Origin of the sequence: Enterobacter cloacae complex sp. SYL003, from assembly GCF_049236925.1 — a bacterium.
GTDB classification, from domain to species: domain Bacteria; phylum Pseudomonadota; class Gammaproteobacteria; order Enterobacterales; family Enterobacteriaceae; genus Enterobacter; species Enterobacter intestinihominis.
The window spans coordinates 114,029-171,699 of sequence record NZ_JBMKJK010000010.1 but is presented as its reverse complement, the minus strand read 5'-3'; the positions used below and the strand labels follow the sequence as shown (position 1 = coordinate 171,699).

Here is a 57,671-nt window from a genome sequence, read left to right as displayed (position 1 = left end):
AACGATTATCCCACCGAAGACGGCACCGGCGTGCGCGATTACATTCACGTGATGGATCTGGCCGACGGCCACGTGGCGGCGATGCAGCAGCTGGCGGATAAACCGGGCGTGCATATTTACAACCTCGGCGCCGGCGTCGGCAGCAGCGTGCTGGATGTGGTGAATGCCTTCAGTAAAGCCTGCGGCAAGCCAGTGAAGTATCACTTCGCGCCGCGTCGTGATGGCGACCTCCCGGCTTACTGGGCCGATGCCACCAAAGCGGATAAAGAGCTTAACTGGCGTGTTACCCGCACGCTTGATGAAATGGCACAGGATACCTGGCACTGGCAGTCACGCCATCCGCAGGGTTATCCGGATTAAGGATTTGTCATGACACAATTCAATCCCGTCGATCACCCGCATCGTCGTTTTAACCCGCTCAGCGGGCAATGGATTTTAGTTTCACCGCATCGCGCCAAGCGCCCCTGGCAGGGGGCGCAAGAGACGCCTGCCAAACAGTCGCTGCCGCAGCACGATCCGGACTGCTTCCTCTGTCCGGGCAACACGCGCGTGACGGGCGATACAAACCCGAACTACAAAGGCACCTTCGTTTTCACTAACGATTTTGCGGCGCTGATGACCGACACGCCGGACGCGCCGGAAAACAACGACCCGCTGATGCGCTGCGAAAGCGCCCGCGGCACCAGCCGCGTGATCTGCTTCTCTCCCGATCACAGCAAAACGCTGCCGGAGCTGAGCGTTGAGGCGCTGAAAGAGGTGGTCAGCACCTGGCAGGCGCAAACGGCGGAGCTGGGCCAGACCTATCCGTGGGTGCAGGTATTTGAAAATAAAGGCGCGGCGATGGGCTGCTCTAACCCGCATCCGCACGGCCAGATCTGGGCGAACAGCTTCCTGCCGAACGAAGCCGAACGTGAAGACCGGCTGCAAAAAGCCTATTTCGCCCAGAACGGTTCGCCGATGCTGGTGGATTACACCCAGCGTGAACTGGTGGACGGCAGCCGCACTGTGGTGGAAACCGAGCACTGGCTTGCGGTAGTCCCTTACTGGGCGGCGTGGCCGTTTGAAACGCTGCTGCTGCCAAAGGCCCATGTTCAGCGTATTACGGACCTCAGCGACGCCCAGCGAGACGACCTTGCCCTGGCGCTGAAAAAACTGACCAGCCGCTACGACAACCTGTTCCAGTGTTCCTTCCCCTACTCCATGGGCTGGCACGGTGCGCCGTTTAACGGCGAAGAGAATCAACACTGGCAGTTACATGCACACTTCTATCCGCCGCTGCTGCGTTCTGCGACGGTACGTAAATTCATGGTGGGCTATGAAATGCTGGCGGAAACCCAGCGCGACCTGACGGCGGAACAGGCGGCAGAACGCCTGCGTGCCGTTAGCGACGTCCATTACCGCGAATCAGGAGTCTAAAAATGAGTCTGAAAGATAAAACACAATCCCTGTTTGCAGAAAAATTTGGCTACCCTGCCACCCATATTATCCAGGCGCCAGGCCGCGTTAATCTGATCGGCGAGCACACCGACTATAACGACGGTTTTGTCCTGCCGTGTGCCATCGACTACCAGACGGTAATCGCCTGCGCGAAACGTTCAGATCGTAACGTGCGAGTGATCGCCGCGGATTACGGCAATGAAATTGACGAATTTTCCCTCGATGCGCCGATCGTGACCCACGACAGCCAGCAGTGGTCGAACTATGTTCGCGGCGTGGTGAAGCATCTTCTGAAGCGTAACAAGAATTTCGGCGGGGCCGATCTGGTGATCAGCGGCAACGTTCCGCAAGGGGCGGGATTAAGCTCTTCCGCATCGCTGGAAGTGGCGGTCGGCACCGTGTTCCAGCAGCTTTATCATCTGCCGCTGGACGGGGCGCAGATCGCCCTCAATGGTCAGGAAGCGGAAAACCAGTTCGTGGGCTGCAACTGCGGCATTATGGATCAGCTGATTTCCGCGCTGGGCAAGAAAGAACATGCTTTGCTGATTGACTGCCGCTCCCTCGGGACCAAAGCGGTTCCACTGCCAAAAGGTGCGGCTGTGGTGATCATCAACAGCAACTTCAAACGCACACTGGTGGGGAGCGAGTACAACACCCGCCGCGAGCAGTGTGAAACCGGCGCGCGCTTCTTCCAGCAGCCAGCCCTGCGTGATGTCTCACTTGACGAATTTAACAAGGTTGCCCACGAACTGGATCCGGTTGTCACGAAGCGCGTGCGTCACGTGCTGACGGAAAATGCCCGTACCGTAGAAGCCGCCTCCGCGCTGGCGAAAGGTGACCTGAAACGGATGGGCGAGCTGATGGCCGAATCGCATGCCTCCATGCGCGACGATTTCGAAATCACCGTGCCACAAATCGACACCCTGGTTGAAATTGTGAAAGCCACGATTGGCGACAAAGGCGGCGTGCGTATGACCGGGGGTGGATTTGGCGGCTGTGTCGTCGCCCTGGTGCCGGAAGAGCTGGTCCCTGCCATTCAGGACGCGGTGGCTAAACAGTACGAAGCCAAAACGGGCATCAAAGAAACTTTCTATGTCTGCAAAGCATCACAAGGAGCCGGACAGTGCTAAACGAAACACCTACTCTCGCACCGGATGGTCTGCCGTATCGCCTGTTGACCCTGCGCAACAGCGCCGGGATGGTGGTTACGCTGATGGACTGGGGCGCAACGTTACTTTCTGCCCGCGTACCAATGCCTGACGGCAGCGTGCGCGAAACCCTGCTCGGCTGCGCATCGCCCGAGCAGTATATCGAGCAGACCGCTTTTCTGGGCGCATCCATAGGCCGCTACGCCAACCGCATCGCCAGAAGCCGGTTTACGCTGGACGGCGTAACCTATTCCCTGCTTGCCAGCCAGGGTGAAAATCAGCTGCACGGCGGCCCCGAAGGGTTTGATAAACGTCGCTGGAAGATTGTGCAGCAAAATGACCGTGAGGTCTGGTTCTCTCTGGACTCCCTCGACGGAGACCAGGGCTTCCCGGGCAATCTCACCGCAACCGCGCGCTTTACCCTGACCGAAGATAATCGTATCGCCATTGAGTACCGCGCGATCGTCGACAAGCCGTGCCCGGTCAACCTGACTAACCACGCCTATTTCAACCTTGACGGCAATCAGACCGATGTCCGCAGCCACAAACTTCAGATCCTGGCGGACGCGTATCTGCCGGTCGATGAGATGGGGATCCCTTATCAGGGGCTGAAACCGGTAAGCGGTAATAGCTTTGATTTCCGTCAGCCGAAAACCATCGCCCAGGATTTCCTGAGTGATGACGATCAGCGCAAGGTGAAAGGCTACGACCACGCTTTCCTGTTGCAGGCGAAAGGCGATCTTTCTCAACCTGCCGCACAGGTCTGGTCTGCGGATGAGAAGTTACAGATGACGGTCTACACCACCGCCCCTGCCCTGCAGTTCTACTCCGGTAACTACCTGGAGGGGACCACGGCGCGTGAACATAACGACTACGCCGCCTGGCAAGGTCTGGCGCTGGAGAGCGAGTTCCTGCCGGACAGTCCTAACCATCCTGAATGGCCGCAGCCTGACTGTGTGCTGCGTCCGGGTGAAGAGTACGTAAGCGTCACAGAGTATCATTTCATTCCGCGCGCATAATGTCCGGCGGCGCTACGCGTGCACGGGCCTACGAATGTAGGCCGGATAAGCGAAGCGCCATCCGGCAAAAAGCCTGGCCCTCACCGCGAGGGCTTTTTTCCGCTCAGCTTGCTGAAAATAGCGGCGATCGCAGACAAAATCATAACCCTGGATTCACATGCATCTTACACTCTCGAACTATTTTCGCTATGGTTAGGGTTAAGCGTTGCTGCTGGCACAGTCACGGCAATATAATGAGAATTGTTATCATTCAAAATGCTTGAGGAGTAAGAAATGGCTAATACTAAGCTTGTCCTGGTGCGCCACGGCGAAAGCCAGTGGAACAACGAAAACCGCTTCACCGGTTGGTATGACGTTGATCTGTCCGAGAAAGGCGTGAGCGAAGCAAAAGCGGCAGGTAAACTGCTGAAAGAAGAAGGCTTCACCTTTGACTTTGCTTACACCTCTGTGCTGAAACGTGCCATCCATACCCTGTGGAACATTCTGGACGAGCTGGATCAGGCCTGGCTGCCGGTTGAGAAATCCTGGAAACTGAACGAGCGTCACTACGGTGCGCTGCAAGGTCTGAACAAAGCAGAAACCGCAGAAAAATACGGTGACGAGCAGGTTAAGCAGTGGCGTCGTGGTTTTGCGGTCACGCCTCCAGAGCTGAGCAAAGATGACGAGCGCTACCCGGGCCACGATCCGCGTTACGCGAAGCTGACTGAGGCTGAACTGCCGCAGACCGAAAGCCTGGCGCTGACCATCGACCGTGTTGTGCCTTACTGGAACGAAACCATTCTGCCACGCCTGAAAAGCGGCGAGCGCGTCATTATCGCTGCTCACGGTAACTCCCTGCGTGCGCTGGTGAAATACCTGGACAACATGGGTGAAGATGAAATCCTCGAGCTGAACATCCCTACCGGCGTGCCGCTGGTGTACGAGTTCGACGAAAACTTCAAGCCAGTTAAACATTACTACCTGGGTAACGCCGACGAAATCGCTGCAAAAGCGGCGGCCGTGGCGAACCAGGGTAAAGCGAAGTAATTTTCGCCGGACATAAAAAAAGCGTGGAGCAATCCACGCTTTTTTATTGCCCGCGATAAACTTAACCGCGACGCGCTTTTACCGCATCCGCCAGCTGACGCAGGATCGCATCGGTATCATCCCAGCCAATGCAGGCATCCGTCACGCTCTTACCGTAGACCAGCGGCTCGCTGCCCTCCAGATTCTGATTGCCTTCCACCAGATGGCTCTCAATCATCACCCCAATCACTGCGCGTTCACCGTTGGCGATTTGCTGACAAACGTCTGCACCAACTTCCATCTGCTTTTTGAACTGTTTGCTTGAGTTCGCATGGCTGAAATCGATCATGATCTGCGGCGCCAGTCCCGCTTTCTCCAGACCCGCCTTCACTTCCGCCACGTGTTTTGCGCTGTAGTTAGGCTCTTTACCGCCGCGCAGAATGATATGGCAATCGCCATTACCGCTGGTATTCACGATAGCCGAGTGGCCCCACTTAGTCACCGACAGGAAGCAGTGCGGCGCGCCAGCCGCATTGATGGCATCAATAGCGACTTTGATGGTGCCATCAGTGCCGTTTTTGAAACCCACCGGGCATGACAGGCCAGACGCCAGCTCACGGTGAACCTGCGATTCAGTCGTACGCGCACCAATAGCGCCCCAGCTCATCAGGTCAGCCAGATACTGCGGGGTGATCATATCGAGGAATTCTCCGGCAGCAGGCAGCCCGCTGTCGTTAATCTCCAGCAGCAGCTTACGCGCAATACGCAGGCCGTCGTTGATCTGGAAACTGTTGTCCATGTGCGGATCGTTGATCAACCCTTTCCAGCCCACGGTGGTACGCGGTTTTTCGAAATAAACGCGCATCACAATTTCCAGTTCGCCCTTCAGCTCTTCGCGCAGGGTGAGCAGACGTGACGCGTACTCTTTGGCCGCAGCAGGATCGTGAATGGAGCACGGTCCGATGACCACCAGAAGACGATCGTCGCTACCTTTCAGGATCTTGTGGATCGCCTTACGGGCATGAGACACCGTGTTGGCGGCATTTTCGGTGGCGGGGAATTTTTCAAGGAGCGCTACGGGAGGTAATAACTCATTGATCTCTTTAATGCGTAAATCGTCGTTCTGATAATTCATCTTCTTTCCGGCTCTGCCATATCTTTAGTAATGAAAGCAATGCTTTCAATCTAACTTGTCGGTCACGAAGTGTAAACGGGATTTTACACTTCGCGCAGATAATTCCTGGAATTCGCCTAAAATACGCAACAAAATAGCGAAAAATGAGATCTCGCCTAAGCTTTTTACTTGTAACGACTGTTTTTAAATACTTATACGCGATTCCATCCTGACATAATTCAGGAATCTGGGATCTTTCGCCACTGAACAAGATGCACTGTTGGAGAATGTTATCCAGCGTAACGATAAGAACAGGAGCACCATGATGAAAATGACGAAACTGACTACGCTTTTCCTGACGGCAACCCTTACCCTGGCAAGCGGTAGCGTACTGGCAGCCGATACAGGCTCCTCCGGCAGCAACGGCGACGCGAATGCCGCTGCCGAAGCGGGCCAGGTTGCGCCGGATGCAAAACAGAATATCGCGCCAAATAATGTTGATAACAGTAATATCAACACGGGCAATACCAACACCGGCGGTACGAATACCGGCACGATGAACCATGACGGTATGAGCACTGACGAAGTTCACAAAAACTCAATGTGTAAAGACGGGAAGTGCCCGGACCCGAATGACAAAGTGGGCAGCGATGCCAATCCCAAAACGGACGGTACTACCCAGTAACCTTCCGTAAGGTAAAAGAGGGAGAGCGAATGCTCTCCTTTTTTATTTAAGCTCTTAAAAACGCTACACTAAAAATAATAATAAATCAGGAACGATACCATGGCGCACTCCCACTCCCATTCCCACTCCACTGGCGATGAAAATGCCAAACGGCTTCTGCTGGCTTTTGGCGTCACTGCCACCTTTATGATTATTGAGGTGACAGGCGGACTGATCTCCGGATCGCTGGCGCTGCTGGCCGATGCCGGGCATATGCTGACCGACGCTGCCGCGCTCCTGTTTGCTCTGCTGGCCGTGCAGTTTGCACGTCGCCCTCCCAATGCCCGCCACACCTTTGGCTGGCTCAGACTCACCACACTTGCTGCGTTCGTGAATGCGATTGCACTGGTGGTTATTACCATTCTTATCGTCTGGGAGGCGTTTCAGCGCTTTCGTCATCCACAACCGGTAGCCGGAACGACGATGATGGTGATTGCTATTGCCGGGTTGGTCGCCAATATTCTGGCATTCTGGATATTGCACCGCGGCAGCAGCGAAAAAAATCTGAACGTACGGGCCGCGGCGCTTCACGTGCTGGGCGATCTGCTGGGTTCCGTAGGTGCCATCGTCGCCGCGCTGATCATTATGGGTACGGGCTGGACCCCCATCGACCCGATTCTTTCCGTGCTGGTATCGTGCCTTGTATTACGCAGTGCCTGGCGGCTGTTGAAAGAGAGCGTGAATGAACTGCTGGAAGGCGCTCCCACGTCGCTGGATATTGGCGAGCTAAAACGCAATCTGTGTCGTTCCATTCCTGAAGTCCGTAACGTTCACCACGTTCACGTCTGGCTGGTGGGTGAGAAACCGCTTATGACGCTGCACGTTCAGGTTATTCCGCCCCACGATCACGATGCGTTGCTTGAACGTATTCGGCACTTCCTTGAGCATCACTACGAAATTGCGCACTCCACCATCCAGATGGAGTATCAGCCCTGTAACGGGCCAGACTGTCACCTGAACGAGGCGCAGTCCGGCCACTCACACGAGCATCACCATTAGCGGGAAAGCGCACGAGAGCCACGCTCACGCGCGCTGTTGATCCACATGCGGCTACCGTTCAGGGCAATGACGGTCAGCAGCATATACTCCAGCGACATGGCATAAACGCCCTGACGGGCAAAAATCACCACGCTAATCACGTTGATGACCACCCACAGCAGCCAGTTTTCAACGTATTTACGGGTCATCAGGATCATTGCGGCAATTGACAGCACCATCATGCAGGAATCCCAGAACGGGAAGGCATCAGGCTGAAGCTCAGGCATCGTCACGTTTAATCCCAGACCCGACATGACCGAGACCGCCACGCGCGTCAGGAAGGCAAATACCGGGTCAATAAAGACGGTCATAAAGCCGATTGCCACCACGCAGGCCGCGAGCCAGGCAATGGCTTTTGGCAACGGCAGCCAGCGGATTTGCAGCTCCGCCTCCTGCTGACTGTTTTGCCGCGACCAGGCGTACCAGCCATAGATATTGGCCGCGAAGAAGAACAGCTGCAGAAGCAGGCTGGCGTAGAGCTGGATCTGGAAGAAGATGATCGCAAACAGCGTGACGTTTATCAGCCCGAACGCATAGTTACTGATCTTCTCAAGGCTGGCCAGCCAGATACAGAGTAAACCGGCCAGCGTACCTACCGCTTCAATCCACGACAGGTCATAGCCGCCCGCACCAATCGGAATATGAACCAGGATGTTCTGTGTGCTAAAAAAATCCATTTTTTCTCCGGGGCGTAATAAGTTAAGTACGTAGTGTAGCCGCAAAATCCAGCATACGGTTAAGCGGAATTAACGCGCCTTCGCGCAGGGCGGCGTCTACGTGGATCTCATGCGCTGCGCCACCGATCTCCAGCCCCTCCGCTATCGCCTTAAGTCCATTCATCGCCATCCACGGGCAGTGCGCGCAGCTTCGACAGGTCGCCCCTTCTCCGGCGGTTGGCGCTTCGAGCAGCTCTTTTTCTGGTACGGCCTGCTGCATTTTATAGAAGATACCGCGATCGGTCGCCACGATGAGCTGCTTATGCGGCAGGGTTTTTGCCGCGTTTATCAACTGGCTGGTTGAGCCGACGGCGTCCGCCATCTCAACAATCGACTGCGGCGACTCCGGATGCACCAGAATTGCGGCCTGCGGGTATAAGCGTTTCATCCTGGTCAGTGCCTGGGTCTTAAACTCGTCGTGAACAATACAGGCGCCCTGCCAGCACAGAACATCCGCACCGGTCTGTTTTTGTACGTAGTTTCCCAGGTGACGATCGGGCGCCCAGATGATTTTCTCCCCCAGGCTGTCCAGATGTTCAATCAGCTCAACGGCAATACTGGACGTTACTACCCAGTCTGCCCGGGCTTTCACCGCCGCAGACGTATTGGCATAGACCACCACGGTACGGTCAGGGTGGGCATCACAGAAGGCGGTGAACTCATCAATCGGGCAACCGAGGTCAAGAGAACATTCGGCATTCAGCGTAGGCATCAGAATCGTTTTTTCCGGGCTGAGGATTTTTGCCGTTTCACCCATAAAACGAACCCCCGCGACCAGCAGCGTGGAGGCTGAATGCTTAGCACCGAAACGCGCCATCTCCAGGGAGTCTGAGATACAGCCACCCGTCTCTTCCGCCAGCTGCTGAATTTCCGGGTCGGTGTAGTAATGCGCCACCATCACCGCATCACGCTCTTTAAGGAGGCGCTTGATTTTTTCACGATAGAACTGCTTCTCATCCCGGCTTAGCGGAGTTGGCTTCGGCGGGAAGGGATAGATTGCGGTTTCGGGATCAAACATCACACTCATTATGGCTTCTCGTTTTACTGGCTTAACAATATTGCCTTTGTTTTGCATGAGATAACAAAAATGAGGCAATGGTGTTTTATATACTAAACAAGATAGCGAATATGAGGGGGAATGTCATCGGGAAATGATGCCGGTAGCATTTGTCGGCTGGTGGCTTCGCCTTACCCGACCTACAAGGCACTGGCGAACGACAGATAGCAAAAAAGCGCCTTTAGGGCGCCTTTCTACACTGGTGGGTCGTGCAGGATGACTCGGCTTCGCCTCGCCCTTCGGGCCGTTGCTAAAGCAACGTTATCCTTCACGTGTAGTATCTGAGTAAGACATTAAAATTGGTGGGTCGTGCAGGATTCGAACCTGCGACCAATTGATTAAAAGTCAACTGCTCTACCAACTGAGCTAACGACCCCTTACGGGATGTACTTCAAATCTATTCAGGCTGGTGGGTCGTGCAGGATTCGAACCTGCGACCAATTGATTAAAAGTCAACTGCTCTACCAACTGAGCTAACGACCCATTCGGGTGTTGCCTGAATTATCACTCGGAACCAATAAAATTGGTGGGTCGTGCAGGATTCGAACCTGCGACCAATTGATTAAAAGTCAACTGCTCTACCAACTGAGCTAACGACCCGAGTGGTGGGTGATGACGGGCTCGAACCGCCGACCCCCTCCGTGTAAAGGAGATGCTCTACCAACTGAGCTAATCACCCACTCTGTACTGCCGGAACTGCTTTAAGTGGTGGGTCGTGCAGGATTCGAACCTGCGACCAATTGATTAAAAGTCAACTGCTCTACCAACTGAGCTAACGACCCACTTTTGCGCTGCTTTCACGTTGTTTGATATCCCGTGGCAACGGCGGCATATATTACTGATTTAAGAATTCTGCGCAACAAAAATTTCGATGAAGATCACTTAACTGCTTAGGAATCATGCTGCACGACCAGAAATAACGCGATTTCTGGTCATGCGATAATCAACCCATCGAACTCAAACGTTTTTGCGCTTGTTTGGCGCCGTCTGTACCCGGGAATTTCGCAACCACCTGCTGATAAACCGCTTTGGCTTTTGCAGTGTCGCCTTTGTCCTGCATGATCACGCCGACTTTATACATCGAATCAGGCGCTTTCGGTGATTTCGGGTAATTTTTCACCACAGAGGCAAAATAAAACGCCGCATCATCCTTTTTACCCTTGTTGTAATTCAACTGACCCAGCCAGTAGTTCGCATTTGGCTGATAAGTAGAATCAGGGTACTTCTTAACGAAGTTCTGAAACGCAACGATAGCATCGTCCTGGCGCGATTTGTCCTGTACCAGGGCAATGGCCGCGTTATAGTCCGTATTCGCGTCACCGCTCTGTACAGGCGCACCTGACGACGCGGAGGCATCTGCCGCAGGTGCAGGCGTCGCCGCACCGCTTTGATCGCCTGCTGCTGGCTGTGCTGCTGCTCCGCCGCTGTTCAGGCTATCCATCTGCAACAAAATTTGCTTCTGGCGCTCCACAACCTGATTAAGCTGATACTGGCTCTCCTGAATCTGACCACGAAGGGAATCAATATCATTCTGGTTATCGGAAAGCTGCTGCTGGAGTTGAGTTAAAAGTTGGCTGTGAGCGTTAGAAATACGCTCGAGTTGTGTAACCCGGTCTTCTACCGAGCCTGAGCCGACACTACTGATTGGTGCCTGAGCAAAAGCGGCCCAGGGGGCCGCTATTCCAACCAGTAACGACAGACTCATCAGATGATGTCTGAAGTTACTGCTCATGCAATTCTCTTAGTAAACGAGTACGGCACGACGGTTTTTGGAGTAAGCCGCTTCGTCGTGACCCAGTACTGCTGGTTTTTCTTTACCGTAAGAAACGATGGAGATCTGGTCAGCAGAAACGCCTTTACCCTGCAAATACATTTTAACAGCGTTTGCACGACGTTCACCCAGGGAGATGTTGTACTCCGGAGTACCACGTTCGTCCGCGTGACCTTCTACGGTGACTTTGTAAGACGGGTTGCTACGCAGGAAGTTTGCGTGCGCATCCAGCATCGCAGCGAAGTCAGAACGGATGTCGTATTTATCCAGATCGAAGTAAACGATGTTGTTCTGCTGTAACTGCTGCATCTGAAGACGCGCTTGCTCTTCAGAAGACATATTGCCATTGCCGTTAGCGTCCATACCGGTGCCGGCACCCATCATGCCTTCGCCGCTCTGGTCATTGCTTGCGTTCTTGTTAGAAGAACACGCTGCGATTGCCATAACAGGCAGAGCGATCATCAGCCCCTTCAGCACTTTGTTCAGTTGCATTTCTAAGATTCCTTTAGTAATCAATTAATTATTATTACAGATACGGCGACCAGGCAGGTGATTTTACCTGTCCATCAGTTGCCGGAAGACGCGCTTTGAAACGCCCATCTGTAGAAACCAGATTCAGCACGGATCCCATCCCCTGAGAAGAGCTGTAGATTACCATGGTGCCGTTAGGTGCCAGACTTGGCGTTTCATCCAGGAACGTTGACGACAGTATTTGTACGCCTCCCGTTACCAGATCTTGTTTGGCAATGTGCTGCTGACCACCCGCAGTGCTGACCATTACCATTGTTTTACCATCGGCACTGACGTCAGCATCCTGGTTCTGAGAACCTTCCCAGGTAATACGCTGCGCTGCTCCGCCGTTGATATTCACTTTATAAACTTGTGGACGACCCGCCTGGTCGGACGTAAAGGCCAGATTCTGGCTGTCCGGGAACCAGGTTGGTTCAGTGTTATTGCTACGACCATCCGTGACCTGACGGATCTGACCAGAACCAATATCCATTACGTACAGGTTCAGGCTACCGGTTTTAGACAGGGCAAACGCCAGTTTGGTACCGTCCGGAGAGAACGCAGGTGCACCGTTGTGACGTGGGAATGACGCAACCTGACGAACAGCACCGTTAGAGAGCGTCTGGATGACCAGCGCGGAGCGGCCGCTTTCGAAGGTCACATACGCCAGCTTTGAGCCGTCCGGAGACCATGCCGGAGACATCAGCGGCTGCGGTGAACGGTGTACGGTGAACTGGTTGTAACCATCGTAGTCAGAGACGCGCAGCTCATAAGGGAACTGGCCGCCGTTGGTCTGTACCACGTACGCGATACGGGTACGGAACGCACCTTTAATACCGGTCAGCTTCTCAAACACTTCGTCACTTGCCGTGTGGCCTGCGTAACGGAGCCACTGCTTGTTCACTTTATAAGTGTTTTGAGCCAGAACGGTACCCGGCGCACCGCCGGTATCCACCAGCTGATAAGCGACGTTATAGCCGCCGTCTGGCGCAGGGGTAACCTGCCCGACAACCACGGCATCAATACCCAGTGCAGACCATGCTGCAGGTTGAACTTCCTGCGCAGTACCCGGCTGCTGAGGCAGACGAGAACGATCTAAGGGGTTAAATTTACCGCTGTTACGCAGGTCAGCTGCAACAATGCCGCCAATATCTTCAGGCGCAGCGCCCGGGCCTGCCCACTGGAACGGAACGACACCAATCGGACGCGCCGAGTCCACCCCCTGGGTGATCTCGATACGTACTTCTGCGTGCAGTACAGCTGCCCACAGCATTAAAAAACTAACTGCTACACGTAATGCCTGCTTCATCATATCTCCCTTATCTGGGTAACCTTACCCACGATAATTTAGCAGAATGTTAACAAACCCAAATAGACAAAACTACTTATCCTGTTTACGACCATAGACTGTTTTTCATACTTCCGTTAGAAGAGTTGATTACAGCTTAAAGTCCAGTTTGGCATCTTTTATCCTTTCATAAACAGCCTCGCTAGGCGGTTTAGGAATGTTCGCCGATCTGGCTGCGGCCAGCGCAGCCTGACAGAGCGCAGGATCGCCCCCTTCAGACGTCACGCTTTTCAACCTGCCGTCTGGCGCAAGATTGATGTGCAGTACGCATTGCTTGCCCTGATACAGGCCTGCATCAAAGAGTCGGCTCTGAATCGCAACCTGGATCTGTTTGGCATAAGCACTGATATCTGCACCTGTTGCCCCACCGTTGGCTCCGGAGGTACCGCTGTCTTTTGACGGCTGTCCATTTCCTTTCGCCCCACCGCCCGTTTTCGGTGCATTCTTACCGGAACTCAGGTCGCCCAGCAGATCGTCAACTCCTGCGGCTGCGGCAGCTTTCTCAGCGGCAGCGGCCTTTTTAGCAGCGGCTTTTTCGGCTGCTGCTTTCTTATCGGCAGCGGCTTTCTCAGCTGCAGCTTTTTTATCAGCAGCGGCTTTTTCCGCAGCGGCGGCTTTTTCTGCCGCAGCTTTCTCAGCGGCAGCCGCTTTCTTCGCCGCTTCGGCGGCCGCTTTTTTCTCTGCTTCCTGGGCGGCTTTCTTCGCGGCTTCTGCTTCGGCTTTCTTCTGTGCGTCAGCAGCGGCTTTTTTCGCGGCTTCGGCTTCCGCTTTCTTCTTCGCATCAGCAGCGGCTTTCTTCGCGGCTTCTGCTTCGGCCTTCTTCTGCGCGTCAGCAGCGGCTTTTTTCGCTGCTTCTGCGGCTACTTTCGCCTGAGCATCTGCCTGCGCCTTAGCGTCTGCTGCGGCTTTGGCTGCCGCCTCCTCCGCCTGCTTCTGCTGTTCCTGCGCTTTCTTCGCTGCGGCTTCAGCCTGTTTCTGCTGCTCCGCCTGCTCTTTCGCCGCTTCCTGTGCCTGCAAACGCTCTTTCTCAAGCTGCTTCAGACGCTCCTGCTCGGCGGCCTGCTTTTCACGTAGCTCTTCCGCCTGCTGTTGCGCCTGTTTTTCACGCTGTTCTTCCGCACGTTTTGCACTCGCCTGCTGCTGTTGCTGGCGATTATAGTTCTGCACTACCGCACCGGGATCCACCATGACGGCGTCGATGGACGAGCCCCCACCGCCGCCTGATGCATCAAGGTGCTCATCGAACGAACTCCAGATCAGCGCTGCAAAAAGAATTACGTGCAGCACTGCGGAGACGATTATCGCTCGCTTAAGCTTGTCGTTCTGTTCGGTTGCCTTTGACACTATCGGTTCCCAAAAACTACGCAGATGATCAAATAGGCTGAGTCATTAAGCCAACTGACTTAACGCCCGCGCTATGTAGCAAGTTCAGCGCTTTGATAATTTCATCATATGGTACGTCTTTCGCACCACCGATTAAGAAGACCGTCTTCGGATTTGACTCCAGGCGTCGTTGCGCTTCAGCAATAACCTGCTCGGGCGGAAGCTGATCCATACGATCTTTCTCTACCACCACGCTGTACTGCCCTACGCCGGAAACCTCAATGATGACCGGAGGATCGTCATTGGTGCTTACCGCCTGTGATTCTGTCGCATCCGGCAGATCCACTTCCACGCTCTGGGTGATGATGGGCGCTGTCGCCATAAAGATCAGCAGCAGCACCAGCAGCACGTCCAGTAACGGAACGATATTGATTTCGGACTTGAGCTCGCGACGACCTCGTCCACGCGATCTGGCCATGGTTTACCCCTTGTTGCTCTCGGTGCTGGTAAACGCCTGACGATGCAGAATCGCGGTGAACTCTTCCATAAAGTTGTCGTAGTTCAGTTCCAGTTTATTCACGCGCTGGTTCAGACGGTTATACGCCATTACCGCCGGAATTGCCGCGAACAGACCGATTGCGGTCGCGATCAGTGCTTCTGCGATACCCGGTGCCACCATCTGCAAGGTTGCCTGCTTCACCGCCCCCAGGGCGATAAAGGCGTGCATGATCCCCCACACCGTACCAAACAGGCCGATATACGGGCTGATGGAGCCAACGGTTCCGAGGAAAGGAATATGCGTTTCAAGATTTTCCAGTTCGCGATTCATGGAAATGCGCATCGCACGCGACGCACCTTCTACCACGGCTTCCGGCGCATGGTTGTTAGCACGGTGTAAGCGAGCGAACTCTTTGAAACCACTATAAAAAATTTGTTCGGAGCCTGAAAGGTTATCACGGCGTCCCTGGCTTTCCTGATAGAGACGAGAAAGCTCTATACCCGACCAGAACTTATCTTCAAACGCTTCGGCTTCGCGGCCAGCGGCATTGAGGATACGCGTTCTCTGGATGATGATGGCCCAGGATGCGATTGAAAAACCAATCAAAATCAACATGATAAGTTTAACCAGAAGGCTTGCCTTCAGGAACAAATCAAGGATATTCATGTCAGTCACTGCTTAAACTCCGCGACAATAGACTTAGGAAGCGCACGAGGCTTCATTATGGTTGGATCAACACAGACAATCAGGACTTCAGCTGAGTTCAGTACCGTGTTCTCTGCATTGACTATCCGCTGCGTGAAAACCAGTGAAGTTCCGCGCATTGATGTAATTTCTGTTTGGACTTCGAGCATATCGTCGAGTCTGGCAGGCGCAAAATACTCAAGCGTCATCTTGCGTACCACGAAGGCAACTCGCTCAGCCAACAGCACCTGTTGACTAAAGTGATGATGGCGCAGCATCTCTGTGCGTGCCCGTTCATAAAAAGCAACGTAGCTGGCGTGGTAGACCACACCACCGGCATCGGTATCTTCGTAATAGACACGTACCGGCCATCGAAACAGCGTTGTATTCACTTTACATCCCGGTAATACAAGAAAAGTTGGAGCTTTCAAACTTCGCTACTATACGCGCGGGAATGATGGTTTGGAATGGGGGAAAGTAAACGGAGAGTAAATTTTTATGGGCTCGGGTAAGCCCATATCATTAACGGACATTTCTTATTCAGAAGAAGAAGAAAATCAAACCGGCGAGAAGAACCAGATCGGCAATCAGCGGGCAGAAGATGCCCTGCCAGTGAAGCGCTTTCGGACGAAAGCCGACACCGTGAATCACACCTGCACACACCGCCCACATAATCAGGAAGCCGTGCCAGATCTCAAGCTCGCTGGTTTTAGCCGCGAAGCGCGACGGGTCCCAGAAGATACAGTCCGCCAGCAGTAATGCCATAATGAGGGAAAGCGCCCGCAGGGGGCGCTTGTCCATTACCGCATATAACGTTGCGATAATATTCATTAGTGCTTATCTTCACCTGCTTTAGACGCTTCTACATGCTCAAGCGCCAGGGCAGTGATGACACCAAATGCACAGGCAAGAAGCGTCCCTAAAATCCATGCGAAATACCACATATTCAGCTCCTTACTTAATACATAGAGTGGGTGTTGCTTTCGATATGTTCTTTAGTGATGCGACCGAACATTTTCCAGTAACACCAGGCGGTGTAGAGCAGGATAATCGGCACGAACACGCAAGCAACGTACGTCATCAGGTTCAACGTCAACTGGCTGGACGTTGCATCCCACATGGTCAGGCTAGCATTCATCATGGTGCTGGATGGCATCACGAATGGGAACATAGCAATACCTGCCGTCAGGATAATGCACGCCAGCGTCAGGGAAGAGAACACGAACGCCATAGCGCCTTTCTCCAGACGAGACATTAACACTGTCAGCAGTGGCAGCAGCACACCCAGAGCAGGTATAGCCCACAGCGCAGGCATATTGTTGAAGTTCACCAGCCATGCGCCAGCCTGACGCGCCACCTCTTTGGTCAACGGGTTAGACGGTGCGGTATGGTTAATGGCGGAGGTCACCACGTAGCCATCAATACCGTACACGACCCACACGCCTGCCAGCGCGAAGCAGACCAGCGTCACCAGCGCCGCCACCTGAGCGGTCGCACGGGAACGCAGGTGCAGTTCACCCACGGTACGCATCTGGAGATAGGTTGCGCCCTGGGTGATGATCATCGCCACGCTCACCACGCCAGCCAGCAGACCAAACGGATTCAGCAGCTGGAAGAAGTTACCGGTGTAGAACAGACGCATATATTCGTCGACGTGGAACGGTACGCCCTGTAACAGGTTACCGAACGCCACACCAATGACCAGCGGTGGAACGAAGCTACCAATGAAGATGCCCCAGTCCCACATGTTACGCCAGCGGGTGTCTTCAATCTTGGAGCGGTAGTCAAAACCTACCGGACGGAAGAATAAAGAGGCCAGCACCAGAATCATCGCCACATAGAAGCCGGAGAACGCAGCCGCGTAAACCATCGGCCAGGCAGCGAACAGCGCGCCGCCTGCGGTGATCAGCCACACCTGGTTACCGTCCCAGTGCGGGGCGATGGAGTTGATCATGATTCGACGCTCGGTGTCATTACGACCGAGGAAACGGGTGAGCATGCCCACCCCCATATCGAAACCATCGGTGACCGCAAAACCAATCAGCAGAACGCCGATCAACAGCCACCAGATAAAACGCAATACTTCATAATCGATCATTTGATGACTCCTGTCTTAGCGTGCCGGCTGAGTAGTCGTAACAGACTGCTCGTAGTGGTAGCGACCGGTTTTCAGGCTGCTTGGGCCAAGGCGCGCGAACTTGAACATCAGGAACAGTTCAGCCACCAGGAACAGGGTGTACAGACCGCAAATCAGCAGCATGGAGAAGATCAGGTCGCCTGCGGTCAGGGAGGAGTTCGCTACCGCTGTTGGCAGCACCTCACCGATCGCCCATGGCTGACGGCCATATTCCGCAACAAACCAGCCGGACTCGATAGCAATCCATGGCAGTGGGATACCGTACAGCGCGGTGCGCAGCAGCCATTTTTTCTCACCGATACGGTTACGAATGACTGACCAGAACGAGGCCGCGATGATCAGCAGCATGATAATGCCGCAACCCACCATGATGCGGAACGCGAAGTACAGCGGCGCAACGCGTGGAATAGAGTCTTTGGTTGCCATCTGAATCTGCGCTTCCGTCGCGTCGGAGACGTTCGGGGTATAGCGTTTCAGCAGCAGACCGTAGCCGAGGTCTTTCTTCACGTCGTTAAATTGATCGCGAACGGCCTGGTCGGTAGAGCCGGCGCGCAGCTGTTCCAGCAGCGAGTAGGCTTTCATCCCGTTACGGATACGCTCTTCATGCTGCACCATCAGATCTTTCAGGCCAGTCACCTGTTTGTCGACGGAGCGCGTGGCGATAATACCCAGAGCGTAAGGAATTTGAATGGCGAAGCGGTTTTCCTGCGCGTCCTGGTCAGGCACGCCGAACAGGGTAAACGCTGCCGGTGCCGGCTGGGTTTCCCATTCAGCTTCAATTGCGGCGAGTTTGGTTTTCTGCACGTCACCCATTTCGTAACCGGATTCATCACCCAGAACAATAACGGACAGAATCGCGGCCATACCGAAGCTTGCTGCGATAGCGAAAGAACGCTTGGCGAACGCGAAGTCACGGCCGCGCAGCATATAGTAGGAGCTGATGCCCAGCACGAACATCGCGCCGCACACATAGCCAGACGCCACGGTGTGCACGAATTTAACCTGGGCAACCGGGTTCAGGACTAGCTCAGCGAAGCTGACCATCTCCATACGCATGGTTTCGAAGTTGAAATCAGATGCGATTGGGTTTTGCATCCAGCCGTTCGCCACCAGGATCCACAGTGCGGACAAGTTGGAGCCTAATGCCACCAGCCAGGTTACCGCCATATGCTGGACTTTACCCAGACGGTCCCAACCGAAGAAGAACAGACCTACAAAGGTGGATTCGAGGAAGAAGGCCATCAGACCTTCAATGGCCAGCGGCGCACCGAAAATATCCCCTACATAGTGGGAATAGTAAGACCAGTTTGTCCCGAACTGGAACTCCATGGTCAGACCGGTTGCCACGCCCAGCGCAAAGTTGATACCAAACAACTTGCCCCAGAACTTGGTCATATCTTTATAAATCTGTTTGCCGGAGAGGACGTAAACCGTTTCCATGATGGCCAGCAGGAACGCCATACCGAGCGTCAGCGGCACAAAAAGGAAGTGGTACATCGCGGTCAAGGCAAACTGTAAGCGCGACAGTTCGACTACGTCTAACATTATGACTCCTTGCTCATCGCATGAAGACTCCGAGAGTGAACCCCGTTAGATAAGGATCCACACGCATGCCCCAATACAAAGTTATCTGCTTCCCTTCTTCGTTGCTTATTCTCTACAGGAGGAAAAAGCAATGATGAAAGGTTACAAATACGTTAAGAAAAAACCAAATTGATCCCGTAAATATAATACGCTGCAAAACCCTTACAATAAACAGGTTTTTATTCGAACAGATTTACGTTTTTCGACGGCGATCAATTTATAGCAAAATTACCACTTTTCGGCCATTTTGATCGGGAACAATTTAACGCCTTTTGGAGCCTTTTTCCAAGGATTAAACATTGATTTAAATCAAAAACAGCCGGTACTGTTAATGATGTTTCTTTGTGGCATGGATAGTAAAAACCTTGTTAATAACATGTATATTTAAAGGCATTAATGGTTATAAAAGCCAGAAGATAATATAAACAGTTGTGATTTTTATTAACGCGCGTGAAAAAAGACCTTTTTGCAGGGAGAGAAACATATAATGTTATCCGCTTCACAGTATTTTTCTTTCGCTTTACTACCCGCCTAAAAGATTACATTTCATTCACCTTCGCTAATCTTAAAATTAACACCCTTTGGTGACTATTTGATGAAATAAAGGCCGCAGGGGATGCGGCCTTGATATTGTTCTTGAGATTACCTTTCAATTTTTATGCTGAAGGTGCGTGACTGGCCTGGCCTGAAAGACCCCGTAATGGCTGAGCCCTCCTCCCCTTGCGCTTTGCACACCTCATTCATGTCCGTTTCGCAACAGGCCTGGACCTCACGGTTCACAGACAAAGCCACGTCACAGGAGCGGGTCTCCGAAGGGTTGTACAGACGAAGAATCATCTCGTCACGATCCTCCGCTTTTTTCAGCGCACTGAGTACACATCCGTTAGGCGCCAGCGTTAGCAGGCTATAGCTACAGGGTGTGGTGAAAGAGGCACGGTTAAGCTTCATCGCATCCCACGGAATTTTGTTATAACAGTGCACTGGCGTTAACCACGACTTCGCCTGCTGCGCAACGCCAGCACTGACGGGCGAACCATTAAAACTGAACAGGCTAAAGCGACAGGTTAACTGGCCCCGCATCTGCGAATCAGGCACCGGCATTTTGATCCCGGACGGTCTGCCAGGGCGCAGAAGTAAGTCTTCCTTCCCAAGCAACCCGACGCCGCGAAGCAACGTCAGGGCAAACGTGTTTTGACGCTCACCTGTTACTTCGAATTCGCGCAACCCTTCGGTAAATAGCGCCATCCCGTTACGCCGTTCCTGGAGCACCGCGTAGTTGAGCAGATTCCACACCGGCAGCGGCGCTTCCTTCCATCCCTCCTCCTGCCAGTCTGCCATCGCTTCATCCTGTACAGGGCGCGTCAGCGAACCAAACTGGGTATCGGCTAAGACCGTCTCTGTGGTGAATGGTGTCGGGATCAGCACCCGCACACGGTGGTCATCCGCGTGATTTCCGAGACGTGCCTCGACGTCGATACGTCGGCTGTTATGGCTGAGCGTGACCGTGAGTTCTGCCTCAAGCGTTCCCGTCTGCTGACGCGCAGAACGTTCAGCGAGATCCGCTGGCACCGCCATTCGATGGCGGATCACCGCCCTGCTCTGCCAGGCCTCGTGGATCACCTCAACCTCATGTTCGCCCTGCGCGGAAGAGAGTCTCCACTCTTCCCGTGAAGGCGAGTAGTCGTACTCATCGCCATCATCCGAGCTCTCTTCAATTTCCAGCGCGCGGTCATAGATAAGCCCGGACGCTTTATCGAGCAGACGCAAAGTACCGTCCTCGTTTAACGTTACTTCCCAGAAAGCATTTTCCAGTAACGCCTCCGGCGATTTATCTGGCGTCTGCAGTTTGCCGGCCACGTGCGGCTCGATATAGAGCATGCGGTAACCCATAGATGGCAGGATCTGTTTGAGCTGGATGTCAAACTCCATGAAGGGATCGTAGTTGCCGTAATGCACTATCTGCCGGTCAATCAGCCCGGGGTCTATCTCACGCGCGCTGCGGAGATAATAAGGGATTTCATTTCCCTTTTCGTCCAACAGGCGGAACTGGCTGGCGCGCAGACGTATCGTGGTGTTGATTACTTCCTCACGCGGCCAGGGCGTGAGGTTAAACATCACCAGTTTGTCTTCCTCGCTCTGCGGCATGTTGTCGACAATCTTGCGCATATAGAAGCACGTCAGGTTATCGGCCATGTCTTCCGCCAGCTCAAAGCGTGACATCACCTCGCGATGCACTTTATCGCTGCAGCAGCAGCCGATACTGTCGTGGGCGTGATTCTTGAGGATCTCTTTCCACATTTTTTCCAGCAAGCCGTGGTGATAGTCAAAGCCCAGCGTCCAGGCAAGCGTAGCCAACGGCTCGAGGACGTTGACGATTTTATTCTCTATCCGGGCGTGGGCGATTTTGATGTCCATCCGCGTGGAGCCGATCGTCCGGTGCACCCGCATATATTTACCGTCAATAAATTCCCCTTTCAGCGTCGCCAGTTCATCGCGGTGCGCATCGATATGGTCAAACACCTCCTCGAAGCGGCTCATCACAAACTGACGCTGCGGATAGATTTTGCGCAGCTTATCCATCACCGCAAATATGTTCTGCTGGAGCGGCATCTGATCATGGCCGTTAGGCAGCAAAATTTCTTTCGTCACGGAGGCTTTTTCGAGCACCTCGAAGTAGTTGTCGAGCCGTTTGCGCAGTCCGGCTTCATCCTCCGGTAAGTACTTACCAATCGCGTAGCCCAGCGGCAGCACCTGTGCCGTCACTTCGCTGCCGTCCTGGCTTTGCCAGAGAAATTCGGTTTTATCGGTACCGTGCCGCTCGGAACAGCCGCGCCAGAACATGGTGCGCGTGATGCCAAAACCGTTGTAAATGTGTGGCAGCTGGGAAGACATGCCGAAGGAGTCCGGCAGATAGCCAATTTTCATCGGCTCGCCAAAGGCCAGACAGTCGCGCATGCCGTACATCAGATTGCGCACAATCGACTCGCCGGAGACAAGGGTGGTGTCCGTCTGGGTATACCACGGCCCGATAATCAGCTTCCCGGCCGCCACCAGCGCCTTCACGCGTGGCCTGTTTTCCGGTTTCACGGCAAAATAATCTTCCAGCACCGCCGTCTGGCCGTCGAGAACGTAGTATTTATACTCTGCGTCCTGCTCAAGACGGGTGAGGATCTCTTCCATATTATTGACCAGAAGAATACGTGACGCTTCGGTGGTGAAGTACCACTCCCGGTCCCAGTGCATATGTGGCGTGATATGAACGCGAGATACAGCTTTCATCTTCGTTTCCTGTCAGTGCGTGTTTAGGATGGTATGTCTTCAGTCACGTAGGTACCGCTCTTCACGGCCTGGCGTCGCCAGAGCAGTAAAATGAGCGTAGAGATTGCGGCGCCCACCAGCGCGGCGCCAAACCAGCCGGCAGCGGCTATCACGCCGCCCAGCCCGGCATCATGCAGTAAGAAGAGAGAGAAAATGCCCGCGCCCGGGGTGGAGAGCCCAATACCCATCGCTCCGACAATCGCTCCGGTCGCCATTGACCCCAGAACAAATGAGCCGATGACTCGCAACGGATCCTCGATAGCCATCGGAATTGCCCCTTCGGTGATGCCCGCCAGCCCCAGCAGCCAGGTGGATTTGCCGGTCTCAATTTCGAACTGTTTAAACAGATTCGGAGCCAGCATCGTTGATGCCGTCACGGTAAAGGCCGAAACCATTTTGACGGAGGCGAAGATCGCATAAGGCCCGTATACGCCGTTGGCCATCGCGCCCAGACAGAACGCGTAAGAGGCTTTGTTGACCGGACCGCCCAGATCGAACGAGCACATAAAGCCCAGGATTGCCCCCAGCAGCAGCGCGTTCGCGCCGGAGAGACCATTAAGCCAGGCGGTCAGGGCGTTATTGATCCAGGCCACCGGTTCGCCGATCACAAACAGCATCAGGCTGCCTGCACCCAGTACGCCAATCACCGGATAGAGATAAAAAGTCAGAAAGCCGTTGTAGCGGCTACTCAGCCGGATGTGGTTTTTCACCCAGCGCATCAGGTAGCCCGCAATCAGCCCGCCGACGATGGCCCCCAGAAAGCCGGAGCCGATCATATTGGCGGCAAGACCCGCCGCAAAGCCCGGCGTAAGCGCAGGTTTATCCGCCAGCGAGTAAGCGGTATAGGCCGCCAGAACAGGGACCATCAGAATGCCGAGCATCCCACCGCCCAGTTTGCGGTACATCCACAGCCACGAGTTTTCCTGATCGAACAGGTGCTGCAAGCCCAGGATTTGCGCCAGCAGTACCGACACGGCCAGCACCGTGCCGCCAGCGACAATCAGCGGCACCGCAAAGGAGATACCGCTGAGCAGCGCTTGCTTGAGTTCGGTTTTAACGGACTTTTTCGCGTCCGAGTCGACATGCGCAGGACGCGCATCGGATACAGGCTGTAGCGCCAGCGCACGCTCAATGAGCGCTTCCGCATGGCGCAAGGGTTCCGCGACGGGCACGGAAATGGCGGGGATCCCCTGAAAACGCTCACGCTCTTTGATCGCCACTTCCGCCGCGAAGATACACGCTTTTGCCTCCTGCAAATGCTGCGCGGTGATGCGCCCCTCAATACCGTTTGCCCCCTGCTTTTCGACCACTACATTGACGCCGAGCTTACGTCCCGCTTTTTCGAGATATTCCGCTGCCATGTAGGTATGGGCGATCCCGGCCGGACAGGCGGTAACGCAGACGATCGTCGGGGCATTCTCTGCGACGGCGGTTTCTTGCGCCTCAGGCGCCGTTTCCAGCGCAGCAAGCACCGCTTCCGCGCTGGTCGCCGTCATCACGTGCGCCCTGAGATCGTCATCCGCCAGGCGGGACGTCAGTTCCGTCAGCACCTGAATATGCGTTGATCCCGCTTGTGCGGGAGGAATGGCGAGCAAAAAAATCAGCTCGACCTCCTCCGGTCCGTCCACGCCTTCCCAGGCCAGCGGCTCGCGCAGTGTTGCCACGGCAAAAGCCGCTTCCTTTACTGCCGCTGATTTACCATGGGGTACGGCCAGCCCCTCGCCCAGCGCCGTCGGGCCAAGCGATTCGCGATGGAAAACCTCTGCCAGAAACGTATCGGCGTCGGCTATTTTGCCCAACGCTACCAGCCGCGTCGCAAGCTGACGGATTACCTCATCACGGCTGGTAAACTGCGCCTGCACGCAGACAGCACGGGGGTCGGTCAGAGTCGTCAGGTTCATAAGATCCTCACCTATCCAAAGTTATTGTCTGGGGAGGATTGTGGCAGACTGGATAATACATTTATGTGATCATTTTCACTAACAATGATATTTGTATTTAATTTGTATTATTTACAAATCAGTCACTGAAGGCATAATTCCCCTAAAAAGGTATTAAAAAGGCGTAACACAATGGGCAATAAACCGATGTACCGGCAGATCGCCGATGCGTTCCGCGAGAAGATTAACGCCGGGGAATTAAAACCCGGAGACGCGCTGCCGACGGAATCCAGCCTTCAGGAGGCATTTAACGTTAGCCGTGTCACCGTGCGGCAGGCTTTGAAGCTGCTCGCCGACGAGCAGATCATCGAAAGCATTCAGGGCAGCGGCTCGTATGTAAAAGAGGAGCGGGTGAATTACGATATTTATCAGCTTACCGGCTTTTACGAAAAACTGGCGGATCGCAACGTTGATACGCACAGCGACGTCAGCGTCTTCGAAGTGGTGAAAGCCGATGAGCGGCTCGCGGCAAAACTGGCGCTCAATCCGGATGATAAGGTCTGGCACGTCAAGCGCGTACGCTTCATCAGGGAAAAGCCGGTGAATCTGGAAGAGACATGGATGCCGCTGGCGATGTTCCCCGACCTCACCTGGGAAGTGATGGAACAGTCGAAATACCATTACATTGAGCAGGTCAAAAAGCTGGTTATCGATCGCAGCGAGCAGGAGCTGGTGCCAGTCATGCCATCGGACGAGGCGATTGCCGCCCTGGCGCTCGATCCGGCAAAACCAATTCTTGAAAAAGTTTCCCGCGGCTTCCTGAAAGACGGCCGGGTATTTGAATACAGTCGCAACGTGTTTAATACCGACGACTATAAATTCACTCTGGTGGCTAAACGCAGACAATAAAAAAAGGCCGCTTTACAGCGGCCAACCATGTCGAAACGGACATTTTTTTATACTTCAACGCGCCCCATTCGGGGAGCAGAGAGGACTTACTTAATGATGGATTTCAGTGCTTCACCGATATCCGCCAGGCTGCGAACGGTTTTCACGCCTGCGGCTTCCAGTGCTGCGAATTTCTCATCAGCCGTACCTTTACCGCCAGCGATAATCGCACCCGCGTGACCCATACGTTTGCCTTTCGGCGCGGTCACACCCGCGATATAACCCACCACCGGCTTGGTCACATGATCTTTGATGTAAGCAGCCGCTTCTTCTTCCGCGCTACCACCGATCTCACCGATCATCACGATCGCTTCGGTCTGTGGATCTTCCTGGAACAGCTTCAGGATGTCGATGAAGTTAGAGCCAGGGATCGGGTCACCGCCGATGCCCACGCAGGTGGACTGGCCGAAGCCGTAATCGGTGGTCTGCTTAACCGCTTCATAGGTCAGGGTACCGGAACGGGACACGATGCCCACTTTGCCCGGTTTGTGAATGTGGCCCGGCATGATGCCGATTTTGCATTCGCCCGGGGTGATAACGCCTGGGCAGTTCGGGCCGATCATGCGCACGCCTGCTTCGTCCAGCTTCACCTTCACGGTCAGCATATCCAGCGTCGGGATGCCTTCGGTGATGGTGATGATCAGCTTAATGCCTGCGTCGATCGCTTCCAGAATAGAGTCTTTGCAGAACGGCGCTGGAACGTAGATCACGGTCGCGGTTGCGCCCGTCGCTTCTACTGCTTCACGCACGGTGTTGAACACCGGCAGGCCCAGGTGCGTGGTGCCGCCTTTACCTGGCGTTACGCCGCCAACCATCTGCGTACCGTAGGCAATCGCCTGTTCGGAGTGGAAAGTCCCCTGGCTACCGGTGAAGCCCTGGCAGATAACCTTGGTATCTTTATTAATTAAAACGGACATTATTTCCCCTCCACTGCGGCAACAACCTGCTGAGCTGCATCCGTCAGACTTTTCGCTGCAATAATATTCAGGCCGCTGTCAGCCAGTTTTTTCGCGCCGAGTTCAGCGTTATTCCCTTCCAGACGTACAACAACCGGAACGTTAACGCCCACTTCTCCTACCGCGCCGATGATACCGTCGGCGATCAGGTCGCAACGTACGATACCGCCGAAGATGTTCACCAGAACCGCTTTTACGTTGCTGTCAGAGAGAATGATTTTGAACGCTTCGGTTACGCGCTCTTTGGTTGCGCCACCGCCCACGTCGAGGAAGTTCGCTGGCTCACCGCCGTGCAGCTTAACGATGTCCATGGTGCCCATTGCCAGGCCCGCACCGTTAACCATGCAGCCGATGTTGCCATCCAGCGCCACGTAGTTCAGCTCCCACTGGGCAGCCTGCGCTTCACGCGGATCTTCCTGAGACTGGTCGCGCATTTCGCGCAGATCCGCCTGGCGGAACAGCGCGTTGCCGTCAGCGCCCAGCTTGCCGTCGAGGCAGATCAGGTCGCCCTGGGTGGTGATCACCAGCGGGTTGATCTCGATCAGCGCCAGATCGCGCTCCAGGAAGATGGTCGCCAGCCCCATGAAGATCTTGGTGAACTGCTGAACCAGCTTGCCTTCCAGACCCAGTTTGAACGCCAGCTCACGTCCCTGGTAAGGCATTGGGCCCGCCAGCGGATCGATTGCCACTTTGTGGATCAGGTGCGGAGTCTCTTCCGCCACTTTTTCGATTTCCACGCCGCCTTCGGTAGATGCCATGAACACCACGCGACGGGAGCTACGGTCTACGACTGCGCCGAGGTACAATTCTTTCGCGATGTCGGTTGCCGCTTCAACCAGGATCTGGTTGACCGGCTGGCCATTCGCATCTGTCTGGTAGGTTACCAGACGCTTGCCGAGCCAATGTTCAGCAAACGCACGGATCTCTTCTTTGCTCTTAACAACCTTCACACCGCCCGCTTTACCACGGCCACCAGCGTGAACCTGACATTTAACTACCCACGGGCCGGAACCGATTTTAGATGCGGCTTCTTCTGCTTCACGCGGGGTAGTACAGGCATAACCCACCGGAGCCGGTAAGCCTGACCTGGCAAACAGCTGTTTGGCCTGATATTCATGTAAGTTCATGTGTTCTATCCATCCTTCAGGGTAATCGTTATCTTCAAACCTGTAGACCGGCGCTACGCTTATCCGGCCTACAGGGCAGGTGATGCTAAATAGTTACTAAACGTCCAGCAGCAGACGCGTTGGATCTTCCAGCAGCTCTTTAATGGCAACCAGGAAGCCTACGGACTCGCGGCCGTCGATCAGGCGGTGATCGTATGAGAGCGCCAGGTACATCATCGGCAGGATCTCAACTTTACCGTCTACCGCCATTGGACGATCTTTAATAGCGTGCATACCCAGGATCGCGCTCTGCGGCGGGTTGATGATCGGGGTAGACATCAGCGAGCCGAACACGCCACCGTTGGTAATGGTGAAGTTACCGCCAGTCAGGTCTTCAACGGTCAGCTTGCCGTCGCGGCCTTTCACGGCCAGCTCTTTGATTTTCTTCTCAATGTCAGCCATACCCAGGGTGTCCACATCACGCAGAACCGGGGTGACCAGGCCGCGTGGGGTAGAAACCGCCATGCTGACGTCGAAGTAGTTGTGGTAAACCACGTCATCGCCATCGATAGACGCGTTCACTTCCGGGTAGCGTTTCAGCGCTTCAACTACCGCTTTCACGTAGAAGGACATGAAGCCCAGACGGATACCGTGACGTTTTTCAAACGCGTCACCGTACTGCTTGCGCAGGTCCATGATTGGCTTCATGTTGACTTCGTTGAAGGTGGTCAGCATCGCGGTGGAGTTTTTCGCTTCCAGCAGACGCTCGGCCACGCGCTTGCGAAGGCGGGTCATCGGCACGCGTTTTTCGCTACGTGCGCCAAGAGCTGGCTGTGCCGCTGGTGCTGCCGCAGGGGCTTTCGCTTCCGCTTTCGCCTCTGAAGGCGCTTTTGCCAGATGCTTGTCGATATCTTCGCGAGTCAGACGGCCACCCACGCCGGTACCTTTGATGGCTGCCGGATCGAGGCTGTGCTCAGCCAGCAGGCGACGGATCGCCGGGCTGAGCGCGTCATTGGTTTGCTCTTCCAGAGACGCCTGCTGGCGCTGGGCTGGGGTAGACGCTTTCTCTTCAGATTTCGCGCTGGACTCTTTGCCCGCGCTGTTGCCTTCACGCAGGCGACCCAGGATCTGGCGAGAAGTCACGGTCGTACCTTCGTCTTCCAGGACTGCATCCAGAATGCCATCCGCTGAAGCCGGTACTTCCAGTACCACTTTGTCAGTTTCGATTTCTACCAGCACTTCGTCACGGGTTACCGCGTCGCCTGGTTTTTTGTGCCAGGTGGCGACGGTTGCATCTGCTACGGACTCAGGCAGGTCGGGAACAAGAATATCTACGCTACTCATTATGTATCCTTTAATTAATCGACGTTCAGCGCGTCATTGACCAGATCTTGTTGCTGCTTCTGGTGAACGGACATATACCCTACCGCCGGAGAGGCGGAGGCCGGGCGACCTGCATAACGCAGGGCAGACCCAAATGGAATCACTTCACGGAAATGATGCTGGCTGCAATACCATGCGCCCTGGTTGAGCGGCTCTTCCTGGCACCAGACAAAATCATGAACGTGAGCGTACTGTTTCAGCACTTCCTGCATCGCCTGATGCGGGAACGGATAAAGCTGCTCGATACGCACGATGGCGACATCTTTCTGATCGTTCTTACGGCGCTGTTCCAGCAGGTCGTAATAAACCTTACCAGAACACATTACGACACGCTTAACGGCCTGCGGATCCAGCTCGTCAATTTCACCGATGGCTGGCAGGAAGGTGCCGTTAGCCAGTTCATCCAGGCTCGAAACCGCCAGCGGATGACGCAGCAGGGATTTTGGCGACATGACCACCAGCGGACGGCGCATACCGCGCAGCGCCTGACGACGCAACATGTGGTACACCTGAGCCGGGGTGGACGGCACGCAGACCTGCATGTTCTGCTCGGCGCAGAGTTGCAGATAACGCTCCAGACGCGCGGAGGAGTGCTCCGGCCCTTGTCCTTCATAGCCGTGCGGCAGCAACATCACCAGACCACACATACGGCCCCACTTCTGCTCACCGGAGGAGATGAACTGGTCGATGACGACCTGCGCACCGTTGGCGAAGTCACCGAACTGCGCTTCCCAGATAGTCAGGGTGCGAGGTTCTGCGGTGGCGTAGCCGTATTCGAAGGCCAGAACCGCTTCTTCTGACAGCACGGAGTCCCAGACCTTGAACTGGCCCTGACCGTTATGCACGTGCTGAAGCGGAGTATAGGTTGAACCGTTAGACTGGTTGTGTACAACCGCATGACGGTGGAAGAAAGTGCCACGACCCGCATCTTCACCGGACAGACGAACCGGAATACCTTCGTCAACCAGCGTCGCATAGGCCAGCGTTTCCGCGCCGCCCCAGTCGAACAGCTTTTCACCCGCCGCCATGGCCTGGCGGTCGCCATAGATCTTGGCCACGCGGGATTGCATCTCGATCGCTTCCGGCACGGTGCTGATGCGTTTAGCCAGCTCCTGCAAACGCTTCATCTCAACCTTGTTCGGGTAGCTCTCGTCCCACTCGTGGTTGAGGTACGGCGACCAGGTAAAGGAGTGCATGTTCATTGGGCGCAGCTCTTTGACCACGCATTCACCCGCGTCCAGCGCGTCGCGATAAAGATTGACCATTTCGGTCGCATCTTCCAGCGTCGCCACTTTTTCGCTTTCCAGCTTGTCAGCATAGATTTTACGCGGCGTCGGGTGTTTTTTGATTTTCTGGTACATCAGCGGCTGGGTTGCACTTGGCTCATCCGCTTCGTTGTGGCCGTGACGGCGGTAGCAGAAGAGGTCAATGAACACGTCGCGCTTAAAGGTGTTACGGAAGTCCAGCGCCAGACGGGTAACGAAAGCAACGGCTTCCGGGTCATCCGCGTTTACGTGGAAGATTGGCGCCTGAACCATTTTACCGATGTCGGTGCAGTACGGGGTAGAACGCGCATCCAGCGGGTTAGAGGTGGTGAAGCCCACCTGGTTGTTGATTACGATGCGAACGGTACCGCCCACTTCATAACCACGCGCTTTCGACATGTTCAGGGTTTCCTGAACCACGCCCTGCCCTGTGACTGCCGCATCACCGTGAATGGTGATTGGCAGCACTTTATTGCTGCTCGGCTCGTCCAGACGATCCAGACGCGCACGCACGGAACCGATAACCACCGGGCTGACGATTTCCAGGTGCGACGGGTTAAACGCCAGCGCCAGGTGAACCTGACCGCCCTCGGTTTCGATATCCGACGAGAAGCCCATGTGGTACTTCACGTCACCGGTGCCGAGGTGCTCTTTATGTTTACCCGCAAATTCGTCGAACAGATCCTGCGGTTTTTTACCCAGCACGTTAACCAGCACGTTCAGACGGCCACGGTGCGCCATGCCCAGCACCACTTCGCGCGTGCCGCTCTTACCGGCATGACGAATCAGCTCTTTCAGCATCGGGACTAACGCATCGCCGCCCTCCAGTGAGAAGCGTTTTGCGCCCGGGAATTTCGCGCCCAGATAGCGCTCAAGGCCTTCTGCTGCCGTCAGTTCGCTCAGGAAACGTTTTTTCTCGTCTGCTGAGAAATTCGCGTGACCCGCCACGGATTCGATACGCTGCTGGATCCAGCGTTTCTCTTCGGTGGAGGTAATGTGCATATATTCCGCGCCGATGGAGCCGCAGTAGGTTTGCTTGAGCGCATCAATCAGATCGCCCAGCTTCATCGTGTCTTTGCCGATGGCAAAGGAACCTACGTTAAAGCTTTCCTGGAAATCGGCCTCGGTCAGATCGTGATAAGCCGGATCGAGATCCGCTACACGTTCCTGCTGCCACAGTCCCAGCGGATCGAGATTCGCATGCTGGTGACCACGGAAGCGATAAGCGTTGATAAGCTGCAGGACTTTTACCTGCTTCGCATTGGTGTCAGGGTCGGAAATCGCAGAAGAGTAACGTGAGGCATCCTTCGCCAGACGACGGAAATAATCACGTGTTTTTGAATGGAATTGATCCGGTTTGACCCCTGTACCAGGCAACTGCTGGAACATGGAACGCCAGTTTGCGTCCACTGAGTCAGGATCGGTTAAGAAGTCTTCATAGAGCTGTTCTATCCAGCTCTGGTTTGAACCAGAGAGGTAAGAAGAGTCCAGCCAGGCTTTCATTGCGCCGTTCTGCATCGTGATCCCTTAAGCATTTTTATGCTTACTTTCGCCGTAGAAACTACCACGCACACCACGTGTACGTGCCGGGGTTCACCTGCGAGCTCTTTTCATTTGGCCCGCGAAGGAACCTTTAGAAACTGTCTAAACTTCAGGGCAGTTTTTAAAGGTTTCTGCAATTTGCCCGGTGGCGCTACGCTTACCGGGCCTACTGTTACGTAGGCCGGATAAGCGCAGCGCCATCCGGCGTTGTTACTTACGCACTGCGCTGCAACAACATCGACTTAATATGGCCGATGGCGCGCGTCGGGTTCAGCCCCTTAGGACACACACTGACGCAGTTCATGATGCTATGGCAGCGGAATACGCTGAAAGCGTCACTTAACCCTTCCAGACGATTCTCGGTTTCGGTATCGCGGCTGTCGATCAGGAAGCGATAGGCAGCCAGCAGACCCGCAGGGCCGATAAATTTATCCGGGTTCCACCAGAATGACGGGCATGACGTTGAACAGCATGCACAGAGAATACACTCGTACAACCCATCGAGTTTTTCACGCTGCTCAGGCGACTGTAAGTGCTCGCGAGCGGGTGGATTTTGCCCATTATTCAATAAGTAAGGCTTAATCTTCTCATATTGTGCATAGAATTGCCCCATGTCCACCACCAAATCACGCACGACCGGCAGGCCAGGCAGAGGACGGATGACAATTTTCTGGCCTGCACGCTGTAGCGCTGAAATTGGCGTGATACAGGCCAGACCGTTTTTGCCGTTCATGTTTACACCGTCAGAGCCACATACCCCTTCACGGCAGGAGCGGCGGAACGACAGCGTAGGATCTTTTTCTTTCAGCTGGATTAAAGCATCCAGCAGCATCATGTCACGACCTTCTTCCGCTTCGAGGGTGTAATCCTGCATACGCGGAGCATCGTCTACATCCGGGTTATAACGATAAACTGAGAATTCGAGTTTCATTATCCTGTCTCCGCATTAGTAAGTACGAATCTTCGGCGGGAACGCCGGACGCAGTTTCGGTTCCATGTTAACGCTACGACGCGTCATGGTTTCCGACTCTGGCAGATACAGGGAATGGCACAGCCAGTTTTCGTCATCACGATCCGGGAAGTCGAAGCGGCTATGGGCGCCACGGCTTTCGGTACGGAAGTTTGCCGACATCGCGGTCGCGAACGCGGTTTCCATCAGGTTATCCAGCTCCAGGCACTCAACGCGCTGGGTGTTGAACTCGCTTGAGGTATCGTCCAGACGGGCATTCTTCAGACGCTCGCGGATCGTTTTCAGTTGCTCAAGCCCTTTGGCCATCGCGTCACCTTCACGGAATACCGAGAAGTTGTGCTGCATACACTCTTGCAGCGCTTTACGGATTTCTACCGGATCTTCGCCGTTACGGTTGCCGTTCCAGCGGTTGAGGCGCTCAAGAGAGGCATCAATTTCGTCGTCGGTCGCATCACGCAACGCGCCCTGCTCGGCAATAGATTCCTGGAGATGCAGCCCCACCGCACGGCCAAATACCACCAGGTCCAGCAGGGAGTTGCCGCCCAGACGGTTTGCGCCGTGCACGGATACGCAGGCAATTTCGCCTACCGCGAACAGACCAGGGATGACCACGTCTTCGCCCTGCTCGTTCACGGTCAGCGCCTGACCGGTCACTTTGGTGGGAATACCGCCCATCATGTAGTGACAGGTTGGGATAACCGGAATCGGCTCTTTTACCGGGTCGACGTGGGCGAAGGTGCGGGACAGTTCCAGAATGCCCGGCAGACGGGATTCCAGCACTTCTTTACCCAGATGGTCGAGTTTCAGCTTCGCGTGCGGGCCCCAAGGGCCGTCGCAGCCGCGGCCTTCACGGATTTCGATCATGATGGAACGCGCCACCACGTCACGACCCGCCAGGTCTTTCGCATTCGGGGCATAACGCTCCATAAAGCGCTCGCCATGTTTGTTCAGCAGATAGCCACCTTCACCACGGCAGCCTTCTGTCACCAGCACGCCCGCACCGGCGATACCGGTTGGGTGGAACTGCCACATCTCCATGTCCTGCACCGGCACGCCAGCGCGGATAGCCATCCCAACGCCGTCACCGGTGTTGATGTGGGCGTTGGTAGTGGACTGATAGATACGGCCTGCGCCGCCGGTGGCCAGCACGGTTGCGCGCGCTTTGAAATAGACCACTTCACCGGTTTCAATGCACAGTGCGGTACAACCCACCACCGCGCCATCGGCGTTTTTCACCAGATCCAACGCATACCACTCGGAGAAGATGGTGGTGTGGTTTTTCAGGTTTTGCTGATAAAGGGTATGCAGCAAAGCGTGACCGGTACGGTCAGCCGCTGCTGCGGTACGTGCCGCCTGTTCGCCGCCGAAGTTTTTCGACTGGCCGCCAAACGGACGCTGATAGATGGTGCCATTTTCCAGACGGGAGAACGGCAGACCCATGTGGTCCAGCTCCAGAATCGCTTCCGGGCCGGTTTTACACATATATTCGATGGCATCCTGGTCGCCGATGTAGTCGGAACCTTTTACCGTATCGTACATGTGCCATTCCCAGTTATCTTCATGGGAATTACCCAGCGCAACGGTGATACCGCCCTGCGCAGACACAGTGTGGGAACGGGTCGGGAATACTTTAGAGAGCAGCGCACAGGTCTGGCCGCTCTGGGAAATTTGCAGTGCGGCGCGCATACCTGCGCCACCCGCACCAATCACAACAGCATCAAATTCTCTGACTGGCAGTTTCATTACACACCCCACACCACAACAAATCCATAAATGACGTAAACCAGCAGAGCAACAACAATAATCAGTTGCAGCGGAAGGCGAATCGCCAGCGGTTTAACGTAATCGGTCAACACCTGCCACATGCCAATCCAGGCATGAATAAGGATGGAGAACAGGGCCAGCAGGGTGAACACTTTGGTGAAGGCCGATCCGAAGAAACCACTCCAGATTTCCCACGTCAGTGTGCCGCTAGTGGCGAAGAAACCGATCATATAGATGATGTAGAGCGTGAGGACGATGGCGGTAGCGCGGACCAGGATGAAGTCATGTACGCCGTTGCGTCCTAATGCGGAGGCGTTGCTTACCATACGAGAACTCCTGCGAGAAGTGAAAGCACGACAGTGATCACAAATGAAATGTTAGCGGTACGTTTACCGGCCTCGAACGTCTCTTCCAGGTAGCCAAAGTCCATCAGCATATGGCGAACGCCGCCAACCACGTGATAGGCCAGCGCGGTCAGAATGCCCCACATGATAAATTTCACGAAGAAGCTGTTCATGATGGCTGAGGCCTGGAGGAATCCTTCAGGAGATGAGAGGCTGGTTCCCAGTAACCACAGCAAGATACCAACCGCCACAAACGTAATCACACCAGAAACACGGTGCAGAATGGACGCTATTGCTGTTACAGGGAATCGGATCGTTTTGAGATCCAGATTGACAGGTCTTTGTTTTTTCACATTTCTTATCATGAATAACGCCCACATGCTGTTCTTATTGTTTCCTTCCTCCGGACTGCGATGCGGGTCAGACAGCGTTCCTTTTCTATAACTGCGCGTCATGCAAAACATTGCTTCCAAATGCTAAAACGACACGTTACAACGCTGGGTGGCTCGGGATTGCAGGGTGTTCCGGAGACCTGGCGGCAGTATAGGCCGTTCACAAAATCATTACAATTAACCTACATACAGTTTGTTGGGTTTTCTCTGGAACAGTGATCGGGGTCACGATAACAACATCTTTTTAATTTTTAATCATCTGATTTGACAAATGTTAAACAATATTGTTACAAACGTCATCAGAAAAGGCATATAATGCGCAAAAGTTATGAGGTCTCTCTTTCACCTGACAAATAGTTATGTAACAGTGTGATGGTATTGACCGAAGTTATCAGGACAGTTATTAGTGATATACAGGTTTGAATAATTCGGACTGCAAAAACGCTGATTTGCTGTTGTTTCACTGATATTTCATTCGTTTACCTGCAAGGCGCCATAGCTCTGTACCCTGGTTTCTCCTCGTGAGCTGAGCGGTAAGCCAAATAACAATCTGGTAACGATGATTAACAGCTGAAAGCAAATCCGGTAAAGCGCAGTCTTAAGCATAAGGCGCTAAGGAGACCGTAAATGGCTGATACAAAGGCAAAACTCACCCTAAATGGTGATGATGCTATTGAACTGGATGTGCTAAAAGGCACGCTCGGTCAGGATGTTATTGATATCCGTACGCTGGGTTCCAAAGGGGTATTCACCTTTGACCCTGGATTCACCTCCACCGCATCTTGCGAATCCAAAATCACCTACATTGACGGTGACGAAGGTATCCTGCTCCATCGCGGCTTCCCCATCGATCAGTTAGCCACCGAATCCAACTATCTGGAAGTGTGCTACATCCTGCTGAACGGCGAAAAACCGACGCAGGCCCAGTACGATGAATTTAAAACCACCGTGACCCGTCACACCATGATCCATGAGCAGATTACCCGTCTGTTCCATGCGTTCCGTCGTGACTCTCATCCGATGGCGGTCATGTGCGGTATTACCGGTGCGCTGGCGGCGTTCTACCACGATTCTCTGGACGTGAATAACCCACGTCACCGTGATATCGCGGCGTTCCGTCTGCTGTCCAAAATGCCTACCATGGCGGCGATGTGTTACAAATACTCTATCGGTCAGCCGTTTGTGTATCCACGCAACGACCTCTCCTACGCAGGTAACTTCCTGCGCATGATGTTCTCCACGCCGTGTGAAGAGTATGAAGTGAACCCGGTGCTGGAACGCGCGATGGACCGTATTCTGATCCTGCACGCTGACCACGAACAGAACGCCTCGACCTCTACCGTCCGTACCGCTGGCTCTTCCGGCGCGAACCCGTTCGCCTGTATCGCTGCGGGTATCGCCTCCCTGTGGGGACCGGCGCACGGCGGCGCGAACGAAGCGGCACTGAAGATGCTGGAAGAAATCAGCTCCGTTGAGCACATTCCTGAGTTCGTGCGCCGCGCGAAAGACAAGAATGACTCCTTCCGTTTGATGGGCTTCGGTCACCGTGTTTACAAAAACTACGACCCGCGCGCGACCGTCATGCGTGAGACCTGCCACGAAGTGCTGAAAGAGCTGGGCACCAAAGATGATCTGCTGGAAGTGGCGATGGAGCTGGAACACATCGCGCTGAACGACCCGTACTTCATCGAGAAGAAACTCTACCCGAACGTCGATTTCTACTCTGGCATTATTCTGAAAGCGATGGGCATTCCGTCCTCCATGTTCACCGTAATCTTCGCCATGGCGCGTACCGTGGGCTGGATTGCGCACTGGAACGAAATGCACAGCGAAGGCATGAAAATCGCGCGTCCTCGTCAGCTGTATACCGGCTACGAGCAGCGTGATTTTAAGTCTGACATTAAGCGCTAAAAAATGTTGGGTGCGGCCTGATGCCCTCACCCCGGCCCTCTCCCACAGGGAGAGGGTGAAAACATTAAAAACGGCAACTTTCGTTGCCGTTTTGCTTTTACCTCCGCCACCCGGCTTTTTTACATCTGGCACCCAGGACACCAGTAAAACGGCCTGGAAGAGATCGTCGCCTTCTCAATCACCCCGCCGCACCGCTCGCACTTTTTACCCGCCCGATGAAACACCTTGAAGCGAAACAGCGCCCCGTGATGCTTGTTCTCATCCACCACGCCGCGCGTGTTGTACGACAGCCGGGGAATGTCCAGCAACGCGTGGGACAGCGCCTCCAGCTGTTCATCGCTTAGCTGCGACGCTTTGTGCTGCGGCGCCAGCCCGACTTCCCAGAGGATCTCCACCCGCAGGTAGTTTCCCAGCCCCGCCAGAAATGCCTGATCGAGCAACAGCCCGGAAAACTGCCGGTTGCGGAATGTGGGCGATAACAGCCGGGCTTTCACATCGCTTGCCGTCAGGCGCATATCCAGCACGTCCGGCCCAACCCGCTGTAAGAACGGGTGCGTGAGCAACTGCTCCGGCGTTAACATTTCGATATCAGAAGCGCTATAGAGCAGGATCGCCTTATCCGCCGTTTGTAGCCGCACGCGCAGCACGCGGGTCGTTTGCGGCTGCTCGTCCGCCTTTACCACCCGCCAGACGCCGTAAAGCTGATTGTGGCTATATAACGTCAGGTTATGGGAAAAGTGGGTGAGTAACGCTTTGCCGCGCGTTTCAATGTGGGTCACCGTCTGTCCCACCAGCTGCGATTCAAACGGTTTGAGTTGAGGAAAGGCAAACCAGACGTGTGTCAGAGGTTTGCCCTTTATCGCCGCCTCCAGGCTATCCGCCGCGCGGCGGATCTCCGGACCTTCTGGCATGTTATTGTCCTTTCATGATTATTCTGCGCTGACAACAATGCCCTCTTCCGAGAACGCCGCCCGCAGGCGTCGTGCAAACTGGAGCGCATGCTCGCCGTCACCGTGTAAGCACACCGTATCAGCCTGAACGTTTGCCGTTGTACCCTCCGTTGAGGTTACTCGCCCGAAGCGCACCATCTCCAGCGTCTGCGCCAGCGCTTTACCTTCGTCGGTGATCAGCGCACCGGCCTGCGTACGCGGAACCAGGCTGCCGTCCGGCAGGTATCCCCGATCGGCAAACACTTCCTGCCGCGTAATCAGCCCCAGCCGTTCGCCGGCACGGATAAGCTCGCTGCCCGCCAGGCCCACCAGCACCAGACGCGGATTGCAGTCCCGTACCGCGCGGGCAATGGCGTCTGCCAGCGCCGGATCTTTCGCCGCCTGGTTATAGAGCATGCCGTGCGGCTTGACGTGACGCAACACGCCCTTCTCAGCGCGCACTATCGCCTCCAGGGCGCCGATCTGGTAGAGCATTTGCGCGTAAACCGTCTCAGGCGGCAGATCCATCGCCGTGCGACCAAAGTTTTCCCGGTCCGGAAAGCTGGGGTGAGCGCCTATCGCCACGCCGTTTTTCACGGCATTGCGCACGCTCGCCAGCATGGTCTGCGCATCGCCGGCATGAAACCCACAGGCGATGTTCACCGAGGAGACCAGCGTCATCAGCGCCGCATCGGCGCTGCTGCCCTCCCCCAGATCGGCGTTTAAATCAATCTTTACCATCGAGCCTCCACGCCAGCTGTTCGAGATAACGCTGCTGATCCTGACGGGCTTTCAGCGCCTCCTCCAGCGAACACTGCACAAAATGAATTGGCTGACCGAGAGGAATTTGCGCCAGATGGTAGCGATCCGCTTCGATAATGCAGGCAATACGCGGATATCCTCCCGTGGTTTGCGCATCGTTCATCAGTACGATAGGCTGGCCGTTGCCCGGCACCTGAATCACCCCCGGCAACAGACCATGGGAAAGCAGCTCCCGGTCAGTCGTGCGGGTCAGCGGCTGGCCCTGAAGCCGGTAACCCATGCGGTTACTCTGCGGGCTGATCTTCCATGGCGAGCGCCAGAAAGACTCTTTTGAGGCCTCATCGAACTCATGATATTCCGGCCCCGGCAGGGCGCGGATCAGGTTCCCCCACAACAGCTGCTTCACGCCCTGCGTGGTGGTGAAATGGCGCGCTGATGGCTTAATCGCCAGGCGATCGCCGTCGCGCAGCAGCCGTCCTTCATGTCCGCCCATTCCCGCTTTCTGGTCGGTGCTGGATGAGCCCAGCACCTCCGGCACGTCGATACCTCCCGCCACCGCAAGATAGCTGCGCACGCCGTGCAGAGGACGCTTGAGCGTCAGACGCTGTCCGGCTTTCGCCCGCAGGCGCCAGCCGGTCCACACCGCTTTGCCGTCCAGCGTCGCGTCACAGCCCGCGCCGGTTAAGGCAAACCAGGTTTCCTGACCAAACTCAATCACGCACTGACCCAGCGTAATTTCTAACGCCGCCGTGCTGCCGGCGTTGCCTACCAGCAGGTTGGCAATCTCCAGCGAGGGACGATCAAGCGCACCGCAGTAGCTCACGCCCGACTGACGCAGCCCAAAGCGCCCGGCATCCTGTACCGAGGTGTAAAGCCCTGCGCGAATAAGCGTTAACATATCCCCTCCTTTTGCGGGATAAAGCGCAGGGTATCCCCCGGACGCAGGAGTATGGGCGCGTCCTGGCCTGGTTCAAATAACGGCGTGGACGTGTGCCCGATAAGCTGCCAGCCTCCCGGCGAGGCGAGCGGATAAATTCCCGTTTGCTCACCACCAATCGCCACGCTGCCCGCCGGTACGCTCAGGCGTGGCTCAGCCCGGCGCGGCGTATGCAACTGGGGCGATAACCCGCCCAGATAGGGGAAACCCGGCTGAAATCCCAAAAACCAGACAACATAGTCGACTGAGCTATGCAGCTCCACAACCTGCTTCTCCGTTAATCCACAGTGTTCGGCCACCACACCAAGGTCGGGGCCTCCCTTGCCGCCATAGACAACCGGGATCTCAATCGTCCGCGATTCCGGCTCCAGCGCCTCGCTCTCCTCCCACCAGCGTTGCAGACGCTCAATGGCATCCAGCGCCCCCGTGTGCGGATCACGCAGCACCACGGTGATATTATTCATACCCGGAATAGCTTCAACCACGCCAGGTAGCTCGGGCAGTCGTTGAGCCAGACGCCAGATACGCTTTTGCGTGGCAAGCGTCACCGGAGGCTCAAGTTCCAGAACCACTGCGGTTTCACCCAGAAGATAACAACGCGCTCGCTGCACTTAACTACCTCTCATCAGGCCGGATTAGGGATATCAATAAACGTCACATCCAGATCGGTATTTTCCGTCAGCCACTCGCTGAGGGCGCGGATGCCGCCACGCTCGGTGGCGTGATGGCCTGCCGCGTAAAAATGCAGGCCTTGTTCACGGGCAGAGTGAATGGTCTGCTCGGAAACCTCGCCGGTAATGAAGGCGTCGACACCGAAACGCGCCGCGCTATCAATAAAGCCCTGGCCGCCGCCGGTGCACCATGCCACGCGCTTCACGGTATCCGGCCCGGTGTCGCCGCACCACAGCGGACGACGCCCCAGGCGTGCTTCGATCCACGATGCCAGCTCCAGACCCGGCACCGGCATCGACAGTTCACCCCACGGCACCAGGGGTTCAATTTCGCCCATCACGGTTATCCCCAGCAGCTGCGCAAGCTGAACGTTATTCCCCAGTTCAGGATGCGCATCGAGCGGCAGGTGATAGCCGTACAGGTTGATGTCATTCGCCAGCAGCGTTTTGAGACGGTTGCGCTTCATGCCGCGAATAATCGGTGATTCGTTTTTCCAGAAATAACCGTGATGGACAATCACCGCGTCGGCTTCCTGACGCACCGCCTCATCCAGCAGCGCCTGGCTTGCCGTTACGCCGGTGATGATTTTTTGCACCGTCTCGCGACCCTCCACCTGTAAGCCATTCGGACCGTAGTCGCTAAACGAGGCGGTGTTGAGTTTTTCGTTAATCAGGCGTTCCAGTTCACTGTTTTTCATCATCATTCTCTCAAACTTTTCGGGCTGCTTCATACGCCGCCAGCGTGGCGACGCGCGCCTGTTTATGGTCGACAATGGGACGGGGATAGTTCAGGGTAACACGCTGTTTATCCGCCCATGCCCAGGGTTCATGAATGGCTTTGGCGGGGACATCCTTAAGTTCAGGCAGCCAGCGACGGATAAACTCGCCGTCGACGTCAAATCGTTGTCCCTGCGTGGTCGGATTAAAGATCCGAAAATAGGGAGCCGCATCCGTGCCGGTGGAGGCCGCCCACTGCCAGCCGCCGTTATTTGCCGCCAGATCGCCATCGATCAGCTGAGAGATAAAATAACGCTCTCCGGTTCGCCAGTCGATAAGCAGATCCTTTACCAGGAAGCTGGCGGTAATCATACGCAGACGGTTATGCATCCACCCGGTTTCATTGAGCTGCCGCATAGCCGCATCAACAATCGGGAAGCCGGTGAGCCCACGCTGCCATGCCTTCAGCAGCTTATCATTCGACTGCCACTGTACCTTATCGGTCCAACGAATGAAGGGGCGATGTTTACATAAATCAGGATGATACGTCATCAGATGGCGATAAAACTCACGCCAGATCAGTTCGTTCAGCCACACTGCGCCCGCCCCCCCGTCTACCGCCTGAGGCTGTTCCGCCAGTAGCCGATGTAAACACTGGCGCGGGGAGAGCGCGCCCAGCGCTAAACAGGCCGACAGGCGGCTGGTGCCTTCAATCGCTGGAAAATCCCGCCGCGCCTCGTAATCCGCCGCCCCCTGCGCGCAGAACTGACGCAACCGGGCGATAGCCGCTTTCTCGCTGGCGGGGAATACTGTTTCATCAAACGACTGCTGGGGATAATTCAGCCTGATGTCCTGCAGATCCGTTATCGTTTCCCCTCTTATGGCCGGGGCGGGAACGCATTCTGGCAGCCCCTCTTTCAGGCGTTTGATAAAAGCATTTTTAAACGGCGTGAAAACTTTATACATTTCGTGACTGCCGGTCATCGCGCTGCCCGGTGCGAGCATCACGCTGTCATCAAAGCCTTCACAGACCACGCCCGTAAGGTTTTTCTCCAGCTGACGATCCCGCTGCTGCTCGTTAAATTCATACTGGTAGTTGTAAAAAAGACGCGTTACCGCGTGCTGCTTACAGATTGCCTGCACCATCTCAAGCTGTGCGGCAAAATCATGGGCCTCTTTATAGATCAGCGGAATGCCTTTTTCGGCCAGTGAATGTTGCAGGTCATTCAGATACGCGCTGAGTAATGCCGCTTGCCGGGGCGCCATGTCATGCTGCCGCCACTGTTCAGGCGTGGCGATAAACAGGGCCAGCACATTCGCGTCTTTAGCGCGGCAGGCGGCCGCGAGAGCGAAGTTGTCGTGAATGCGTAAATCCGCGCGAAACCAAACCAGATGGGTGGGCATAAAACTCCAGGCAATTGTCCATTATGTCCGTAAGGGCATGCCGTAAAAGGAAAAAGGCACGCATTGAACTACTTTGCCATGAAGTGTAGACGGGATGAAATAAAAAAGGCCGCCCGAGGCGGCCTTAACGCTACTTGTCCTGCGCTATCGGGGTAAAGGCAATAAACACATCCGGTTTATCACTCTTTACAACGAGTGCGCTGGCGACAATGAACGCGATGCATAAATAGCGTTTCACTATGCGGTCCCTGCTGCTAACCGCTCCACCTATCACCACCGGTGATAAATCGGTGGACACAAGCCCGGGTAGGCGGGCTGCTTTACGGCTATGGATACACCTTTCCCAGGACCGATGCCCATTTGCGAGATGGCGGAAAGGGACGTGGCATCATAATTAACACCAACGCCAAAAGTAAGTTATTTCAGTAAAATTAGGAATTTATAAAGGTGAAGTGGATTGCGAACTTTTTAAAGAAGGGTATGATAAAAATCCCGGGTAGGGGCTGCAAGATTACCCAACGGACCGCGAATCCCGAGGGACAAAAAAACCGCCACTTTGCTGTAGGCGGTTTTTTTATGGCTACGATGTCACACCGTATCAGTAGAAATCGCAGGTTGCTTTCTCGGCCTGATCCATCCACACCGGCTTTTCGCTGGTTTTCGCCCAGACGCGGTGCAAATAGCTGTAAAAACGTGCGCGATCTTTCCAGAACAGCATCACCGGCAGGGCCAGCACGCCAGCCACTACGGCGAAAGTGCGACGCATGAACACGATATGAGCCGGATACTCTTTATAAAGATCCATATTTTTCTCCCCTGTAGTTGGCCGGAAACCGTCTCCGGAAAATGTGAAATCTGTGACCTGGTTAAAATAATACCGCTTTGTTTGTAATTTTACTACTCATCCGACCACTTATTTTCATCCATTTCGTGAATATTTACATTCAAGCCTGTAATTAAGTTACAAAAAAGTTAACAATTTACTTAACAATAGTTAAATTGTGGTCTTTCCCATTTTTATACTTTTTTTACACCTGCCCTTCTGATTTTTGCGAAATCTTTGCGCCACAAATCCTACCGTTTGTACAACAACAAAAGTCACCCGGAGGTGGAGTGTGAGTGCAGGTCTGATTGCCGGCATCGTGCTGGTGTTCCTGTTATTGGGTTATCTGATTTATGCCCTGATTAATGCGGAGGCATTCTGATGGCTGCTCAGGCGTTTTTGCTTATTGCCAGCTTTTTACTGCTGCTGCTTGTGCTCGCCAGGCCGCTGGGAACAGCGCTGGCACGGCTGATAAACAACGTGCCACTGCCGGGTACGCGAAAAATTGAAAACGTGCTCTGGCGCATTTCAGGTATCAGCGACCGGGAAATGAGCTGGGGCCAGTACCTGATGGCGATACTGCTTCTGAATATCGTGGGGCTTATTGCCCTCTTTACGCTGCTCATGCTCCAGGGCAATTTGCCGTTGAATCCGCAGCAGTTACCAGGTTTATCCTGGCATCTGGCGCTGAACACGGCGGTCAGCTTTGTCACCAATACCAACTGGCAGTCTTACGCCGGTGAAACCACGCTCAGCTACTTCAGCCAGATGGCCGGGTTAACCGTGCAAAACTTTCTGTCTGCAGCCAGCGGTATCGCGGTGATCTTCGCCCTGACGCGCGCGTTTGCCCGCCAGAATGTCAGCACGCTCGGCAACGCGTGGGTTGATGTCACGCGCATCACCCTTTGGATCCTGGTGCCTGTTGCGCTGATTATTGCCCTGTTCTTTATACAGCAAGGCACTCTGCAAAACCTGCAGCCTTATACCCCTTACACCTCGCTTGAAGGGGGCAGGGAACTCCTGCCAATGGGGCCAGTGGCGTCGCAGGAAGCAATCAAGATGCTGGGCACCAACGGGGGCGGCTTCTTCAACGCCAACTCATCGCATCCGTTTGAAAACCCAACGGCATTAACCAATTTTGTACAGATGCTGGCGATATTCCTGATCCCCGCCGCGCTCTGCTTCGCCTTTGGCGATGTGGTTAACGATCGCCGCCAGGGCCGTACGCTGCTGTGGGCCATGTCGTTAATCTTCGTGGTCTGCGTAGCACTGGTGATGTGGGCCGAATGGAACGGCAACAGCCACTTCATGCAGCTGGGGGCTAACAGCAATATCAACCTGGAAGGCAAAGAGAGCCGCTTCGGCATTCTTGCCAGCAGCCTCTATGCGGTGGTCACCACGGCGGCCTCCTGCGGGGCGGTGAACGCCATGCACGACTCTTTCACCGCGCTTGGCGGCATGATCCCGATGTGGCTGATGCAGATTGGCGAGGTAGTCTTCGGTGGGGTCGGTTCGGGGCTGTACGGCATGCTGTTGTTCGTTCTGCTCGCCGTGTTTATCGCCGGGCTGATGATCGGCCGCACGCCGGAATATCTCGGCAAAAAAATCGACGTCCGCGAAATGAAATTAACCGCGCTGGCAATCCTGGTCACCCCCACCCTTGTGCTGCTCGGTACCGCCCTGGCGCTGATGACCGACGCCGGGCGCAGCGGCATCTTTAACCCGGGCATTCACGGCTTTAGCGAAGTGCTTTACGCCGTTTCGTCTGCCGCAAACAACAACGGCAGCGCCTTTGCAGGGTTAAGTGCCAACTCACCGTTCTGGAACTGTCTGCTGGCGTTCTGCATGTTCTTCGGTCGTTTCGGCGTGATTATTCCCGTCATGGCGATCGCCGGAACACTGGTGAATAAGAAGATCCAGCCGACCACTACCGGTACGTTACCGACTCACGGCGCGCTGTTCGTCGGCCTGCTGATTGGCACCGTTCTGCTGGTAGGTGCCTTGACCTTTATCCCCGCCCTCGCGTTAGGCCCGGTTGCGGAATATCTCTCTTTACGCTGATTTTGCGGAGAATTTGTCATGAGTCGTAAACAACTGGCCCTGCTCGAACCAACCTTAGTTCGTCAGGCCCTCATGGATGCGGTAAAAAAACTGAGCCCGCGCGTGCAGTGGCACAACCCGGTGATGTTTATTGTCTGGACTGGAAGTTTACTCACCACCGCATTGGCGATTGCCATGGGAACGGGACACCTTTCAGGAAATGCAACCTTTACCGGCGCCATCAGCCTGTGGCTGTGGTTTACCGTGCTGTTCGCCAACTTTGCCGAAGCGCTGGCGGAAGGCCGCAGTAAGGCGCAGGCCAACAGTCTGAAAGGGGTCAAAAAAACCGCCTTTGCGCGCAAATTACGCGAACCTAAATACGGCGCGCAGATGGTCCACGTTCCGGCGGATGAACTGCGCAAAGGTGACGTGGTGCTGGTGGAAGCCGGGGACATCATCCCCTGCGACGGGGAGGTAATTGAGGGCGGCGCGTCGGTAGACGAAAGCGCTATTACCGGGGAATCCGCGCCCGTGATCCGTGAGTCGGGCGGAGATTTCGCCTCAGTTACCGGCGGAACGCGCATTCTTTCCGACTGGCTGGTGATCCAGTGCAGCGTTAACCCGGGCGAAACCTTTCTCGACCGGATGATCGCCATGGTGGAAGGCGCACAGCGTCGTAAAACGCCGAACGAGATCGCCCTGACCATTCTGCTGGTGGCGCTCACCATTGTGTTCCTGCTGGCAACGGCGACCCTGTGGCCCTTCTCCGCCTACGGCGGTACAGCGGTCAGCATCACCGTACTGATCGCCCTGCTGGTCTGTCTGATCCCCACCACTATCGGCGGCCTGCTTTCCGCGATTGGCGTGGCGGGGATGAGCCGTATGCTGGGCGCGAACGTCATCGCCACCAGCGGACGCGCCGTTGAAGCGGCGGGTGACGTAGACGTACTGCTGCTGGATAAAACCGGGACCATCACCCTGGGTAATCGTCAGGCCTCTGACTTTTTACCTGCTCCCGGCGTGGATGAAAAAACGCTGGCCGACGCGGCGCAGCTTTCTTCGCTGGCCGATGAGACGCCGGAAGGTCGCAGTATCGTGATCCTCGCCAAGCAGCGCTTTAACCTGCGCCAGCGCGACGTACAAAGCCTGCACGCCACGTTCGTGCCCTTCACGGCGCAAACACGGATGAGTGGAATTAACATTCAGGACCGAATGATCCGTAAAGGCTCCGTTGATGCCATCCGCCGTCATATTGAAGCCAATAATGGACATTTCCCTCCGGAAGTCGACCATCTGGTGGAAAGCGTGGCGCGTCAGGGGGCAACCCCGCTGGTGGTGGCGGAAGGTGCAAGCGTTCTGGGGGTTATCGCCCTGAAGGATATCGTTAAAGGCGGTATAAAAGAGCGTTTCGCCCAGATGCGTAAGATGGGCATTAAAACGGTGATGATCACCGGGGATAACCGTCTGACTGCGGCGGCCATTGCCGCCGAAGCGGGCGTGGATGATTTCCTTTCCGAAGCGACACCGGAAGCGAAGCTGGCACTCATTCGCCAGTATCAGGCGGAAGGTCGTCTGGTGGCGATGACCGGCGACGGCACCAACGACGCCCCGGCGCTGGCGCAGGCCGACGTGGCGGTGGCGATGAACTCCGGTACCCAGGCGGCAAAAGAGGCGGGCAACATGGTGGATCTCGACTCGAACCCGACCAAGCTGATCGAAGTGGTGCATATCGGGAAGCAGATGCTGATGACGCGCGGCTCGCTGACCACGTTCAGTATCGCCAACGACGTGGCGAAGTATTTCGCCATTATCCCGGCGGCCTTTGCGGCAACCTATCCGCAGCTGAATGCCCTGAATGTGATGCACCTGCACTCTCCAGCCTCGGCCATTTTGAGCGCGGTGATCTTCAACGCGCTGATTATTGTCTTTCTTATTCCTCTGGCGCTGAAAGGGGTGAGCTATAAGCCACTGACGGCCGCCGCCATGCTGCGCCGTAACCTTTGGATTTACGGTCTGGGTGGGCTGGTGGTGCCCTTTATTGGGATCAAGGTTATCGACATGTTGTTAATGCTGTTCGGGCTGGTTTAAAAGGTGAATCTCATGACGATGTTACGTCCCGCTATACTGTTGTTTATTCTGCTGTCTCTGATTACCGGCGGGCTTTACCCGCTGATGACAACCGCGCTGGGCCAGTGGTGGTTTGAGGACCAGGCCAACGGCTCGCTGATTATCCAGAACGGTGAAAACCGTGGCTCGCGTCTGATTGGGCAAAACTATACGGACCCGCGCTACTTCCAGGGACGCCCTTCCGCCACTGCGGAAAGCCCGTATAATCCAATGGCCTCCGGCGGCAGCAATCTGGCTGGCAGTAATCCTGACCTGGACAAAGCCGTTGCTGAACGCGTTGCCGCCCTGCGCGCCGCGAATCCGCAGGCCAGCCGTGAGGTGCCGGTTGAGCTGGTCACCGCCTCCGCGAGCGGGCTGGATTACAGCCTGACGCCGGACGCAGCGGCGTGGCAGATCCCACGCGTGGCCGCCGCCCGTCAGCTGACCGTCGAGCAGGTGAGCCAGCTGGTTGCAGAACATACGCAAAAGCCGCTGGTCAGCTTCATCGGCATGCCGGTAGTGAACATTGTTGAGCTGAATCTGGCGCTGGATGCGCTAAGGAAGAACTAAATGACCGATGAGCCCATGCGCCCGGATCCGGACAGGCTGCTTGAACAAACGGCTGAAGCCCACCGCGGCAAGCTGAAAATTTTCTTCGGCGCCTGCGCGGGCGTCGGGAAAACCTTCGCCATGCTGACGGAAGCCCAGCGGCTTCGGGCGCAGGGGCTTGATATTCTCATCGGCGTGGTGGAAACCCACGGTCGCAAAGAGACGGCTGCGCTGCTGACGGGGCTGGCGACGCAGCCGCCCCAGCGTATCAGCCATCGCGGGCGGCTGGTCACGGAGTTTGATCTTGATGCCGCCCTCGCCCGCCGCCCCGCGCTGATCCTGATGGACGAACTTGCGCACAGCAACGCGCCTGGCTCACGCCACCCGAAGCGCTGGCAGGATGTTGAGGAGCTGCTTGAAGCCGGCATCGACGTCTTCACTACGGTGAATGTTCAGCATCTGGAAAGCCTGAACGACGTGGTGAGCGGCGTAACCGGTATCCAGGTGCGGGAAACCGTCCCCGATCCGTTTTTTGATTCTGCTGATGAAGTCGTACTGGTTGACCTGCCGCCGGACGATCTGCGCCAGCGCCTGCACGAAGGCAAGGTGTATATTGCCGGCCAGGCCGAACGCGCTATCGAACATTTTTTCCGCAAAGGAAACCTGATTGCCCTGCGCGAGCTGGCCCTGCGCCGCACCGCCGATCGCGTGGATGACCAGATGCGCGCCTGGCGGGACCTGCAGGGGCGGGAGCGCGTCTGGCACACGCGTGACGCCATTCTGTTATGCATTGGTCACGGCAGCGGCAATGAAAAACTGGTCCGCACCGCCGCCCGGCTTGCGGCGAAGTTTGGCAGCGTCTGGCACGCGGTGTATGTCGAAACGCCACAGCTTCACGGCCTGCCGGAAAATCAGCGTCGCGCCATTTTGAGCGCGCTGCGGCTGGCGCAGGAGCTGGGTGCCGAAACCGCAACCCTGTCCGATCCGCAGGAAGATAAAGCCATTCTGCGCTACGCGCGCGAGCATAACCTGGGCAAGATTGTCATTGGACGTCGCCAGCATCGCCGCTGGTTTAACCGCGAATCTTTTGCCGACAGGCTGGCACGCCGCGCGCCGGATCTGGATTTAGTCATCGTCGCGCTGGATGACAAGCCCGCCCCCCTGCCCGGCCGTACGCCGGACGCACGCACCTTTGGCGATAAATGGCGCGTCCAGATCCGGGGCTGCCTGGTGGCCGTGGTCCTTTGCGCCCTGATTACGGTGATTGCCAGCCAGTGGCTAATCGCCTTCGATGCCGCCAATCTGGTCATGATTTATCTGCTGGGCGTCGTTGTGGTCGCGCTCTTTTATGGCCGCTGGCCGTCGGTGCTGGCAACGGTGATCAACGTCATCAGCTTCGATCTCTTTTTTATCGCTCCGCGCGGGACGCTTGCTGTCTCGGACGTGCAGTACATTCTGACCTTTGCCGTGATGCTTACCGTCGGGCTGGTGATCGGGAATCTGACGGCAGGCGTGCGCTACCAGGCACGCATTGCCCGCTATCGCGAGCAGCGCACCCGCCATCTGTATGAGATGTCAAAATCGCTGGCGGTCGGTCGCACGCAGCAGGATATCGTCCAGACCAGCGAGCAGTTTATCCGTTCGACCTTTCACGCCAGTAACCTGATTTTGCTCCCCGACGAGCAGGGGCGCCTTCGCCCGCTGACCTCCCCTTCGGGGATGACGCCCTGGGATGAAGCGATTGCCCGCTGGAGCTTTGATAAGGGTTTACCTGCCGGTGCCGGCACCGACACTCTGCCCGGGGTGCCTTACCAGATCCTGCCGCTGCGCAGCGCGGATAAAAATCACGGGCTGGTCATCGTCGAGCCGTCTAACCTGCGTCAGCTGATGATCCCCGAGCAGCAGCGCCTGCTGGAAACCTTCACCCTGCTGGTCGCCAGCGCCCTTGAACGGCTGGCGCTCACCGCCAGCGAAGAGCAGGCGCGGCTGGCAAGCGAGCGCGAAAGTATTCGCAATTCGCTGCTGGCAGCGCTGTCTCACGATTTGCGCACCCCGCTTACCGTGCTGTTTGGTCAGTCCGAAATTCTGACGCTGGATCTGGCGGCGGAAGGATCAAAACATGCGATGCAGGCCAGCGAAATTCGTCAGCACGTGCTAAATACCACGCGTCTGGTGAACAACCTGCTGGACATGGCGCGCATTCAGTCCGGCGGGTTTAACCTAAAAAAAGAGTGGCTCACCCTTGAGGAGGTTGTCGGCAGTGCGCTGAAGATGCTGGAGCCGGGTCTCGGCGGGCGCCATATCGAGCTGGACATGCCGGAACCCCTGACGTTAATCCATGTGGATGGCCCGCTGTTTGAGCGCGTGCTGATTAATCTTCTGGAAAATGCCGCTAAATACGCCGGGGCAAAGGCCCGGCTGGGGATTGCTGCCAGGGTGGATAAACGTGTGCTGCGGCTCGATGTCTGGGATACCGGGCCGGGTATTCCGGCCGGCCAGGAGCGCGCCATATTCGAAAAATTTGCGCGCGGTAATAAGGAATCTGCCATTCCGGGCGTTGGGCTGGGGCTGGCGATCTGCCAGGCGATTGTTGACGTGCATGGCGGCACCATTTCCGCAGAGAACCGCCCGGAAGGTGGGGCACGCTTTTGTGTTACACTTCCTCTTGAAACCCCACCAGAACTTGATGAATTACCAGAGGATTTGTGATTAACGTTCTGATTGTTGAAGATGAGCTCGCTATCAGCCGATTTCTGCGTACCGCGCTGGAAGGCGACGGTTTGCGCGTTCATGAAGCCGGTACGCTTCAACGGGGGTTAATTGAAGCCGCCACCCGCAAGCCAGATCTGGTGATCCTGGATCTGGGACTTCCGGATGGCGATGGCATCGATTTTATTCGTGAGGTGCGTCAGTGGAGCCAGATGCCCATTCTAGTGCTCTCTGCCCGCACCGAAGAGACGGATAAAATCGCCGCGCTGGATGCCGGAGCGGATGATTATCTGATCAAACCGTTTGGCATTGGCGAGTTACAGGCCCGGCTTCGTGTGGCGCTGCGTCGACACAGTGCCACCACTCCTTCTGAACCGGTGTACGTCTTTGGCGATATCCGCGTCGATCTTGCCGCCCGCCGCATCGTGCGAGGGGAAGAAGAGATCCACCTTACGCCTATCGAGTTTCGTCTGCTGGCCGTGTTGCTCAGTAACCACGGAAAAGTGTTAACGCAGCGACAGCTGTTAAGCCAGGTCTGGGGACCGAATGCTGTCGAACATAGTCACTATTTACGCATTTATATGGGACACCTTCGCCAGAAACTTGAAGCCGATCCCGCGCGTCCTCGTCATTTATTAACAGAAACCGGTATCGGATATCGGTTTATGATCTGAATAAGTATTCACTTTAATTTTAAATAAAGAACACACCAGCCTGAATATAGCCATGAAAATAACGATGAGTTTATTTTCATAGCTATATCCGCCCTCTTTAAACACAATTAGAACACCAATTTAACACCAAACCAACAAAACAGCATTTTGATCTGTGTTATTCACTCATAACGACTAATTATCTCTGAAATGATCGGTTATTGGTGATCTGTTTCACAGTTAATCCCTTTTTCCTGGATAAAATGACCGTGCTTTCAATTACTGAAAGGAAAATGAACATGGAAAACAATAATCGTTTAATGCCCCATATAAGGCGGACAACACATATCATGATGTTTGCCCACCGAAACTGTTTTGACTTTCATCTCTTTAACGCCCGGTAGTCCTTCGACTTCTGGCGCATCTGCTTACAGGTTATCCTGAAAAACGCTATTTTACAGGCTGTTGCCTGTGAACACCTGCGCTCATTCCTTGTGATTCAGATTCTCCGCAACCGGGCGGACTGAATTCTACTCAGCAAAAAAGCAATTAACTGATTTCGTATCAGCGGACACGCTTTGCTTTCTTTTCCGGAAAAAATCGATTTCTTTACCGCAAGAAGTCGAGGGACCCATATTGCCTGAAATAAAGAGATAAAGATGAAAACGTTAAAAATTGCCGTCAGCCGTGCCTGCCCTGAATGCTTTACCACTTCGCGCGAGATCGTGGATATCACCGCATCGGATTATATTGATGTGGCAGCCGTGGTTCTGGCCGTCAGTGATATTTTCAATGGCGCCATAGAAGAAATAGAAGCCACGGGATTCGGTATTCCGGTGTTTATTGCCACGCATAAAGAAGAAAGGGTTCCGGCTGAATTTTTGTCGCGTATTCACGGCGTTTTTGAGTACTCCGACACCAGCAATGCGTACTACGGACGCCAGCTTGAAGCGGCTGCGCAGAAGTACGAAACCCAGCTCCGTCCGCCGTTCTTCCGCGCGCTGGTCGATTACGTCCAGCAGGGGAACAGCGCGTTTGACTGCCCCGGACATCAGGGAGGCCAGTTCTTCCGCCGCCATCCGGCCGGAAACCAGTTTGTCGATTTCTTTGGCGAAACGCTTTTCCGCGCCGATCTGTGCAATGCCGACGTGGCAATGGGCGATCTGCTGATCCATGAAGGTGCGCCATGCATCGCCCAACAGCATGCGGCAAAAGTCTTTAATGCGGATAAAACCTACTTCGTGCTGAACGGCACCTCCTCTTCCAATAAGGTGGTGCTCAATGCCCTGCTCACGCCAGGCGATCTGGTGCTGTTCGATCGCAATAACCATAAATCTAATCACCACGGAGCACTGTTACAGGCGGGAGCGACGCCGGTGTATCTGGAAACAGCGCGCAACCCGTACGGGTTTATCGGCGGTATTGACGCACACTGTTTCGACGAGAGTTACCTGCGGGAACTGGTGTCAGAGGTCGCGCCTGGTCGCGCGCGGGATGAACGTCCCTTCCGTCTGGCGGTGATCCAGCTGGGCACCTACGACGGTACCATTTATAACGCCCGTCAGGTGGTGGATAAGATTGGTCACCTGTGCGATTACATCCTGTTTGACTCCGCCTGGGTGGGTTACGAGCAGTTTATCCCGATGATGGCCGACTGCTCGCCGTTGCTGCTGGAGCTGAACGAAAACGATCCGGGCATTCTGGTGACCCAGTCGGTGCATAAGCAGCAGGCGGGCTTCTCGCAAACCTCGCAAATCCATAAGAAGGACAGCCACATAAAAGGCCAGCCGCGCTATGTCCCGCATAAGCGCCTCAACAACGCCTTTATGATGCACGCCTCCACCAGCCCGTTTTATCCGCTGTTTGCCGCCCTGGATATCAACGCCCGCATGCACGAGGGGCAAAGTGGGCGCAACATGTGGATGGACTGCGTGGTGACGGGTATCGAAGCGCGAAAACTGATCCTTCAGAACTGTCAGTTTATTCGCCCGTTCGTGCCGGAGACGGTGGATGGCCGTCCGTGGGAAAGCTGGGATACGGCGGAGATCGCCACCGATCTGCGCTTCTTCCATTTCGTTCCGGGCGAACGCTGGCACGCCTTTGAGGGATATGCCGAGCATCAGTATTTTATTGATCCCTGCAAACTGCTGCTGACCACGCCAGGCATCAACGCCCGCACCGGCGAGTATGATGATTTCGGCGTGCCCGCCACCATCCTCGCCAACTTCCTGCGTGAAAACGGCATCGTGCCGGAAAAATGCGACCTCAATTCCATTCTGTTCCTGCTCACCCCGGCGGAGGACATGGGCAAATTGCAGCAGCTCGTCGCCCAGCTGGTGCGCTTCGAAAAACTGCTCCAGAGCGATGTGCCGCTGAAAGAGGTTCTGCCCTCTCTTTATAAGCAACATCCGGAACGTTATGCGGATTATTCCCTGCGTCAGATTTGTCAGGAGATGCACGACCTCTACGCCCGCCATAACGTGAAGCAGTTGCAGAAAGAGATGTTCCGCAAGTCTCACTTCCCGCGCGTCATGATGAACCCGCAGGAGGCGAACTATGCCTATCTGCGCGGTGAGGTCGAGCTGGTGTCACTGCGCAACGCGGAAGGCCGTATCGCCGCGGAAGGCGCGCTGCCTTACCCACCGGGGGTGTTGTGCGTGGTTCCGGGGGAAGTCTGGGGCGGTTCCGTGCTGCGCTATTTCGCCGCGCTGGAAGACGGGATCAATCTGCTGCCGGGCTTTGCGCCGGAGTTACAGGGGGTTTACGTCGAGGAGTGTGACGGGCGCAAACAGGTGCGCTGCTACGTCATTAAACAACCCGCCGTTCAGCCGTCTCTGCTGAAAGGAGAAAAATTATGAGTAAGTCCAACAAGATGGGCGTGGTACAACTCACTATCCTCACCATGGTGAATATGATGGGGTCCGGGATCATCATGCTGCCCACCAAGCTCGCTGAAGTGGGGACGATTTCGATTATCTCCTGGCTGGTAACGGCAGTCGGCTCAATGGCGCTGGCGTGGGCGTTTGCCAAGTGCGGGATGTTCAGCCGTAAGTCTGGCGGCATGGGCGGCTATGCCGAATATGCGTTTGGCAAGTCGGGCAACTTTATGGCCAACTACACCTACGGCGTGTCGCTGCTGATCGCCAACGTGGCGATTGCCATTTCCGCTGTCGGTTACGGTACGGAGCTGTTTGGCGCGACGCTGACCCCGGTGCAGATTGGGCTGGCGACCATCGGCGTGCTGTGGATCTGCACCGTCGCCAACTTTGGCGGCGCGCGCATCACCGGACAACTCAGCAGCATCACCGTCTGGGGCGTGATCATTCCGGTTGTCGGTCTGTGCATCATCGGCTGGTTCTGGTTTAGCCCGACGCTGTACGCCAATTCCTGGAACCCGCATCACGTACCGTTCTTCACCGCCGTGGGATCATCCATCGCCATGACGCTATGGGCTTTCCTCGGTCTCGAGTCAGCCTGTGCGAATGCGGAAGTGGTGGAAAACCCGGAAAAGAACGTGCCGATCGCGGTACTCGGCGGGACGCTGGGGGCGGCGGTGATCTATATCGTCTCAACCAACGTGATTGCGGGAATTGTGCCCAACATGGATCTCGCTAACTCCACGGCGCCGTTCGGGCTGGCGTTTGCGCAGATGTTTACGCCGGAGGTAGGGAAAGTGATCATGGGACTGATGGTAATGTCCTGCTGCGGCTCGCTGCTGGGCTGGCAGTTCACCATCGCCCAGGTATTCAAATCCTCCGCTGACGAAGGTTATTTCCCGAAAATCTTCTCCCGCGTCACCAAAGCGGATGCGCCGGTACAGGGTATGCTGGCGATTGTGATTTTCCAGAGCGGTTTGTCGCTGATGACCATCAGCCCGTCACTGAACAGCCAGTTTAATGTACTGGTCAACCTGGCGGTGGTGACGAACATCATTCCGTACATTCTGTCGATGGCGGCACTGGTGATTATTCAGAAGGTGGCGAAGGTGGATCCACGCAAAGCCCGGGCGGCCAATATCGTGGCGCTGATTGGGGCGATTTACAGCTTCTATGCGCTCTACTCGTCCGGTCAGGAGGCGATGCTGTATGGCGCGATGGTGACCTTTATGGGCTGGACGCTGTACGGTCTGGTGTCACCACGGTTTGAACTGAAGAATAAGCATAGTTAAAAAAGAAGCCCGGTGGCGCTAACGCTTACCGGGCCTACGAGATCAATGTTTTCTCCCTCTCCCTGTGGGAGAGGGCCGGGGTGAGGGCATCAGCCCGCACCAGACACCATTTACGCGTTTTTCAGCACTTCGCTGACAATCTCTACCGCTTCTTTCTCAATCTGCTGGCGGTGCTCAGCGCCGAGGAAGCTTTCGCAATAGATTTTGTACGCATCTTCCGTACCGGATGGACGCGCGGCGAACCAGCCGTTTTCGGTCATCACTTTCAGGCCGCCGATGGATGCGCCGTTACCCGGTGCCGCCGTCAGACGCGCGGTGATCGGGTCACCTGCCAGGGTGCTTGCGCTGACCATCTCCGGAGAGAGTTTGGACAGAGCGGCTTTCTGAGCAGAGGTCGCGCCAGCCTGAATACGGTTATAGCTTGGCGCACCAAAGCGTGCTGCCAGGTCGTTGTAATGTTCCTGCGGGTTCTTACCGGTAACCGCGGTGATTTCCGCCGCCAGCAGGCACATTATGATGCCGTCTTTATCGGTTGACCATGGGGTGCCGTCGAAGCGCAGGAAGGATGCCCCCGCGCTCTCTTCACCACCAAAGCCGAAGCTGCCGTCGTGCAGACCGTCAACAAACCACTTGAAGCCCACCGGCACTTCCACCAGCTTGCGGCCCAGCGCATCGACCACACGGTCAATCATGGCGGAAGAGACCAGCGTTTTACCCACCGCAACCTCTTTGCCCCACTGCGGACGATGCTGGAAGAGATAGTTAATCGCAACAGCCAGGTAGTGGTTCGGGTTCATCAGCCCAGCGGGGGTGACGATACCGTGACGGTCGTAGTCCGGGTCGTTGGCAAACGCCAGGTCGAACTTGTCGCGCAGCGCCAGCAGGCCCGCCATCGCGCATTCGGAGGAGCAGTCCATACGGATCGCGCCGTCTTTGTCCAGGTGCATAAAGCGGAAGGTCTGATCGACGTGATCGTTCACGATGGTCAGATCCAGCTTGTAGTGCTCGGCAATGCGTTTCCAGTATTCAATACCGGAGCCGCCCAGCGGATCCACGCCCAGCTTCAGACCGGCTTTCTGGATAGCGGCCATATCGACGATATCCGCCAGCCCTTCCACGAACGGCTGCACCAGATCCTGCTCTTTCACGTGGCCGGACGCCATGGCTTCATCCAGAGAGATGCGCTTCACGCCGTTCAGACCGTTAGCCAGTAACGCGTTGGCGCGATCTTCCACCACTTTCGTGACGTTGGTATCCGCCGGGCCACCGTTAGGTGGGTTGTACTTGATGCCGCCATCTTCCGGTGGGTTGTGGGACGGGGTGATCACAATACCGTCCGCCTGCGCGCCACCTTTTTTGTTATGTACCAGAATAGCGTTAGAAACCGCAGGCGTTGGCGTGAAACCGTTGTTCTCCTGAACAATCACGTCTACGCCGTTTGCCGCCAGTACTTCCAGCACGGAGATAAAGGCAGGTTCAGACAGGGCGTGGGTATCTTTCCCAACATAGCACGGACCGGTGACGCCATTTTTGGCGCGCTCTTCCGCGATGGCCTGAGCAATGGCCAGAATGTGCGGTTCGTTAAAGCTATGGCGCGCCGCGCTGCCGCGGTGGCCAGATGTACCAAACTTCACTGCGTGTTCTGCGTTGCCCACCACCGGCTTCAGCACGTAGTACTGCGCGGTCAGTTGAGCGACGTTAATCAAATCGCGTTGTTGTGCAGGTTGTCCTGCACGGCTGTGATTTGCCATTGCCTGGTCCTTCTGATGCAAGGGTTAAATTGTACCGCAAACCTTTTCGATCAATTCCGCCGGGAACTGCATGGACTGCATGATATGTTCGATCATGCTGCACTTGCGGCCCGTATTGGTATTGGTGATCACCCAGTATGGCGTACCGGGAACATGTTTGGGTTTGGTTTGGTTGCCATTTTGCAGCAGGGTCTGCTCGTCACCTGCGAAGTAAACGCGCGTGCGACCGTGCAGCGACTCTGTCGCTTCTGCAAATGCGTTGTTATCCAGTGAGTAAAGTGTAGACAGCACCAGCATAAAGCGGTTAACCGCCTTTTTCTGCTCTGCATATTCATCGGACAGCAGCAGCTCGCGCATCGCGCGCACTTTGTCTTTTGCCGGCATGACGGCAGGTTTTACTTGTGCAACAACGCTCGGCTGAGACACGACATCTTTAGTGACAGGAGTGGGCTGTGAGGCGGCGGAAATTTTAAGCATGCGCCGTAAAATGTCGGACGCGCTCTCCCCAATATGCCGCGTCTGGCTGGCAATATACTGATAGAGTTCGTCATCAACTTCG

Annotated in this window: 51 protein-coding genes and 5 tRNA genes (2 of these 56 running past the window's edge); 18 read left to right on the top strand and 38 right to left on the bottom strand. The window is 55.4% G+C overall.

Features of this window, described 5'->3' with window-relative positions:
• The 5 genes from galE to gpmA form a co-directional block, all read left to right on the top strand.
• Window positions 1–360 carry the final stretch of a UDP-glucose 4-epimerase GalE gene (gene galE, locus ACOT1A_RS14775; protein WP_022647482.1) on the top strand. It extends 657 nt beyond the left edge of the window, so the window shows 360 of its 1,017 coding nt (coding positions 658–1,017); its start codon lies beyond the left edge, outside the window; the stop codon is at window positions 358–360.
• A 9-nt stretch (window positions 361–369) separates the two neighbouring features.
• On the top strand, window positions 370–1,416 hold the full coding sequence (gene galT / locus ACOT1A_RS14770; protein ID WP_276170409.1) for a galactose-1-phosphate uridylyltransferase: 1,047 nt from the start codon (window positions 370–372) through the stop codon (window positions 1,414–1,416).
• A 2-nt stretch (window positions 1,417–1,418) separates the two neighbouring features.
• Window positions 1,419–2,567, top strand: a complete 1,149-nt coding sequence (gene galK, locus ACOT1A_RS14765; RefSeq protein ID WP_023305717.1) for a galactokinase — start codon at window positions 1,419–1,421, stop codon at window positions 2,565–2,567.
• Complete coding sequence (gene galM, locus ACOT1A_RS14760; RefSeq protein ID WP_023305716.1) at window positions 2,561–3,604, top strand: galactose-1-epimerase; 1,044 nt, start codon at window positions 2,561–2,563, stop codon at window positions 3,602–3,604. The genes galK and galM overlap by 7 nt, the downstream gene beginning before the upstream one ends.
• A 273-nt stretch (window positions 3,605–3,877) precedes the next feature.
• The gene (gene gpmA, locus ACOT1A_RS14755) at window positions 3,878–4,630 is read left to right on the top strand and encodes a 2,3-diphosphoglycerate-dependent phosphoglycerate mutase (RefSeq protein ID WP_003858562.1); all 753 of its coding nucleotides are present in this window, start codon (window positions 3,878–3,880) and stop codon (window positions 4,628–4,630) included.
• A 61-nt stretch (window positions 4,631–4,691) separates the two neighbouring features.
• On the opposite strand, the gene aroG is transcribed toward gpmA, so the two are convergent.
• On the bottom strand, window positions 4,692–5,744 hold the full coding sequence (aroG, locus tag ACOT1A_RS14750; protein ID WP_022647478.1) for a 3-deoxy-7-phosphoheptulonate synthase AroG: 1,053 nt from the start codon (window positions 5,742–5,744) through the stop codon (window positions 4,692–4,694).
• A gap of 304 nt (window positions 5,745–6,048) precedes the next feature.
• Between aroG and ACOT1A_RS14745 the strand changes: the two genes are divergently transcribed.
• Window positions 6,049–6,408, top strand: coding sequence for a protein YbgS (locus tag ACOT1A_RS14745; RefSeq protein WP_023305715.1), 360 nt, complete (start codon window positions 6,049–6,051; stop codon window positions 6,406–6,408).
• 99 nt (window positions 6,409–6,507) lie between these two features.
• Entirely contained in the window at window positions 6,508–7,446 is a 939-nt protein-coding gene (gene zitB, locus ACOT1A_RS14740; protein ID WP_022647476.1) for a CDF family zinc transporter ZitB, read from the top strand.
• On the opposite strand, the gene pnuC is transcribed toward zitB, so the two are convergent.
• The 20 genes from pnuC to mngA form a co-directional block, all read right to left on the bottom strand.
• On the bottom strand, window positions 7,443–8,162 hold the full coding sequence (pnuC, locus tag ACOT1A_RS14735) for a nicotinamide riboside transporter PnuC (protein WP_022647475.1): 720 nt from the start codon (window positions 8,160–8,162) through the stop codon (window positions 7,443–7,445). The two genes, zitB and pnuC, sit on opposite strands and share 4 nt — an antisense overlap.
• Window positions 8,163–8,184: 22 nt before the next feature.
• Window positions 8,185–9,228 carry a quinolinate synthase NadA gene (gene nadA, locus ACOT1A_RS14730; RefSeq protein WP_105322561.1) on the bottom strand — a complete coding sequence of 348 codons (1,044 nt, stop codon included), beginning with the start codon at window positions 9,226–9,228 and terminating at the stop codon, window positions 8,185–8,187.
• 330 nt (window positions 9,229–9,558) lie between these two features.
• A tRNA-Lys gene (locus ACOT1A_RS14725) sits at window positions 9,559–9,634 on the bottom strand.
• 31 nt (window positions 9,635–9,665) lie between these two features.
• A tRNA-Lys gene (locus ACOT1A_RS14720) sits at window positions 9,666–9,741 on the bottom strand.
• 41 nt (window positions 9,742–9,782) lie between these two features.
• Window positions 9,783–9,858, bottom strand: a tRNA-Lys gene (locus ACOT1A_RS14715).
• 3 nt (window positions 9,859–9,861) lie between these two features.
• Window positions 9,862–9,937 (bottom strand) — tRNA-Val (locus ACOT1A_RS14710).
• Between the two features lie 27 nt (window positions 9,938–9,964).
• A tRNA-Lys gene (locus tag ACOT1A_RS14705) sits at window positions 9,965–10,040 on the bottom strand.
• Window positions 10,041–10,201: 161 nt separating this feature from the next.
• A complete protein-coding gene (gene cpoB / locus ACOT1A_RS14700; RefSeq protein WP_023299617.1) occupies window positions 10,202–10,990 on the bottom strand; it encodes a cell division protein CpoB in 789 nt (262 codons plus the stop codon).
• A gap of 9 nt (window positions 10,991–10,999) precedes the next feature.
• A complete protein-coding gene (gene pal / locus ACOT1A_RS14695) occupies window positions 11,000–11,521 on the bottom strand; it encodes a peptidoglycan-associated lipoprotein Pal (protein WP_003858578.1) in 522 nt (173 codons plus the stop codon).
• 34 nt (window positions 11,522–11,555) lie between these two features.
• Entirely contained in the window at window positions 11,556–12,848 is a 1,293-nt protein-coding gene (gene tolB / locus ACOT1A_RS14690) for a Tol-Pal system beta propeller repeat protein TolB (protein WP_023305712.1), read from the bottom strand.
• Window positions 12,849–12,977: 129 nt separating this feature from the next.
• A complete protein-coding gene (gene tolA / locus ACOT1A_RS14685) occupies window positions 12,978–14,231 on the bottom strand; it encodes a cell envelope integrity protein TolA (RefSeq protein ID WP_063926394.1) in 1,254 nt (417 codons plus the stop codon).
• 28 nt (window positions 14,232–14,259) lie between these two features.
• The gene (gene tolR / locus ACOT1A_RS14680) at window positions 14,260–14,688 is read right to left on the bottom strand and encodes a colicin uptake protein TolR (protein ID WP_003858589.1); all 429 of its coding nucleotides are present in this window, start codon (window positions 14,686–14,688) and stop codon (window positions 14,260–14,262) included.
• A gap of 3 nt (window positions 14,689–14,691) precedes the next feature.
• Entirely contained in the window at window positions 14,692–15,384 is a 693-nt protein-coding gene (tolQ, locus tag ACOT1A_RS14675) for a Tol-Pal system protein TolQ (RefSeq protein WP_022647470.1), read from the bottom strand.
• Window positions 15,381–15,785, bottom strand: a complete 405-nt coding sequence (gene ybgC, locus ACOT1A_RS14670; RefSeq protein ID WP_003858593.1) for a tol-pal system-associated acyl-CoA thioesterase — start codon at window positions 15,783–15,785, stop codon at window positions 15,381–15,383. The genes tolQ and ybgC overlap by 4 nt, the downstream gene beginning before the upstream one ends.
• Window positions 15,786–15,933: 148 nt before the next feature.
• The gene (gene ybgE, locus ACOT1A_RS14665) at window positions 15,934–16,224 is read right to left on the bottom strand and encodes a cyd operon protein YbgE (RefSeq protein ID WP_276170410.1); all 291 of its coding nucleotides are present in this window, start codon (window positions 16,222–16,224) and stop codon (window positions 15,934–15,936) included.
• Window positions 16,224–16,337 carry a cytochrome bd-I oxidase subunit CydX gene (cydX, locus tag ACOT1A_RS14660; protein WP_014169181.1) on the bottom strand — a complete coding sequence of 38 codons (114 nt, stop codon included), beginning with the start codon at window positions 16,335–16,337 and terminating at the stop codon, window positions 16,224–16,226. The genes ybgE and cydX overlap by 1 nt, the downstream gene beginning before the upstream one ends.
• 14 nt (window positions 16,338–16,351) lie before the next feature.
• Window positions 16,352–17,491: a cytochrome d ubiquinol oxidase subunit II gene (gene cydB / locus ACOT1A_RS14655; protein ID WP_022647469.1), complete on the bottom strand. Its 1,140-nt coding sequence runs from the start codon at window positions 17,489–17,491 to the stop codon at window positions 16,352–16,354.
• A gap of 15 nt (window positions 17,492–17,506) precedes the next feature.
• Window positions 17,507–19,075: a cytochrome ubiquinol oxidase subunit I gene (gene cydA, locus ACOT1A_RS14650; RefSeq protein WP_023299615.1), complete on the bottom strand. Its 1,569-nt coding sequence runs from the start codon at window positions 19,073–19,075 to the stop codon at window positions 17,507–17,509.
• A gap of 681 nt (window positions 19,076–19,756) precedes the next feature.
• Window positions 19,757–22,393 (bottom strand): mannosylglycerate hydrolase, encoded by a 2,637-nt coding sequence (mngB, locus tag ACOT1A_RS14645; RefSeq protein WP_276170374.1) that lies wholly within the window; start codon window positions 22,391–22,393, stop codon window positions 19,757–19,759.
• A gap of 23 nt (window positions 22,394–22,416) precedes the next feature.
• Window positions 22,417–24,333 carry a PTS 2-O-a-mannosyl-D-glycerate transporter subunit IIABC gene (gene mngA, locus ACOT1A_RS14640; RefSeq protein WP_276170373.1) on the bottom strand — a complete coding sequence of 639 codons (1,917 nt, stop codon included), beginning with the start codon at window positions 24,331–24,333 and terminating at the stop codon, window positions 22,417–22,419.
• 171 nt (window positions 24,334–24,504) lie between these two features.
• Between mngA and ACOT1A_RS14635 the strand changes: the two genes are divergently transcribed.
• Entirely contained in the window at window positions 24,505–25,221 is a 717-nt protein-coding gene (locus ACOT1A_RS14635; protein WP_022647465.1) for a GntR family transcriptional regulator, read from the top strand.
• A gap of 86 nt (window positions 25,222–25,307) precedes the next feature.
• Here ACOT1A_RS14635 and sucD read toward each other — a convergent pair whose 3' ends face one another.
• The 8 genes from sucD to sdhC form a co-directional block, all read right to left on the bottom strand.
• Window positions 25,308–26,177 (bottom strand): succinate--CoA ligase subunit alpha, encoded by an 870-nt coding sequence (sucD, locus tag ACOT1A_RS14630; RefSeq protein WP_006809578.1) that lies wholly within the window; start codon window positions 26,175–26,177, stop codon window positions 25,308–25,310.
• Window positions 26,177–27,343 carry an ADP-forming succinate--CoA ligase subunit beta gene (gene sucC, locus ACOT1A_RS14625; protein ID WP_022647464.1) on the bottom strand — a complete coding sequence of 389 codons (1,167 nt, stop codon included), beginning with the start codon at window positions 27,341–27,343 and terminating at the stop codon, window positions 26,177–26,179. The genes sucD and sucC overlap by 1 nt, the downstream gene beginning before the upstream one ends.
• Window positions 27,344–27,439: 96 nt before the next feature.
• A complete protein-coding gene (gene odhB, locus ACOT1A_RS14620) occupies window positions 27,440–28,666 on the bottom strand; it encodes a 2-oxoglutarate dehydrogenase complex dihydrolipoyllysine-residue succinyltransferase (protein WP_023299612.1) in 1,227 nt (408 codons plus the stop codon).
• Between the two features lie 14 nt (window positions 28,667–28,680).
• Window positions 28,681–31,488, bottom strand: a complete 2,808-nt coding sequence (gene sucA / locus ACOT1A_RS14615; protein WP_022647462.1) for a 2-oxoglutarate dehydrogenase E1 component — start codon at window positions 31,486–31,488, stop codon at window positions 28,681–28,683.
• Window positions 31,489–31,726: 238 nt separating this feature from the next.
• Window positions 31,727–32,443 (bottom strand): succinate dehydrogenase iron-sulfur subunit, encoded by a 717-nt coding sequence (locus ACOT1A_RS14610; protein ID WP_022647461.1) that lies wholly within the window; start codon window positions 32,441–32,443, stop codon window positions 31,727–31,729.
• A gap of 15 nt (window positions 32,444–32,458) precedes the next feature.
• Window positions 32,459–34,225 (bottom strand): succinate dehydrogenase flavoprotein subunit, encoded by a 1,767-nt coding sequence (sdhA, locus tag ACOT1A_RS14605; protein WP_023299611.1) that lies wholly within the window; start codon window positions 34,223–34,225, stop codon window positions 32,459–32,461.
• The gene (gene sdhD / locus ACOT1A_RS14600) at window positions 34,225–34,572 is read right to left on the bottom strand and encodes a succinate dehydrogenase membrane anchor subunit (protein WP_003858621.1); all 348 of its coding nucleotides are present in this window, start codon (window positions 34,570–34,572) and stop codon (window positions 34,225–34,227) included. Before sdhD ends, sdhA begins: the two co-directional genes overlap by 1 nt.
• On the bottom strand, window positions 34,566–34,970 hold the full coding sequence (sdhC, locus tag ACOT1A_RS14595) for a succinate dehydrogenase cytochrome b556 subunit (protein ID WP_026080740.1): 405 nt from the start codon (window positions 34,968–34,970) through the stop codon (window positions 34,566–34,568). Before sdhC ends, sdhD begins: the two co-directional genes overlap by 7 nt.
• 639 nt (window positions 34,971–35,609) lie before the next feature.
• Here sdhC and ACOT1A_RS14590 point away from each other — a divergent pair.
• Window positions 35,610–36,893: a citrate synthase gene (locus ACOT1A_RS14590; protein WP_006809584.1), complete on the top strand. Its 1,284-nt coding sequence runs from the start codon at window positions 35,610–35,612 to the stop codon at window positions 36,891–36,893.
• Between the two features lie 119 nt (window positions 36,894–37,012).
• Here ACOT1A_RS14590 and nei read toward each other — a convergent pair whose 3' ends face one another.
• The 7 genes from nei to ACOT1A_RS14555 all read right to left on the bottom strand — a co-directional run bounded on the left by nei (window position 37,013) and on the right by ACOT1A_RS14555 (window position 43,118).
• Window positions 37,013–37,804, bottom strand: coding sequence for an endonuclease VIII (nei, locus tag ACOT1A_RS14585; protein WP_063150783.1), 792 nt, complete (start codon window positions 37,802–37,804; stop codon window positions 37,013–37,015).
• Window positions 37,805–37,822: 18 nt separating this feature from the next.
• A complete protein-coding gene (pxpA, locus tag ACOT1A_RS14580) occupies window positions 37,823–38,563 on the bottom strand; it encodes a 5-oxoprolinase subunit PxpA (RefSeq protein ID WP_276170371.1) in 741 nt (246 codons plus the stop codon).
• Entirely contained in the window at window positions 38,550–39,482 is a 933-nt protein-coding gene (gene pxpC / locus ACOT1A_RS14575; RefSeq protein WP_022647458.1) for a 5-oxoprolinase subunit PxpC, read from the bottom strand. The genes pxpA and pxpC overlap by 14 nt, the downstream gene beginning before the upstream one ends.
• A complete protein-coding gene (pxpB, locus tag ACOT1A_RS14570; RefSeq protein WP_022647457.1) occupies window positions 39,476–40,132 on the bottom strand; it encodes a 5-oxoprolinase subunit PxpB in 657 nt (218 codons plus the stop codon). The genes pxpC and pxpB overlap by 7 nt, the downstream gene beginning before the upstream one ends.
• Window positions 40,133–40,146: 14 nt before the next feature.
• Entirely contained in the window at window positions 40,147–40,890 is a 744-nt protein-coding gene (locus tag ACOT1A_RS14565; RefSeq protein WP_003858635.1) for a type 2 GTP cyclohydrolase I, read from the bottom strand.
• Between the two features lie 10 nt (window positions 40,891–40,900).
• Window positions 40,901–42,313 carry a deoxyribodipyrimidine photo-lyase gene (gene phrB, locus ACOT1A_RS14560; protein WP_126291950.1) on the bottom strand — a complete coding sequence of 471 codons (1,413 nt, stop codon included), beginning with the start codon at window positions 42,311–42,313 and terminating at the stop codon, window positions 40,901–40,903.
• A 598-nt stretch (window positions 42,314–42,911) separates the two neighbouring features.
• Complete coding sequence (locus ACOT1A_RS14555) at window positions 42,912–43,118, bottom strand: YbfA family protein (protein ID WP_014069366.1); 207 nt, start codon at window positions 43,116–43,118, stop codon at window positions 42,912–42,914.
• 310 nt (window positions 43,119–43,428) lie between these two features.
• Here ACOT1A_RS14555 and kdpF point away from each other — a divergent pair, with 310 nt between their 5' ends.
• From kdpF to potE, 9 genes are all read left to right on the top strand, one after another.
• Entirely contained in the window at window positions 43,429–43,518 is a 90-nt protein-coding gene (kdpF, locus tag ACOT1A_RS14550) for a K(+)-transporting ATPase subunit F (protein WP_003858638.1), read from the top strand.
• On the top strand, window positions 43,518–45,197 hold the full coding sequence (kdpA, locus tag ACOT1A_RS14545; protein ID WP_105322556.1) for a potassium-transporting ATPase subunit KdpA: 1,680 nt from the start codon (window positions 43,518–43,520) through the stop codon (window positions 45,195–45,197). The genes kdpF and kdpA overlap by 1 nt, the downstream gene beginning before the upstream one ends.
• 18 nt (window positions 45,198–45,215) lie before the next feature.
• Window positions 45,216–47,264, top strand: coding sequence for a potassium-transporting ATPase subunit KdpB (kdpB, locus tag ACOT1A_RS14540; protein WP_105322555.1), 2,049 nt, complete (start codon window positions 45,216–45,218; stop codon window positions 47,262–47,264).
• Window positions 47,265–47,276: 12 nt separating this feature from the next.
• Entirely contained in the window at window positions 47,277–47,852 is a 576-nt protein-coding gene (gene kdpC, locus ACOT1A_RS14535; RefSeq protein ID WP_105322554.1) for a potassium-transporting ATPase subunit KdpC, read from the top strand.
• Window positions 47,853–50,540 carry a two-component system sensor histidine kinase KdpD gene (gene kdpD / locus ACOT1A_RS14530; protein WP_105322553.1) on the top strand — a complete coding sequence of 896 codons (2,688 nt, stop codon included), beginning with the start codon at window positions 47,853–47,855 and terminating at the stop codon, window positions 50,538–50,540. It abuts the gene before it with no gap.
• Window positions 50,537–51,214, top strand: coding sequence for a two-component system response regulator KdpE (kdpE, locus tag ACOT1A_RS14525; protein WP_022647450.1), 678 nt, complete (start codon window positions 50,537–50,539; stop codon window positions 51,212–51,214). Before kdpD ends, kdpE begins: the two co-directional genes overlap by 4 nt.
• A gap of 278 nt (window positions 51,215–51,492) precedes the next feature.
• A complete protein-coding gene (gene speFL, locus ACOT1A_RS14520; RefSeq protein WP_003858645.1) occupies window positions 51,493–51,597 on the top strand; it encodes a leader peptide SpeFL in 105 nt (34 codons plus the stop codon).
• A gap of 255 nt (window positions 51,598–51,852) precedes the next feature.
• Complete coding sequence (speF, locus tag ACOT1A_RS14515) at window positions 51,853–54,051, top strand: ornithine decarboxylase SpeF (protein WP_276170369.1); 2,199 nt, start codon at window positions 51,853–51,855, stop codon at window positions 54,049–54,051.
• Complete coding sequence (gene potE / locus ACOT1A_RS14510) at window positions 54,048–55,361, top strand: putrescine-ornithine antiporter (protein WP_022647448.1); 1,314 nt, start codon at window positions 54,048–54,050, stop codon at window positions 55,359–55,361. The genes speF and potE overlap by 4 nt, the downstream gene beginning before the upstream one ends.
• 110 nt (window positions 55,362–55,471) lie before the next feature.
• Here potE and pgm read toward each other — a convergent pair whose 3' ends face one another.
• Together pgm and seqA are read right to left on the bottom strand one after the other, a co-directional pair.
• The gene (pgm, locus tag ACOT1A_RS14505; RefSeq protein ID WP_023305695.1) at window positions 55,472–57,112 is read right to left on the bottom strand and encodes a phosphoglucomutase (alpha-D-glucose-1,6-bisphosphate-dependent); all 1,641 of its coding nucleotides are present in this window, start codon (window positions 57,110–57,112) and stop codon (window positions 55,472–55,474) included.
• Between the two features lie 24 nt (window positions 57,113–57,136).
• Window positions 57,137–57,671: the 3' portion of a replication initiation negative regulator SeqA gene (gene seqA / locus ACOT1A_RS14500; protein WP_003858650.1), read on the bottom strand. The gene runs 11 nt beyond the window's last position; only the last 535 of its 546 coding nucleotides appear in the window; its start codon lies beyond the right edge, outside the window — the gene reads right to left on this strand; it ends in the stop codon at window positions 57,137–57,139.

Excerpts from the sequence above, each read along its gene's own strand:
- galT (WP_276170409.1), top strand. The coding sequence starts at position 370 with ATGACACAATTCAATCCCGTCGATCACCCGCATCGTCGTTTTAACCCG.
- galK (WP_023305717.1), top strand. The coding sequence starts at position 1,419 with ATGAGTCTGAAAGATAAAACACAATCCCTGTTTGCAGAAAAATTTGGC.
- gpmA (WP_003858562.1), top strand. The coding sequence starts at position 3,878 with ATGGCTAATACTAAGCTTGTCCTGGTGCGCCACGGCGAAAGCCAGTGG.
- aroG (WP_022647478.1), bottom strand. The coding sequence starts at position 5,744 with ATGAATTATCAGAACGACGATTTACGCATTAAAGAGATCAATGAGTTA.
- ACOT1A_RS14745 (WP_023305715.1), top strand. The coding sequence starts at position 6,049 with ATGAAAATGACGAAACTGACTACGCTTTTCCTGACGGCAACCCTTACC.
- zitB (WP_022647476.1), top strand. The coding sequence starts at position 6,508 with ATGGCGCACTCCCACTCCCATTCCCACTCCACTGGCGATGAAAATGCC.
- pnuC (WP_022647475.1), bottom strand. The coding sequence starts at position 8,162 with ATGGATTTTTTTAGCACACAGAACATCCTGGTTCATATTCCGATTGGT.
- nadA (WP_105322561.1), bottom strand. The coding sequence starts at position 9,228 with ATGAGTGTGATGTTTGATCCCGAAACCGCAATCTATCCCTTCCCGCCG.
- cpoB (WP_023299617.1), bottom strand. The coding sequence starts at position 10,990 with ATGAGCAGTAACTTCAGACATCATCTGATGAGTCTGTCGTTACTGGTT.
- pal (WP_003858578.1), bottom strand. The coding sequence starts at position 11,521 with ATGCAACTGAACAAAGTGCTGAAGGGGCTGATGATCGCTCTGCCTGTT.
- tolB (WP_023305712.1), bottom strand. The coding sequence starts at position 12,848 with ATGAAGCAGGCATTACGTGTAGCAGTTAGTTTTTTAATGCTGTGGGCA.
- tolR (WP_003858589.1), bottom strand. The coding sequence starts at position 14,688 with ATGGCCAGATCGCGTGGACGAGGTCGTCGCGAGCTCAAGTCCGAAATC.
- ybgE (WP_276170410.1), bottom strand. The coding sequence starts at position 16,224 with ATGAATATTATCGCAACGTTATATGCGGTAATGGACAAGCGCCCCCTG.
- cydX (WP_014169181.1), bottom strand. The coding sequence starts at position 16,337 with ATGTGGTATTTCGCATGGATTTTAGGGACGCTTCTTGCCTGTGCATTT.
- cydB (WP_022647469.1), bottom strand. The coding sequence starts at position 17,491 with ATGATCGATTATGAAGTATTGCGTTTTATCTGGTGGCTGTTGATCGGC.
- cydA (WP_023299615.1), bottom strand. The coding sequence starts at position 19,075 with ATGTTAGACGTAGTCGAACTGTCGCGCTTACAGTTTGCCTTGACCGCG.
- mngB (WP_276170374.1), bottom strand. The coding sequence starts at position 22,393 with ATGAAAGCTGTATCTCGCGTTCATATCACGCCACATATGCACTGGGAC.
- mngA (WP_276170373.1), bottom strand. The coding sequence starts at position 24,333 with ATGAACCTGACGACTCTGACCGACCCCCGTGCTGTCTGCGTGCAGGCG.
- ACOT1A_RS14635 (WP_022647465.1), top strand. The coding sequence starts at position 24,505 with ATGGGCAATAAACCGATGTACCGGCAGATCGCCGATGCGTTCCGCGAG.
- sucD (WP_006809578.1), bottom strand. The coding sequence starts at position 26,177 with ATGTCCGTTTTAATTAATAAAGATACCAAGGTTATCTGCCAGGGCTTC.
- sucC (WP_022647464.1), bottom strand. The coding sequence starts at position 27,343 with ATGAACTTACATGAATATCAGGCCAAACAGCTGTTTGCCAGGTCAGGC.
- odhB (WP_023299612.1), bottom strand. The coding sequence starts at position 28,666 with ATGAGTAGCGTAGATATTCTTGTTCCCGACCTGCCTGAGTCCGTAGCA.
- sucA (WP_022647462.1), bottom strand. The coding sequence starts at position 31,488 with ATGCAGAACGGCGCAATGAAAGCCTGGCTGGACTCTTCTTACCTCTCT.
- ACOT1A_RS14610 (WP_022647461.1), bottom strand. The coding sequence starts at position 32,443 with ATGAAACTCGAATTCTCAGTTTATCGTTATAACCCGGATGTAGACGAT.
- sdhA (WP_023299611.1), bottom strand. The coding sequence starts at position 34,225 with ATGAAACTGCCAGTCAGAGAATTTGATGCTGTTGTGATTGGTGCGGGT.
- sdhD (WP_003858621.1), bottom strand. The coding sequence starts at position 34,572 with ATGGTAAGCAACGCCTCCGCATTAGGACGCAACGGCGTACATGACTTC.
- sdhC (WP_026080740.1), bottom strand. The coding sequence starts at position 34,970 with ATGTGGGCGTTATTCATGATAAGAAATGTGAAAAAACAAAGACCTGTC.
- ACOT1A_RS14590 (WP_006809584.1), top strand. The coding sequence starts at position 35,610 with ATGGCTGATACAAAGGCAAAACTCACCCTAAATGGTGATGATGCTATT.
- nei (WP_063150783.1), bottom strand. The coding sequence starts at position 37,804 with ATGCCAGAAGGTCCGGAGATCCGCCGCGCGGCGGATAGCCTGGAGGCG.
- pxpA (WP_276170371.1), bottom strand. The coding sequence starts at position 38,563 with ATGGTAAAGATTGATTTAAACGCCGATCTGGGGGAGGGCAGCAGCGCC.
- pxpC (WP_022647458.1), bottom strand. The coding sequence starts at position 39,482 with ATGTTAACGCTTATTCGCGCAGGGCTTTACACCTCGGTACAGGATGCC.
- ACOT1A_RS14565 (WP_003858635.1), bottom strand. The coding sequence starts at position 40,890 with ATGAAAAACAGTGAACTGGAACGCCTGATTAACGAAAAACTCAACACC.
- phrB (WP_126291950.1), bottom strand. The coding sequence starts at position 42,313 with ATGCCCACCCATCTGGTTTGGTTTCGCGCGGATTTACGCATTCACGAC.
- ACOT1A_RS14555 (WP_014069366.1), bottom strand. The coding sequence starts at position 43,118 with ATGGATCTTTATAAAGAGTATCCGGCTCATATCGTGTTCATGCGTCGC.
- kdpA (WP_105322556.1), top strand. The coding sequence starts at position 43,518 with ATGGCTGCTCAGGCGTTTTTGCTTATTGCCAGCTTTTTACTGCTGCTG.
- kdpB (WP_105322555.1), top strand. The coding sequence starts at position 45,216 with ATGAGTCGTAAACAACTGGCCCTGCTCGAACCAACCTTAGTTCGTCAG.
- kdpC (WP_105322554.1), top strand. The coding sequence starts at position 47,277 with ATGACGATGTTACGTCCCGCTATACTGTTGTTTATTCTGCTGTCTCTG.
- kdpD (WP_105322553.1), top strand. The coding sequence starts at position 47,853 with ATGACCGATGAGCCCATGCGCCCGGATCCGGACAGGCTGCTTGAACAA.
- speFL (WP_003858645.1), top strand. The coding sequence starts at position 51,493 with ATGGAAAACAATAATCGTTTAATGCCCCATATAAGGCGGACAACACAT.
- speF (WP_276170369.1), top strand. The coding sequence starts at position 51,853 with ATGAAAACGTTAAAAATTGCCGTCAGCCGTGCCTGCCCTGAATGCTTT.
- potE (WP_022647448.1), top strand. The coding sequence starts at position 54,048 with ATGAGTAAGTCCAACAAGATGGGCGTGGTACAACTCACTATCCTCACC.
- pgm (WP_023305695.1), bottom strand. The coding sequence starts at position 57,112 with ATGGCAAATCACAGCCGTGCAGGACAACCTGCACAACAACGCGATTTG.